This is a genomic window from Pseudomonas sp. 10B238 (assembly GCF_000970615.1).
Classification (GTDB): Bacteria; Pseudomonadota; Gammaproteobacteria; order Pseudomonadales; family Pseudomonadaceae; genus Stutzerimonas.
In genome coordinates this window covers 168,233-224,597 of record NZ_KQ033936.1, presented here as the reverse complement: position 1 = coordinate 224,597, position 56,365 = coordinate 168,233, and the positions used below count along the sequence as shown (strand labels likewise).

Annotated in this window: 56 protein-coding genes (2 of these 56 cut by a window edge); 38 read left to right on the top strand and 18 right to left on the bottom strand. The window is 60.3% G+C overall.

The window, feature by feature from the left end:
* From RT21_RS16415 to RT21_RS16360, 12 genes are all read left to right on the top strand, one after another.
* On the top strand, positions 1–1,843 hold the 3' portion of the coding sequence (locus RT21_RS16415; protein WP_234463459.1) for a lipase family protein. The gene continues 293 nt to the left of window position 1, outside the view; 1,843 of the gene's 2,136 nt are visible here — the last part of the coding sequence; the start codon falls outside the window, past its left edge; the stop codon is at positions 1,841–1,843.
* A gap of 194 nt (positions 1,844–2,037) precedes the next feature.
* Positions 2,038–2,172, top strand: coding sequence for a hypothetical protein (locus tag RT21_RS24185; protein WP_045422479.1), 135 nt, complete (start codon positions 2,038–2,040; stop codon positions 2,170–2,172).
* A gap of 20 nt (positions 2,173–2,192) precedes the next feature.
* The gene (gene tagH, locus RT21_RS16405; protein WP_046163559.1) at positions 2,193–3,386 is read left to right on the top strand and encodes a type VI secretion system-associated FHA domain protein TagH; all 1,194 of its coding nucleotides are present in this window, start codon (positions 2,193–2,195) and stop codon (positions 3,384–3,386) included.
* 5 nt (positions 3,387–3,391) lie between these two features.
* Entirely contained in the window at positions 3,392–3,871 is a 480-nt protein-coding gene (gene tssJ, locus RT21_RS16400) for a type VI secretion system lipoprotein TssJ (RefSeq protein ID WP_046163589.1), read from the top strand.
* 3 nt (positions 3,872–3,874) lie between these two features.
* Positions 3,875–5,206 (top strand): type VI secretion system baseplate subunit TssK, encoded by a 1,332-nt coding sequence (gene tssK / locus RT21_RS16395; RefSeq protein ID WP_045422483.1) that lies wholly within the window; start codon positions 3,875–3,877, stop codon positions 5,204–5,206.
* A 5-nt stretch (positions 5,207–5,211) separates the two neighbouring features.
* A complete protein-coding gene (icmH, locus tag RT21_RS16390; protein WP_046163588.1) occupies positions 5,212–6,084 on the top strand; it encodes a type IVB secretion system protein IcmH/DotU in 873 nt (290 codons plus the stop codon).
* Between the two features lie 15 nt (positions 6,085–6,099).
* On the top strand, positions 6,100–9,639 hold the full coding sequence (tssM, locus tag RT21_RS16385) for a type VI secretion system membrane subunit TssM (RefSeq protein ID WP_046163558.1): 3,540 nt from the start codon (positions 6,100–6,102) through the stop codon (positions 9,637–9,639).
* Positions 9,639–10,376, top strand: coding sequence for a PP2C family protein-serine/threonine phosphatase (locus RT21_RS16380; protein ID WP_046163557.1), 738 nt, complete (start codon positions 9,639–9,641; stop codon positions 10,374–10,376). Before tssM ends, RT21_RS16380 begins: the two co-directional genes overlap by 1 nt.
* Complete coding sequence (locus RT21_RS16375) at positions 10,373–11,362, top strand: serine/threonine-protein kinase (protein WP_177327097.1); 990 nt, start codon at positions 10,373–10,375, stop codon at positions 11,360–11,362. Before RT21_RS16380 ends, RT21_RS16375 begins: the two co-directional genes overlap by 4 nt.
* A 19-nt stretch (positions 11,363–11,381) precedes the next feature.
* Entirely contained in the window at positions 11,382–13,430 is a 2,049-nt protein-coding gene (gene tssI / locus RT21_RS16370; protein WP_046163556.1) for a type VI secretion system Vgr family protein, read from the top strand.
* A 50-nt stretch (positions 13,431–13,480) separates the two neighbouring features.
* Positions 13,481–15,865: a glycoside hydrolase family 19 protein gene (locus RT21_RS16365; protein WP_082082169.1), complete on the top strand. Its 2,385-nt coding sequence runs from the start codon at positions 13,481–13,483 to the stop codon at positions 15,863–15,865.
* Positions 15,865–16,710 carry a hypothetical protein gene (locus RT21_RS16360; protein WP_046163555.1) on the top strand — a complete coding sequence of 282 codons (846 nt, stop codon included), beginning with the start codon at positions 15,865–15,867 and terminating at the stop codon, positions 16,708–16,710. The genes RT21_RS16365 and RT21_RS16360 overlap by 1 nt, the downstream gene beginning before the upstream one ends.
* Positions 16,711–16,906: 196 nt before the next feature.
* On the opposite strand, the gene typA is transcribed toward RT21_RS16360, so the two are convergent.
* Entirely contained in the window at positions 16,907–18,727 is a 1,821-nt protein-coding gene (typA, locus tag RT21_RS16355) for a translational GTPase TypA (RefSeq protein ID WP_045422498.1), read from the bottom strand.
* 168 nt (positions 18,728–18,895) lie between these two features.
* Positions 18,896–20,350, bottom strand: coding sequence for a tRNA uracil 4-sulfurtransferase ThiI (gene thiI / locus RT21_RS16350; protein ID WP_046163554.1), 1,455 nt, complete (start codon positions 20,348–20,350; stop codon positions 18,896–18,898).
* A 346-nt stretch (positions 20,351–20,696) separates the two neighbouring features.
* On the opposite strand from thiI, the gene glnA reads away from it, so the two are divergent.
* The 5 genes from glnA (at position 20,697) to ntrC (ending at position 26,124) form a co-directional block, all read left to right on the top strand.
* Positions 20,697–22,103 carry a glutamate--ammonia ligase gene (gene glnA, locus RT21_RS16345; RefSeq protein WP_045422502.1) on the top strand — a complete coding sequence of 469 codons (1,407 nt, stop codon included), beginning with the start codon at positions 20,697–20,699 and terminating at the stop codon, positions 22,101–22,103.
* 184 nt (positions 22,104–22,287) lie between these two features.
* Positions 22,288–22,815, top strand: coding sequence for a DUF4124 domain-containing protein (locus tag RT21_RS16340; RefSeq protein WP_046163553.1), 528 nt, complete (start codon positions 22,288–22,290; stop codon positions 22,813–22,815).
* Positions 22,812–23,444, top strand: a complete 633-nt coding sequence (locus RT21_RS16335; RefSeq protein ID WP_046163552.1) for a DUF4124 domain-containing protein — start codon at positions 22,812–22,814, stop codon at positions 23,442–23,444. The genes RT21_RS16340 and RT21_RS16335 overlap by 4 nt, the downstream gene beginning before the upstream one ends.
* Positions 23,445–23,611: 167 nt before the next feature.
* Positions 23,612–24,694, top strand: coding sequence for a nitrogen regulation protein NR(II) (gene glnL / locus RT21_RS16330; protein ID WP_046163551.1), 1,083 nt, complete (start codon positions 23,612–23,614; stop codon positions 24,692–24,694).
* Positions 24,691–26,124, top strand: a complete 1,434-nt coding sequence (gene ntrC, locus RT21_RS16325) for a nitrogen regulation protein NR(I) (RefSeq protein ID WP_046163550.1) — start codon at positions 24,691–24,693, stop codon at positions 26,122–26,124. Before glnL ends, ntrC begins: the two co-directional genes overlap by 4 nt.
* A 29-nt stretch (positions 26,125–26,153) precedes the next feature.
* Here the strand turns inward: ntrC and RT21_RS16320 are convergent, their stop codons facing one another.
* The gene (locus RT21_RS16320) at positions 26,154–26,594 is read right to left on the bottom strand and encodes a hypothetical protein (protein ID WP_046163549.1); all 441 of its coding nucleotides are present in this window, start codon (positions 26,592–26,594) and stop codon (positions 26,154–26,156) included.
* On the opposite strand from RT21_RS16320, the gene trmL reads away from it, so the two are divergent.
* The 14 genes from trmL to RT21_RS16250 all read left to right on the top strand — a co-directional run bounded on the left by trmL (position 26,593) and on the right by RT21_RS16250 (position 36,326).
* Entirely contained in the window at positions 26,593–27,054 is a 462-nt protein-coding gene (gene trmL, locus RT21_RS16315) for a tRNA (uridine(34)/cytosine(34)/5-carboxymethylaminomethyluridine(34)-2'-O)-methyltransferase TrmL (RefSeq protein WP_045422512.1), read from the top strand. The two genes, RT21_RS16320 and trmL, sit on opposite strands and share 2 nt — an antisense overlap.
* Before the next feature lie 204 nt (positions 27,055–27,258).
* Complete coding sequence (gene hslV / locus RT21_RS16310; RefSeq protein WP_045431382.1) at positions 27,259–27,795, top strand: ATP-dependent protease subunit HslV; 537 nt, start codon at positions 27,259–27,261, stop codon at positions 27,793–27,795.
* A gap of 28 nt (positions 27,796–27,823) precedes the next feature.
* Positions 27,824–29,170, top strand: coding sequence for an ATP-dependent protease ATPase subunit HslU (gene hslU, locus RT21_RS16305; protein ID WP_046163548.1), 1,347 nt, complete (start codon positions 27,824–27,826; stop codon positions 29,168–29,170).
* 53 nt (positions 29,171–29,223) lie between these two features.
* A complete protein-coding gene (locus tag RT21_RS16300) occupies positions 29,224–29,598 on the top strand; it encodes a gamma-butyrobetaine hydroxylase family protein (protein WP_046163547.1) in 375 nt (124 codons plus the stop codon).
* A 281-nt stretch (positions 29,599–29,879) separates the two neighbouring features.
* Entirely contained in the window at positions 29,880–30,650 is a 771-nt protein-coding gene (gene ubiE, locus RT21_RS16295) for a bifunctional demethylmenaquinone methyltransferase/2-methoxy-6-polyprenyl-1,4-benzoquinol methylase UbiE (RefSeq protein WP_045422518.1), read from the top strand.
* Entirely contained in the window at positions 30,650–31,273 is a 624-nt protein-coding gene (locus tag RT21_RS16290; RefSeq protein ID WP_046163546.1) for a ubiquinone biosynthesis accessory factor UbiJ, read from the top strand. Before ubiE ends, RT21_RS16290 begins: the two co-directional genes overlap by 1 nt.
* Positions 31,270–32,880 (top strand): ubiquinone biosynthesis regulatory protein kinase UbiB, encoded by a 1,611-nt coding sequence (gene ubiB, locus RT21_RS16285; RefSeq protein WP_046163545.1) that lies wholly within the window; start codon positions 31,270–31,272, stop codon positions 32,878–32,880. The genes RT21_RS16290 and ubiB overlap by 4 nt, the downstream gene beginning before the upstream one ends.
* A gap of 49 nt (positions 32,881–32,929) precedes the next feature.
* A complete protein-coding gene (gene hisI, locus RT21_RS16280) occupies positions 32,930–33,325 on the top strand; it encodes a phosphoribosyl-AMP cyclohydrolase (RefSeq protein ID WP_046163544.1) in 396 nt (131 codons plus the stop codon).
* Positions 33,318–33,650 (top strand): phosphoribosyl-ATP diphosphatase, encoded by a 333-nt coding sequence (locus tag RT21_RS16275; protein WP_045422524.1) that lies wholly within the window; start codon positions 33,318–33,320, stop codon positions 33,648–33,650. The genes hisI and RT21_RS16275 overlap by 8 nt, the downstream gene beginning before the upstream one ends.
* Before the next feature lie 24 nt (positions 33,651–33,674).
* A complete protein-coding gene (gene tatA / locus RT21_RS16270) occupies positions 33,675–33,905 on the top strand; it encodes a twin-arginine translocase TatA/TatE family subunit (protein WP_045422526.1) in 231 nt (76 codons plus the stop codon).
* Positions 33,906–33,911: 6 nt separating this feature from the next.
* A complete protein-coding gene (tatB, locus tag RT21_RS16265) occupies positions 33,912–34,301 on the top strand; it encodes a Sec-independent protein translocase protein TatB (protein WP_046163543.1) in 390 nt (129 codons plus the stop codon).
* Positions 34,298–35,101: a twin-arginine translocase subunit TatC gene (tatC, locus tag RT21_RS16260; RefSeq protein WP_045422530.1), complete on the top strand. Its 804-nt coding sequence runs from the start codon at positions 34,298–34,300 to the stop codon at positions 35,099–35,101. The genes tatB and tatC overlap by 4 nt, the downstream gene beginning before the upstream one ends.
* Positions 35,098–35,805, top strand: coding sequence for a 16S rRNA (uracil(1498)-N(3))-methyltransferase (locus tag RT21_RS16255; protein ID WP_046163542.1), 708 nt, complete (start codon positions 35,098–35,100; stop codon positions 35,803–35,805). The genes tatC and RT21_RS16255 overlap by 4 nt, the downstream gene beginning before the upstream one ends.
* Positions 35,806–35,906: 101 nt before the next feature.
* Positions 35,907–36,326 carry a UPF0158 family protein gene (locus RT21_RS16250; protein WP_046163541.1) on the top strand — a complete coding sequence of 140 codons (420 nt, stop codon included), beginning with the start codon at positions 35,907–35,909 and terminating at the stop codon, positions 36,324–36,326.
* Positions 36,327–36,347: 21 nt separating this feature from the next.
* Here the strand turns inward: RT21_RS16250 and dtd are convergent, their stop codons facing one another.
* Both dtd and pip read right to left on the bottom strand, forming a co-directional pair.
* Positions 36,348–36,785, bottom strand: coding sequence for a D-aminoacyl-tRNA deacylase (gene dtd, locus RT21_RS16245; RefSeq protein ID WP_046163540.1), 438 nt, complete (start codon positions 36,783–36,785; stop codon positions 36,348–36,350).
* Entirely contained in the window at positions 36,785–37,756 is a 972-nt protein-coding gene (gene pip / locus RT21_RS16240; RefSeq protein WP_046163539.1) for a prolyl aminopeptidase, read from the bottom strand. Before pip ends, dtd begins: the two co-directional genes overlap by 1 nt.
* A gap of 76 nt (positions 37,757–37,832) precedes the next feature.
* Between pip and RT21_RS16235 the strand changes: the two genes are divergently transcribed.
* Positions 37,833–38,264, top strand: a complete 432-nt coding sequence (locus tag RT21_RS16235; protein WP_045422540.1) for a hypothetical protein — start codon at positions 37,833–37,835, stop codon at positions 38,262–38,264.
* Between the two features lie 26 nt (positions 38,265–38,290).
* Here the strand turns inward: RT21_RS16235 and RT21_RS16230 are convergent, their stop codons facing one another.
* The 5 genes from RT21_RS16230 to RT21_RS16210 form a co-directional block, all read right to left on the bottom strand.
* Positions 38,291–38,836: a lipocalin family protein gene (locus RT21_RS16230; RefSeq protein ID WP_046163538.1), complete on the bottom strand. Its 546-nt coding sequence runs from the start codon at positions 38,834–38,836 to the stop codon at positions 38,291–38,293.
* Between the two features lie 9 nt (positions 38,837–38,845).
* The gene (gene bamE / locus RT21_RS16225) at positions 38,846–39,100 is read right to left on the bottom strand and encodes an outer membrane protein assembly factor BamE domain-containing protein (RefSeq protein ID WP_046163537.1); all 255 of its coding nucleotides are present in this window, start codon (positions 39,098–39,100) and stop codon (positions 38,846–38,848) included.
* A 93-nt stretch (positions 39,101–39,193) separates the two neighbouring features.
* Positions 39,194–39,796: a DUF924 family protein gene (locus RT21_RS16220; protein WP_046163536.1), complete on the bottom strand. Its 603-nt coding sequence runs from the start codon at positions 39,794–39,796 to the stop codon at positions 39,194–39,196.
* Between the two features lie 3 nt (positions 39,797–39,799).
* Entirely contained in the window at positions 39,800–40,810 is a 1,011-nt protein-coding gene (locus RT21_RS16215) for a class 1 fructose-bisphosphatase (RefSeq protein WP_046163535.1), read from the bottom strand.
* 212 nt (positions 40,811–41,022) lie between these two features.
* Entirely contained in the window at positions 41,023–43,482 is a 2,460-nt protein-coding gene (locus RT21_RS16210; protein WP_045422550.1) for a glycogen/starch/alpha-glucan phosphorylase, read from the bottom strand.
* A gap of 202 nt (positions 43,483–43,684) precedes the next feature.
* Here RT21_RS16210 and RT21_RS16205 point away from each other — a divergent pair, with 202 nt between their 5' ends.
* The 3 genes from RT21_RS16205 to RT21_RS16195 all read left to right on the top strand — a co-directional run bounded on the left by RT21_RS16205 (position 43,685) and on the right by RT21_RS16195 (position 45,721).
* Entirely contained in the window at positions 43,685–44,089 is a 405-nt protein-coding gene (locus tag RT21_RS16205) for a YkgJ family cysteine cluster protein (RefSeq protein WP_046163534.1), read from the top strand.
* A 131-nt stretch (positions 44,090–44,220) separates the two neighbouring features.
* The gene (locus RT21_RS16200; RefSeq protein WP_045422554.1) at positions 44,221–44,673 is read left to right on the top strand and encodes a thioesterase domain-containing protein; all 453 of its coding nucleotides are present in this window, start codon (positions 44,221–44,223) and stop codon (positions 44,671–44,673) included.
* 259 nt (positions 44,674–44,932) lie between these two features.
* On the top strand, positions 44,933–45,721 hold the full coding sequence (locus RT21_RS16195; RefSeq protein WP_046163533.1) for a substrate-binding periplasmic protein: 789 nt from the start codon (positions 44,933–44,935) through the stop codon (positions 45,719–45,721).
* A 22-nt stretch (positions 45,722–45,743) separates the two neighbouring features.
* On the opposite strand, the gene RT21_RS16190 is transcribed toward RT21_RS16195, so the two are convergent.
* Both RT21_RS16190 and glsB read right to left on the bottom strand, forming a co-directional pair.
* Positions 45,744–46,439, bottom strand: a complete 696-nt coding sequence (locus RT21_RS16190) for a carbonic anhydrase (RefSeq protein ID WP_046163532.1) — start codon at positions 46,437–46,439, stop codon at positions 45,744–45,746.
* A gap of 128 nt (positions 46,440–46,567) precedes the next feature.
* A complete protein-coding gene (glsB, locus tag RT21_RS16185; RefSeq protein WP_046163531.1) occupies positions 46,568–47,476 on the bottom strand; it encodes a glutaminase B in 909 nt (302 codons plus the stop codon).
* Positions 47,477–47,796: 320 nt separating this feature from the next.
* On the opposite strand from glsB, the gene RT21_RS16180 reads away from it, so the two are divergent.
* Positions 47,797–48,192 (top strand): hypothetical protein, encoded by a 396-nt coding sequence (locus RT21_RS16180; protein ID WP_046163530.1) that lies wholly within the window; start codon positions 47,797–47,799, stop codon positions 48,190–48,192.
* A gap of 91 nt (positions 48,193–48,283) precedes the next feature.
* On the opposite strand, the gene RT21_RS16175 is transcribed toward RT21_RS16180, so the two are convergent.
* The 4 genes from RT21_RS16175 to RT21_RS16160 form a co-directional block, all read right to left on the bottom strand.
* The gene (locus tag RT21_RS16175; protein ID WP_045422564.1) at positions 48,284–48,586 is read right to left on the bottom strand and encodes a P-II family nitrogen regulator; all 303 of its coding nucleotides are present in this window, start codon (positions 48,584–48,586) and stop codon (positions 48,284–48,286) included.
* A gap of 2 nt (positions 48,587–48,588) precedes the next feature.
* On the bottom strand, positions 48,589–49,530 hold the full coding sequence (locus RT21_RS16170) for a sodium-dependent bicarbonate transport family permease (RefSeq protein ID WP_046163529.1): 942 nt from the start codon (positions 49,528–49,530) through the stop codon (positions 48,589–48,591).
* Between the two features lie 63 nt (positions 49,531–49,593).
* Positions 49,594–51,411 carry a sodium-extruding oxaloacetate decarboxylase subunit alpha gene (oadA, locus tag RT21_RS16165; protein WP_046163528.1) on the bottom strand — a complete coding sequence of 606 codons (1,818 nt, stop codon included), beginning with the start codon at positions 51,409–51,411 and terminating at the stop codon, positions 49,594–49,596.
* Between the two features lie 10 nt (positions 51,412–51,421).
* A complete protein-coding gene (locus RT21_RS16160; protein WP_046163585.1) occupies positions 51,422–52,837 on the bottom strand; it encodes an acetyl-CoA carboxylase biotin carboxylase subunit in 1,416 nt (471 codons plus the stop codon).
* A gap of 246 nt (positions 52,838–53,083) precedes the next feature.
* On the opposite strand from RT21_RS16160, the gene RT21_RS16155 reads away from it, so the two are divergent.
* On the top strand, positions 53,084–54,031 hold the full coding sequence (locus RT21_RS16155; protein ID WP_177327100.1) for a LysR family transcriptional regulator: 948 nt from the start codon (positions 53,084–53,086) through the stop codon (positions 54,029–54,031).
* Here the strand turns inward: RT21_RS16155 and RT21_RS16150 are convergent.
* The gene (locus RT21_RS16150; protein WP_046163526.1) at positions 53,973–54,188 is read right to left on the bottom strand and encodes a PA3496 family putative envelope integrity protein; all 216 of its coding nucleotides are present in this window, start codon (positions 54,186–54,188) and stop codon (positions 53,973–53,975) included. The genes RT21_RS16155 and RT21_RS16150 overlap by 59 nt on opposite strands.
* A 104-nt stretch (positions 54,189–54,292) precedes the next feature.
* Positions 54,293–55,159 carry a transcriptional regulator HexR gene (gene hexR, locus RT21_RS16145; protein ID WP_046163525.1) on the bottom strand — a complete coding sequence of 289 codons (867 nt, stop codon included), beginning with the start codon at positions 55,157–55,159 and terminating at the stop codon, positions 54,293–54,295.
* A gap of 161 nt (positions 55,160–55,320) precedes the next feature.
* On the opposite strand from hexR, the gene zwf reads away from it, so the two are divergent.
* Positions 55,321–56,365: the 5' portion of a glucose-6-phosphate dehydrogenase gene (gene zwf, locus RT21_RS16140; protein WP_046163524.1), read on the top strand. Its footprint extends 398 nt past the window's final position; 1,045 of the gene's 1,443 nt are visible here — the first part of the coding sequence; the start codon lies at positions 55,321–55,323; its stop codon lies beyond the right edge, outside the window.

Below are 56,365 nucleotides of genomic sequence, written 5' to 3'. Positions count from 1 at the left end.
GCAGATAGCCGCGGAGCAATCGCCCGCCGGACCTCGCCGTTCGGACGGCACAACTTACCTAGCGGAAGAGCGCGCAGAAAGAGAGCAAGCAAGGTTTCTCAGAGCTGAAGTCAGCGACTTCGCCAAAATAAAAAGCCACCTTCCAGAACCAGACGAGTCCTGGACGAGACGACTTTCAAAATTGAAGCAGAACGCAGGTTCAGCATCAGACCAGTGTGGCGTTGCCCTTGGCTGCGGCCAACATCATGTCATCGAAATCAAAGCGCTCCGCGCATACAGCCCACTACTGTCTCGGGCTCATGACTTCTGCGCACTGAACGCCTATCACCTCGCGCTGATGAGCACGTTCGTTTACGCCCCGTTTAGTACAGACAAGAAACCTTACATATCTTCACCCCCTCCCTACGACTCGATCGGGAGCATTGGTCATGTGCTTCAAAACCAGCTGGGCCGTCGAGTAAAACCAACACAGTTCGACGGTGCTGGCCCATACCATATGATCTGTGAAGAGGTGCCTTATTCGAAGCGTCTAGAAATCATGCCCTACGATCCACTGCGCTACGAAAAAGAGTCGCAAGAGGGTTGGAGAAATCCAGAGGACGTGCATTTTCTTTACGACACGGAGTCGGGCACTAACACCCAAGCTTTCATCACTCATAACGACAAAGTGGTGCTGATTTCGGTACGCGGCACTCAGGAGATGCTGGCAGACGCCAGCCGCGACGCTGATGCGCGCCAGGTGCGTTTTAAAGAAGGCCAAGGTCAGGCGCATCGCGGTTTCTATGGAGCCTTCCAAGCAGCGAAACCCTTCGTTGAGCGCTATCTCAATGCTTTTTACACTGGCAAGCAAACATTGATTGTCTGCGGCCACAGTCTCGGCGGGGCGATCGCCCTCCTTTTGGCAGACTGGCTGCGCCGGGAATGGTCCGACAATACCCAGCTCTACACCTACGGCGCACCCCGCGCCGGCGACGCTGCTTTCGTTAAAGCCGCCCAGCCGCTTACCCACCACCGTATCGTCAACCATAACGATCCAGTTCCCGCCGTGCCTTTGCCCTGGATGGACGCGGAGTGGAAACTGGCCCTCCCCGGTACAGCTCTGTTTTTCAGCTCGCCAGTAAGCGGCATCGCATTGTTGCTTGCAGGGCTCGTTAATCTTCAGGGCGACTCCTACGAGCACCACGGCGAGCAGTGGCATTTCATGCCTCGGAAACCCGGGGGAGGAAGCGAGGCAGCGGTTCTGTGGCAACCGGGCTGCGCGCTGATCGACGAGCAAACCTGCGCACGCTACGTTGGCGAAATCGGCTTGGATGGTGATATGCCGAATCGGCTTGCAGTTGCGGGTACTCACCATTCCAGCGATAGCGGCTATGCACGAGCAGCGCTCACTAATCTGCTGCGCTGGAATGCTAGCGTCGAAGAGCGCAACGGAAAGCTTTTCAGCGAAGCCGAAATACGTGACATCTACGCCCAGCTGCTTAGCACCGCGCAGCTACTGGAAAGCTGGCAAGCGCGCTCATTCAACGAATTCCGCTGGGAAATCAGGCGCAGGGGTGAGGTGCGTTTCTACGGCAAGAGCGATCTGGAACTACGTGCCATCTATGCCGATGCAATCGAACAAGGGGAACGCGTTCGCGCTGAACAGAGTCCGGCGCTCACTCGAACTCAGCAACGTTTGCTAGCGCAGGCGGAGCGCTTGGTGACGCCACGCAGCGTGTTCGGCGAACACGCAGATCGCGTCGATCTTGCGGAATTGGTCGCGCAATGGCGCGCCATCAACGATAACCAGGTCGCAGAGCGGCTTGCTGCTGTGACCAAAGAAAGCGCCCGAGCCTTCGCCTAGCAGTTTCGTTAGGTCTGACGAGGGCGAAAGCATTTATAGCTGCAGCTCTCGTTTCAGCCCCAACCCCACCCTTTTTCGTGACCCTGTTCACCCACCCCGATAGCCAGCTGAACTTCAATGCACAGCCTGAGTCTCGCTTCGCCGTTATCGGTCAGCGGGGCCGTCTGCCCACACGCTTTCAAGGAGGAAATCGCGTGCTAGCCCGCTATTGCGCCCTCGTTTTATTCATCGCATCCCTCGCCCTTGCCGGCTGCTCCGGTAACTACAAATTCAACGATGACGAATATCGCCCTCTGGGCGATCCGCAAGCATCGACACGCAGCAGCTGACTCGCCAAGGAGAAGAAGCCATGGAACTGGTTTTCGATATGGTCAGTGCGCAGCAGTTCGCGCCGGGGCTGATCAGCAGTAAGACCTTCAAGCAGGCCGGCGGCATCATCGGCCGCGCTGAGGATTGTGACTGGGTAATCCCGGACCGTAAGCGGGTATTGTCCAGCCGACACGCCGAAGTAAGCTACCGCGACGGGGCGTTCTTCCTCACCGACACCAGCAGCAACGGCATCCAGCTCAAAGACACCGGCGCCAGCCTGGACAAAGGCCGAGCCCAGCGCATCGAGCATGGCAGCGTCTACTGCCTGGGTGACTTCGAAATTCGCGCGCGACTGATTCAGGACCCCGCTTCTTTCGAAGGCGACATTGGGCGCCCGCAGCCGGCCGGTAGCATCATCCCCGACGATGCCTTTCTTGACCTCGACCCGCTGACTGCGCTCGATCAGCAGGAGCGCGTCTACGCCGAGGTCGACGACCTGACTGCGGTGCTCGCGCCCCCACGCGCCCAAGCTCAGCAGCGCGACTATGCGCAGATCGACGAGGAGAACCTGCGGGTTCCCGAATTGGTGATGCCCAAGGAGGCCACACCACCCAAGACCGCACCGGAGCCCGAACGTCTAGCACCAGATTTCTGGACGCGCTTCGGTGAAGCGCTCGGCGTTGATCTGGGCAGCCTGGACGAAGAAGCTCGTCAAGCATTGGCCGTCAAGGCCGCATGTCTGCTCAAGCAGAGCGTCGGCGGCCTTCAACAGGCGCTGCGCACCCGGGGCGAGCTGAAAAACGAGATGCGCCTGTCAGTGACTACCGTGCAGAGTGCCGGCAACAACCCGCTCAAGCACAGCATCGACAGCGGGGAAGCCCTGAACCTTCTGCTGCGCGGCGGCAAATCGGGGCAGCTACCTGCGGAACAGGCCATGGGGCGCGCTTACCGTGATCTTCAGGCACACCAAGTGGCCATGCTGGCCGCCAGTCGCGCTGCCATCAAAGGCATGCTGGAGCAATTGTCCCCAGATCAGCTGGCGCTGCGCTTTGAGCGTGACAACAAGCCTCTTATTTCCACATCCGGTAACCGCTGGCGTGCCTATAAGCGGCTGCATTCGGCGATGCAGCGTGACGACGATTGGGGCGAACGTTTATTTGCTCGAGACTTCGCCCAGGCTTACGAGGAGCAGGCCCGCCTGATCGCCACGCTCAACACAGACCTTCAAGGATGATGTTCATGTCACGCTTTTTACCCGCCGCAGTGCTGGCGGCGCTTGCCGTTCTGAGCGGCTGCTCTGCCCTCTCGCCCAACTCAGACCTGACCAAGCTGGACCTGTCGCTGCAGGGGAGCGACAGGCTCAACCCCGACCTTAACGGCCGCCCGTCACCCATCGTGATCCGCCTGTTGGAGCTCAAGCATTCGGTGGCCTTCGAGAACGCCGACTTCTTTTCGCTCTACCAGCGACCCAAGGAAGCCTTGTCCCCGGACATGGTGGTTCAGGAAGAGCTGGAACTGCGGCCAGGGGAGCAGCGCGACCTCAAGCTGTTTGTTCAGGACGGTAGCCGCTATGTCGGCGTGATGGCCGCTTATCGCGACCTGCCCGAATCGAGCTGGCGTTTCGTTATCCCGCTGCAACACAAGGCGCAGAACCGCATTGAGCTGATGCTCGACGAGCACGGCATCAAGGCCATCGATCCGCTCGCGAAGGGAGACTGATCGATGAGCATGAACAAAGTCATCTGGCAGGAAGGCATGCTGTTGCGTCCACAGCATTTCCAGCAAAGCGATCGTTACTACGACGCGCAACTCAAGCTGCGGACACAGAAGTTAGGCCATTACGCCTGGGGCTTCTTCGGGCTGGAGATCGACCGTCAGTTCCTCAACATGGGCAAGCTGGTGCTTAGCCAAGCGAGTGGTCTACTTCCTGATGGCAGCCTGTTCGAGATTGGCGCCGAGCGTGAGCCACTGGCTCTGGACGTGCCGCCCAACACTGGCAATACGCCTGTGTACCTGGCGTTACCGCTGGTGACCGGCAATCACATCGAGAGCCGCCGTCCAGAACAGAAGGACGTACTGGCGCGCTACACCGCTTTCGACGAAGAGGTCACTGACTCCAACGCTGGCGACAGCAGCAGCAGCCAGGTCAGCACTGGGCGACCGGACTTTCGGCTGTTGCTGGGTGAGCAGCAAAGCGACCAGGCTTACGTGAAACTCAAGCTTTGCGACATCCTCGACACCACGCCGGATGGCGTCATCAGCCTCGACCCCGAGTACATACCGACCTTTATCGACTTCCAGGCATCCAGCTATCTACTGTCGTGCCTGAAGGAAGTGATCAGCATGCTGGGGCATCGCGGCGACATTCTGGCCGAGCGTATTCGCGCCACCGGCAAAGTAGGCGGCGCAGAAGTCGGCGACTTCATGATGCTGCAGCTGATCAACCGCTACGAACCCGTGCTACGCCATTACATGGGCATCGACCGAATCCATCCCGAACACATCTACCGTGAGCTGCTGGGGTTGCTGGGGGAACTGGCGACGTTCTCCAGCGAGACCAAGCGCCCTCGCCTGGAGGGTCGCTACCTGCACAACGACCAAGGGCTGTCGTTCCGCAAGCTGATGGATGCGATTCGCCAGGTGCTGTCGATGGTGCTTGAGCAGCATGCCATCGAGCTGCTACTGCAGCAGCGCCAGTACGGCATCCAGGTCTCGCCGCTGCACGATCACAAGCTGCTCGGCAGCGCCTCATTCGTACTCGCAGCCAGCGCCCAATGTGACTCCGAAGAGTTGCGAACGCGATTGCCAGCTCACCTCAAGGTCGGTCCGGTGGAGCGTATTCGCCAGTTGGTCAATCTTCACCTGCCGGGGATCAAGGTCAAACCGCTGCCGGTGGCGCCGCGGCAGATCCCATTTCATTCCGGCAAGACCTATTTCGCGCTGGAACTTAGTTCCGAGGAACTGGCGCAGCTGGAGCGTTCCGGCGGCTTCGCCTTCCACGTGTCCGGAGAATTCACCGGCCTTGAGCTGAAATTTTGGGCGATCAGGAACTGACCGACATGATCAGAGAAATGGACTACGCACAGGACGACAAGACCGTCATCCTCAATCGCCACGGCGATGCTCCGGCGCAAAGCCCGCTGACCGACTTCAGCGCGCCACCCAAATTCGAGCAGCTCGAAGAGCGGATGATCTACGCAGCGCGGCTGCGTCCGGCCGAAACCTTCAACATCAGCCTCAACCCGTTGGTCGCGGCGGCCTCGTCACTGCTCTCGGAAGTGGTGCGGCTCAAGCACAGCTACGAAGGCGAAGACCTGCTCGCGCTGAACCAGCGTCTGTCCGGCGAACTCAAGCTGTTCGAACACCGGGCCCTGCACGATGGTGCGGAAAGCAGCCAGGTGATGGCCGCCCGTTACGTGTTATGCACGGCAATCGACGAGGCTGTGGTGACCACACCTTGGGGCAACGAAAGTGAATGGTCGCAGATGAGTCTGCTGTCCTCCTTCCACAACGAGACTTTTGGCGGCGAGAAGTTCTTCCAGCTGCTCGAGCGCCTCTCGCGCAACCCGGTCAAGCACTTGCCGATGCTGGAGCTGATGTATCTCTGCCTGTCGCTGGGCTTCGAGGGCAAGTACCGGGTCATGCCGCGCGGCATGCTCGAACTCGAAGCGGTGCGAGACAGCCTCTACCGGCAGATTCGTCAACTGCGCGGCGACGTACCGCGCGAGGTCTCGCCGCACTGGCAGGGTCTGAAGGATACCCGCCGGCGCCTGGTGCGCATCGTGCCGTGGTGGATGGTCGCGCTGTGCACCCTGATCTGCCTGGGGATGCTTTACGCCGGTTTCGCCTGGGTGCTGGGCGAGCAGCGCGAAACGGTCCTGCAACCATACCAATCCATCGATCCAACCATTCAGATCGAGCCCAAGCCGTAACAAGGACGTAACGCCATGAAGGTTTTTTTCGGCAAGCTTGCCGCGTTTTTCCGCAAGACCTGGGTATGGAGCCTATGCGTCTTGCTGGCCCTGGCCCTGTTGGTGTGGTTCGTCGGACCGCTACTGGCGGTGGATGACTACAAATTTTGGGAGCCCTCGACCAGCCGCCTGCTGACCATTGCCGGCCTGTGCTTGGTCTGGGGTCTATTCATCGTATTCGCCAGCTGGCGTAGCACCCGCCGCAAAAAGGCCGAAGCCAGCGACGAAGAAATGCAGGAGCGACTTCGGCGTGAAGGCTTGGTCAGTGAGGAACAAGGCATCCTGAGCCAGCGCTACCGCGATGCCGTGCGCACGCTCAAGAGTTCGAGCCTGTACCGCGGGCGCAGTGAGAAATGGCGCAACGACCTGCCCTGGTACCTGTTGCTCGGCCCCCAGGGCAGTGGCAAAACCTCACTGCTGGACTTTTCCGGCCTCGACTTCCCGCTCAACCGCGGTGAAAACCAGCGTCTGACCAAGGATGTATCAGGCACCCGCTACGCTGACTGGTACTTCGCCGACCACGCCGTGCTGATCGATACCGCCGGCCGCTACCTGACTCAGCCGGACTCGGGCGTCGACGGCAAAGCCTGGGATACATTGCTTGGCCTGCTGCGCCGCCGCCGTGCACGGCCGCTCAATGGCGTACTGATAAACATCCCGGTCGAGCAGCTGCTGCACTCGAGCGAACTGGAGCTCGAGACCCTGGCGCGTCAAAGCCGTCAGCGCCTGCACGAAATTCACCAGCGCCTCGGCGCCGACGTACCGGTTTATCTGGTGCTGAGTAAAGCGGACAAGGTGCTTGGCTTCGACGAGTTCTTTGATCAACTCTCGCGCGAAGAAAGCGATCAGGTCCTCGGCGCGAGCTTTCGCAAGGAGCAGGACGGCACCGACGTAAATGCAGTCCGGGGCGAGTTCGAGGAACTGCTGCGCCGACTCAACAGCCAGGTCATCCTGCGCATGCACCAGGAGCGCGACACCCAGCGCCGGGGTCGCATCCTCGACTTTCCACATCAGCTTGGCCAGATTGGCGAACGTCTGTGCCTGTTCGTCGAGCTGGCCTTCTCCGGCAACCGCTACCAGCGTGCCAGCCAACTGCGCGGGTTCTACCTGACCAGGGCACCGCAGCTGCAAGGTGAACTCGACCCGCTCACCAGCGGCATCGGACGCAACCTCGGTTTGTCGAGCAGTACATTGCCGACGTTCCGTAGCGGTCGGGCGCGCTTCATTAATCATCTGCTAAGCCGCGTGATTTTTCCCGAGGCGGACCTGGCCGGCCTAGATCAGAAGGAAGTACGCCGCATCGACTGGGGTCAGCGCGCCCTGTATGCCGCGAGCTTCGCCTGCCTGGCACTGTTTGGTGCGCTCTGGGCAAACGGTTTCTCCGACAATCACGAACGACTCGAGCAGCTGCGCAACCTCGCTGACCAGCTGGGTCGCGAGCTCCAGGGAATCGCTCCCCAAGACGATGCATTGCGTACGCTCAAGGCGCTGGATACCAGCTATGCGGCCGCCCAGGTATTCCCAGATAAGGCTAAGGTGTCCTACCTGCAGCGCGGCGGGCTCTACCAGGGCGCGCTGGTCGATCCCACCGTCTATCAGGCCTACCGCCGCGAGTTGCAAACCCTGCTATTGCCTCGTGTTGCGCGTCAGCTCGAAGCCCAAATCCGCGCCAATCTCACTGATCGAGAGCGCCTGCTTGGCAGCCTGCGCGCCTACCTGATGCTCAACTTGGAAGAACGCCGCGACGACGACTTCCTCAAGGACTGGGTCGCCGCCGACTGGTCGCTGCGCTACGCCGGAAACGCCGTCGCGCAGAACGGTCTCAACACCCATTTCGAGCGGCTACTCAATGACGGATTCACTCCTTATGCGCTTAACGACCAGCTCGTTACCGAGGCACGTCAGGTGCTGCGCAGCGAGTCGCTAGCCAACGTCGTCTATCGCATGTTGCGCGACCAGGCTCGCAGCTTGCCTGACTACCGGTTCAGTCAGCGTCTCGGCCCGCAGGGCGCATTGTTCAGCGGCAGCGACTACACAATTCCTGGCTTTTATACCCAGCATGGTTATCAGAAGTTTTATCTCGCCCAAGGCAGCGAGTTGGTACGCGAGATTCTCCGCGACAACTGGGTGCTCGGCGAAGGCGACAGCTTGAGTCTGAAAGATCTTGGACGGCTGATGGTCGAGATGGAGCAGCTCTATTTCCGTGACTACGCCAACTATTGGAGCGAAGCGGTAGCTCAGCTGGCGCTGGAGCCTATCGCAGGTGCTGGCCAGGGCGCGGCACTTCTCAGTGGCTTGAGCGCAGCCAATTCGCCGCTGCTGCAATTGCTCGTCGAGGTGCGCGATAACACCCGATTCGCCGGCGTAGCCGATGCCGCCGGCGATGCCACAGAGGCGGCCGATGCCCTCAAGGAAGCCAACGGCAAGCTCGGCAAGGCGGCCAAGCTGGCTTCGGCCGCTGCAGAGCAAACACAGGCAGCGTTAGCAAAGAACCTGCCTGATACGGCACGCAAAACACTCGAGCGCCGCTTCGAACCGCTGCATCGTCTGCTCGATGAAAACGCAGGCGCCAGCGCCGAGCTGGTCCCAGCACTGCAGGCCCTCGACGCTCTTCAATTGCAACTGGCTAGCCTGACCCACGCCAGCGCGCCTGATCAGGCCGCGTTCGAACTCGCCAAGGCGCGCATGGGCGGGCAACGTGATGCAATCAACCAGTTGCGGGCGAGCGCAGCGCGCTTGCCACAACCGATCGGTAACTGGCTCGGCCTCCTCGCCGAAGACAGCTGGACGCTCGTTCTAAACGATGCCTATCACTACCTCAACCAGCGCTACCAGAGCGAACTCTACGCGGTCTACAAAGGTTCGCTGCGCCAGCGCTATCCGTTCAGCGCCCACAGCGAGAGTGATGTGGCCATCGCTGACTTCAGGGAGTTCTTCAAGGCGCAAGGCGTTGCTGACGGGTTCTTTGATCGCTACCTCAAGGCGTTCGTCAGCGGAAGCGCTGGCCATTATCAGCTTCGTCGAGTCGACGGCCGTGGCTTGCCCCTGTCACGCGAATTCCTGTCGCAAATGAGTAACGCGCAAACCATCCGCCGCAGTTTCTTCGCCGAAAACCCGAACGAGCCGCAGATCCGTTTCAAACTCGAGCCTTACTCGTTGGATTCGAGCCTGGGTCGCGCCGACTTCCGCTTCGGCAATCAACAGATGGAATACCGCCACGGCCCGATCATGCAGACCGCCTTCAGCTGGCCAGCCGATGCAGATGACGGCCGTACCAGCCTGGTAGTCGAAGAGTTGGGCGGGCGCCGCGTCGGCATCGAGAAGAACTCCGGCCCCTGGTCGCTGTTCCGTCTGCTGGACCTGATGCAGGTCGACTACCACAGCGGTCGCGACGTGCTCATGCTCAAGGCCAATCTGGGAGGCCGCAACGCTAATTACCTGTTGCATAGCCAGCGCTCGCCGAACCCGTTCGACATCGCCCGGCTGCGTGACTTCAAGCTTCCGGCGACACTCTGATGTCAGCCACCGCAAGTCTGGCTTACAGCTGGCGAAGCGCCGCACGGACCAATACGGGTAAAGTTCGCGCGCGCAATGAAGACGCTTTTCTCGACCTACCTGAGAAGGGCCTTTGGGTGGTGGCCGATGGGATGGGCGGCCACCACAACGGCGCGCTGGCCAGCCGTCTGATCGTCGAGCAGCTCGCCATGCTGCCTGAGGGCAACATGTCCGAGCGCTTGGTCAGCTTGCGCCGCTGCCTGCATGACCTTAACCGCAGGCTGGGACAGGAACTGACAGTCACGGCTGATCGCCCCGACCCCATAATCGGCAGCACCGTAGTTGCGCTGCTGATGGAGGCCGATCGCGCCGCCTGCGTCTGGGCTGGCGACAGCCGCTGCTACCTCTGGCGCCGCGGGCGGCTCTATCAGCTCTCGCGCGACCATTCGCTGCTGCAACAGCTGATCGATGAGCAGAGCCTGAGCCCGCAGGAAGCCGCGCGCCACCCTGCAGCGCATGCCCTTACTCGGGCCATCGGCGCCAGCGAACAACTGACGCTGGATATCCTCGAGTTCGACGTATATCCAGGCGATACCTTGCTGCTGTGCAGCGACGGGCTCTACCAAAGCCTGTCGCCGGATAGCCTGGGAGCAGCGCTCAACGCGCCGTCAACGGGCCTGGCCGTGCAGCGGCTGTTTGACGAGGCCATGGACGGCCCGTGTCGAGACAACCTGAGCGCTGTGGTGATCCGCCTATGAACGAGCCCCTGCGTGCAGAGCCGGCATCAGACCTCACCTACTTCGCTTTCGCGGCATCGGCCGCCAAGCCAGCGAGCCTGGCCACATCGGCCGCAGCCACCGCCGCTAGCGACTTGCCTGAAATCCTGGCTGGACGCTACCTGATCGAAAGGCTGCTCGGCGTCGGCGGCATGGGCGCCGTTTACCGCGCACGGGACCTCCTGCGTGAGCAGTTTGGCGACCCGGAACCCTACATCGCCGTCAAAACCCTGAGCGACGAGTTCACCGAGTACCCCGACGCACACGCGCTGCTTTATACCGAGTTCGCGCTGACCGCACGTCTAAGCCATCGCCACGTCGTGCGGTTGTTCGGCTTTGACGTGGACGCCCTCAGCCAGCGCGCCTTCATTACGCTCGAACTGCTCAAGGGACCGACGCTCGACCAGTTGCTCAGCGAACGTCCCGAAGGCCTCACCTGGGACGAGTTACGCGAAATCGCCGTGCCGCTGATCGAAGCCTTGGCTTACTCCCACAGCCGCGGTGTCATTCACGGTGACATCAAACCAAGCAACGTAATACTGGCGGAGGATGGTCTGCGCTTGTTCGACTACGGGCTTGGCCAGCCGCTCGAAGGCGTGCTGAAGAATCTGCCTCGCCTGTCCCGCAACCGATTCAAGGCCTGGACCACGCGCTATGCAGCCCCTGAGCTTCTGGACGGCGGCGAGCCATCAGCAGCCAGCGATATATACGCACTCGGTTGCCTGCTTTATGAAATGGCCAGCGGCAGCCACCCGTTCCGACGGCTAAGTTCCAAGCAGGCAAAAGCGCTGGCCCTCGACAAGGAATTACGACGCCCACCGCACTTGGCTCATGGCTGGCTCACATTGCAGACAGCGCTGGCGTTTGATGCTGATCAGCGCACAGCGAGCCTGACCCAACTGCTGGATATATTCCGCCGCCCCGCACCAAGCCGCCTGCAGCGCTGGTTCGGGCGCGCCCATGGATGAAAGGAAACAAGGAAGCGCCATGTTCAACGCGGCCAATGAAACCCATTTCAGCCTCACCATCGAAGGCATCGATCACGACCTGCAGGTACTCGCCTTCAACGGTCGCGAGGCCATCAGCCAGCCCTACCGCTTCGACTTGGAGCTTGTCAGCGAGCACGCCGATCTGGATCTGCAAAGCCTGCTGCACCAGCCAGCCTTCCTAGCACTCTCGCCGGCAGGCAACGGTATCAATGGGTTGATCTATCGCGTCGCCCAGGGCGAGTCAGGCAAACGCTTGACCCGCTACCAGGTGACCCTCGTTCCGCAACTGGCCTACCTCGCGCACCGCACCGATCAGCGCATCTTTCAACATCTGACCGTTCCGCAGATCATCGCTCAGGTGCTCGAAGGTCACGGCATTCAAGCGGACGCCTATCGATTTCAGCTCGGCCAGGTGATCTATCCCGAGCGTGACTACTGCACTCAGTACGACGAAACCGACCTGCATTTCGTCCAGCGTCTGTGTGAAGAAGAAGGCATCCACTATCACTTTGAGCACAGCGCACAGGGCCATGTGCTGGTGTTCGGTGATGACCAGACGAGCTTCCCGAAACTCGGCCAGCCCACCGCGTACCTGCAGGACAGCGGGCTGGTCGCCGACGAGCCGGTGATCAAACGCTTCTCGGTGCGCCTGGAGACCCGCACCAACCGCGTCAGCCGGCGCGATTACGACTTCCAACAGCCACGCCTGGTGATGGAGGCCACGCAGAAGGGGCAGCCGGTAGACGGGCAAAAATTGCCGGAGCCAGACCTCGAAGATTATGACTACCCGGGCCGCTTCACTGATCGCACACGGGGCAAGCACCTATCTCAGCGGTCCCTGGAACGCCACCGCGCCGACTACCGACTGGCTGAAGGCCGAAGCGACCAGCCACGGCTGGTCAGCGGGCACCTACTGGAAATCTCAGATCACCCGCGCCGTGAATGGAATGACCTCTGGCTGCTCACCGAGGTGCTTCACGAAGGCAAACAGCCTCAGGTGCTGGAGGAGTCGGTTACGCAATCAGGCGAAAGCACAGATTTTACCCAAGGCTACCGCAACCGCTTCACCGCGACGCCCTGGGATATCCCTCACCGCCCTCCCCTGAACCACCCCAAGCCTACGGTGCTCGGTAGCCAGAGCGCTGTGGTCACAGGCCCGGCCGGTGAAGAGATCCATTGCGATGAACACGGCCGCGTGAAGGTCCAGTTCTTCTGGGATCGCCACGGCCAAGCTGATGACAAGACAAGCTGCTGGCTACGCGTCAGTTCAAGCTGGGCAGGCGACCGTTACGGTGGCATAGCCATCCCACGCGTTGGGATGGAGGTGCTGATCACCTTTTTGGAAGGCGACCCTGATCAGCCGCTTGTTACCGGTTGCCTGTACCACAAGGAGCATCAGGTCCCTTACGACCTGCCAGCCAACAAGACCCGCAGCGTCTTCAAGACCCTTAGCGCGCCCAGTGGTGGCGGCTATAACGAGTTGCGCATCGAAGACCGCAAGGGCGCCGAGCAAATCTATATCCATGCCCAGCGCGACTGGGACGAAAACATCGAGCACGACCAGAAGATCCGAGTCGGCCATGAACGCCACGACACCGTTGAGAAGAACAGCTACAGCGAGTTCCGCGCCGAAGAACACCTGACCGTCGTCGGCCACCGCAAGGTCGAAGCCAAACCCGAAGATCACCTCACCGTCGGCCAGGCCCAGCACATCAAGCTCGGCACCGCACAACTGACCAAAGCCGGCCGCGAGATTCACCTAAAAGCCGGCCAGAAGATGGTCATCGAAGCCGGCATCGAACTGACCCTGAAAGCAGGCGGCAGCTTTATCAAGCTCGACCCCGGCGGCATCACCGTCAGCGGCCCGATGATCAAGATCAACGCCGGTGGTGCGCCAGGTAAGGGAGCAGGAATCAAGATCAAGCCGCCGCTGCTGCCGGGAATGGCAGATAGGGATAAAGCGGGGAGCCTGTTGGAACAGGCACCACCGGGCGAGGGAGCCAAGGTAACCAGCAAACGCAAGCGCTCTCTCAGTTTCTCAGGCTAGAAAAGGACAGGGGCGGCCGTCAGGCCAGCTCGAACAGTAAGGAAGCATCGATGGTCGAACACAAGCTGATCAACTGGGCATACCCGTTTCCCAGCAAGGAACCGAACAGCAATCCACTGCAGCTGATGACCCATATGGCCAACGCCAAGGGTGGCTACTACCCCACTGGGGAGAATGGCCTATGGCACGGCGGTGTACATTTCGACGAGGGCACGGCGGCATTTTTCGATCAGTCGAGCGTGCGCTGTATAGCCGATGGCGAAGTGATTGCCTACCGCATCGACGAGCGCTACCAGGTCAGCGAATTCACTGACGAGATCCCGCGCGTGAAACGAGCGCCCTTTTCCACGGGATTCGTGCTGGTCAAGCACAGCCTCCAGCCACCGCCACTGAAGAACGCCGACGGCAGCATTACCGACGGACAAACTCCTCCAAGCCTGACCCTCTACAGCCTGTACATGCACCTGCTGGACTGGGCAGGCTACCAAGCGCAACCGGACCTGCCGCGCCCCGCCTTCTGGGAGACCAAGCGCTATACCGTGAATACGCAGAAGGACGGTCTGAGCGTCCGCGCAGGCCCGAGCAAGAACAGCACCAAGCTGTCAGAGCTGTGCAAGGGTGCCAAAATCACCATTGGCGAAACGGAAGGCGAATTCAGCAAGCTGATCAGCATCATCAGCGGGACGGCACAGCCCGCGCTGGCTGCTGAGGATGAAGGGCAACTGCCCGGCTATGTATCCACCAGTTTGCTCAAACCGCACAGCGAACCAACGGAATACGACAAGGTAGTCGTCCTCGAGAGTGGGCTGCCGATCAAGGCCGGTGATCTGATCGGCCATCCAGGCCTGTACCAGAACCACGACAGCGCCGCCCAGCACATGGTCCATGTCGAACTATTCAGCTGCGACGATGTGCCTGCGTTCATCGCCCGAAGCCGCGCCTGGGCCAGCCGCTTGCCAGACGACCAGAAAACCCTGCTCAAGGTCTATAAAGGCGCCAGCAAACTCATCGCTCATCGAGAGGGCACAGGTGCTGAGAATCCACCCAAACTCAGCGATGAAGGCTCGCAAGTCGGAGTCGACCTGTTAATTCCGCAAACGCTGCTGGATGGATTGCCGGCTTCGCACAAGATTCAGGTCACCATCCCTGCCGAAGGCAGTACGCCAGCAAGCACAACCACATGGTGGCGACTGAACGGTCTGTTCATCGCCGAAAACGGCAACCCCATCGATGGCTGGCTCGCCGAACAAGAGCTGATCACTACCCGCCATAGCCCTTGGGAATGGGAAGGCTTCCATTGCGTCGAGGAAACCGGGACTGCTGTCGAGAGGCTTGCTTATAGTCTCAACGCCCGCCGCCTGCTGAGCGCGGAAGAACAGCAAAACTACCGCGCCCAGATCAACAAGGCAGACGGTGGCCCCATCCTCACGCTGGCCCGGTTGCATGACATCGTCGACACAGACAAGGACGGCACACTGAGCAGCCGGGAAATCCGTGCTGCCCTAGCCAAACCTTGGCAGGCGCAACTGCTCGGACAGTTGATCACCGGACATGAAAGCGAATGGTTCTGGGAAAAAAGTAAATGGGATGAGCTGGATCCGTTACTGGAGGAAGAGCCTGGAACGCCAAATCCGATCTGGAAAAAGGAAAAGCAGAGAATCGAGAAGCTGAGCTGGTGGAGCGATCTAGCCGAAAAACACGGGATCGGTGGGAACGGGAAGGGATGGCACATCAACGCACTTGGGCTTTCCAGCTGCCTTTCTTCACCCAAAGCGGAGGAGATAACCGTTCCCTTCCTAGAGAAGATGTTAAGCAAGCCCGGGGCCTGGTTTACTGGGCGTGGTGGGTCCCAACGCTTTATCACGATGTTCCGAGAACGCTACCCTGCCATCTACGATTTCGATAAAAAAGAGTTCGTGAATCTTTTGAATGCCGCCCTGATAAGGCACGGCATCATTACGGGTTACCAAAAAGCCCACTTCTTGGCACAGTGCTTCCATGAGTCGGCCCACTTTGAAACAACAATTGAGTTTGCCTCAGGAGACGGATACAACCCGGGGAGACACCGGGATGCAGAAGCCAACGGGAATACTACATTCGGAGATGGACCCAAATATAAAGGAAAAGGGCTACTCCAGCTGACGTGGAAAAAGAACTACGCCACCTACTCCAAGTATAGAGGAATAGACTTTACGTCAGTACCCGACCTAATCGCTGCTGACATGTACAACGCTATAGACGTATCGTGCTGGTTCTGGAGAAAAAACGGTGGCGTATACAAAAAGCACAATGCGAAAGGCGACATTAACATATTAATTGAGCACGAAAAGGACAACGTCGAACTCGTCACCCTAGCCGTTAACGGTGGCGACAATGGACTAGATGAGCGCAAGGCGATATTTGAGGCGATTAAAAAAGAATGGAGACTTGAATAATGAAGCTAGATTTACATCCTAGACGCTTCTGGAAAATGATCTTGTGCTTTGGCGTTGTACAAACGCTCTTCACTATGTCAACAGTCAACTACTTGGCGGCAAACGAAGCTGAAATAGACAAGTTATCTAAAGACGGGCTGAAGCTCGTTCTGACTGGCTCACCCTCATCACCGGTAAAAGTATGCAAACAGGAAGAATGCGAACGCATTGGTTTTCCGAAGGGCATGCATGAGTCGATAGCAAATGGTTACTCGGAGGCCTCACTGGAAGATCTGACAGGAGATGGAATTCCAGAATTAATATTGACCCATGCCGAAGAAGGCAGCATTAACACTTGCTCAGCAATATACCGATACGACTCAATTCGAATCTCTTTTGCTAAATTTAAAAGTATTTCAAAGCCGATCTGCAATTATACTCTGGAAGACAGCTACATAATCAGCCGCTATAGAAGCGGAGCGAAATGGCACGAAGATATCTATGCAATAGAAAGCGGCGACCCAGTTCTTAAGGTCACGGACAGCTGCCTCGGATGTGATTATATAGAGAGAACGGTTCACTTACTGGAAGATAAAGTGGAGCACCTACTCGTCACAAACGACTCAAACCATAACCAGCGCGTGCCATTATCAACAGTCGTCACATCCCATAAAGCGATACTGTACAAAGCGCCAAGTTTCGATCAAGCGACAACGATGTATTTAGTAACCGGTGACAAAGTAATCTTAACGGACTTCACCGAGACTGAAAGCAATTCTTTTTGGTATAAGATCAAATACTACACCGCAAAAGACAAGATAATTCAAGCCTGGATTAGCTGCGACGAGTTAGATATCTGCAAATAATTGGTGAACGCGTCAAGACGCATAGCAAGCTTGCCCCATATCGATAGCTCTAAGGTTAGTCAGACCTCCGGCTGTATCGGGTCAAGACGCGAAGCCGGGCGCCAACCGTATCGACTCGGTCAATACTCTTTCGCCAGATAGCAAAAAGCCCCCGCCGGCTCTCGCCGGCGGGGGCTTTCAGTAACCAAAACCTATATCAGTTCTTGGCTTTCTTCGCAGCGCGGTTGCGCTCGCCTTCGTCGAGGATCTTCTTGCGCAGACGGATCGACTTCGGGGTCACTTCGCACAGCTCGTCGTCCTGGATGAATTCCAGCGCCTGCTCCAAGGTGAACTTCACCGGCGGAACCAGAGCGATGGTTTCATCCTTGCCCGATGCGCGCATGTTGTCGAGCTTCTTGCCCTTGGTGGGGTTGACGCCCATGTCGTTGTCACGGCTGTTCAGGCCGACGATCTGACCGTTGTAGATTTCCTGGCCGTGCTCGACGAACAGCTTGCCGCGCGCCTGCAGGGTCTCCAGCGAATAGGTCAGTGCCTTGCCGGTTTCGACCGAAACCAATACACCGTTCTGACGGCCGGACATGTGGCCGGACTTCATCACGTCGTAGCGGTCGAAGATCGAGGTCAGGATGCCCGCACCGTTGGTGATGGTGAGGAAGTGGTTACGGAAACCGATCAGGCCACGGGCCGGAATGTTGTATTCAAGGCGCACACGGCCCTTGCCATCCGGGACCATGTTGCTCAGGTCGCCCTTACGCAGGCCCATCTCTTCCATGACCTTGCCCTGAGCTTCTTCCGGGATGTCGATGGTGACGTTCTCGAACGGCTCGTGCTTGGCACCGTCGACGTCACGAATGATCACTTCCGGACGGCCTACGGCCATTTCGAAGCCTTCGCGGCGCATGTTCTCGATCAGTACCGACAGGTGCAGCTCACCACGGCCGGATACCTTGAACTTGTCGGCCGAGTCGCCTTCTTCAACGCGCAGGGCTACGTTGTATAGCAGCTCCTTGTCTAGACGATCCTTGATGTTACGGCTGGTGACGAACTTGCCTTCCTTACCGCAGAACGGTGAATCGTTGACCTGGAAGGTCATGGAAACGGTCGGCTCGTCAACGGTCAGCGGCTTCATCGCTTCGACGTTGTTCTGGTCGCACAGGGTGTCAGAGATGAACAGCTCATCCATACCGCTGATGCAGACGATGTCGCCGGCAGTGGCTTCTTCGACGTCGACACGGTGCAGACCGTGGTGACCCATCAGCTTGAGGATACGGCCGTTACGCTTCTTGCCATGCATGTCGATGGCAGTGACCGGGGTGTTCGGCTTGACGCGACCACGGGCGATACGGCCAACACCGATGATGCCGAGGAAGCTGTTGTAGTCCAGAGCGGAGATCTGCATCTGGAACGGGCCGTCCATATCGACTTTCGGGGCCGGTACGTGGTCGACGATCGCCTGGTACAGCGGGGTCATGTCTTCGGCCATGTCGGTGTGATCCAGACCGGCGATGCCGTTCAGGGCCGAGGCGTAGACGACCTGGAAGTCCAGCTGCTCTTCGGTGGCGCCTAGGTTGTCGAACAGGTCGAAGATCTGGTCCAGCACCCAATCAGGACGCGCGCCCGGACGGTCGACCTTGTTGATCACCACGATAGGACGCAGGCCGGCTTCGAAGGCCTTCTTGGTCACGAAGCGGGTTTGCGGCATAGGGCCGTCTTGAGCGTCGACCAGCAGCAGCACGGAGTCGACCATCGACATTACACGCTCTACTTCGCCGCCGAAGTCGGCGTGGCCGGGGGTGTCGACGATGTTGATGCGGTAGTCGTTCCAACGGATCGCAGTGTTCTTGGCGAGAATGGTGATACCACGCTCTTTTTCCTGGTCGTTCGAATCCATCACCCGCTCGTCGTTGAGCTCGCCGCGTTCCAGAGTGCCGGACTGACGCAGGAGCTTGTCGACCAGGGTGGTTTTGCCATGGTCAACGTGAGCAATGATGGCGATGTTGCGAAGATTGTCGATCACAGTAGTGGTCTCGTAGTTGGGTTGGGCTACTCGGCAAATGCTTCAAGCTGCCCAACGCGAAAAAATTGGATGAAGGGAAGAAATCGTTAGCGACGTGTTGCGGCGATTCAGCCGCAAAGCGGGTCGGGAGGGCGGTGGCGGATACTGCCGCCCAGCAGGCCGGGCTGTTTAGCTCGGACGATAAACGCGCACATTGACATGCCCCTCGCTCAGCAAATGATGAGCATGCAGGCGGCTCATGACACCTTTATCGCAATACAGCAGGTACTGGCGATTGTCGTCCAGTTCCTTGAATCGGTTGTTCAGTGCATAAAACGGCAATGTTTGCACTTCGATGCCCTGCAGTTGCAGAGGTTCGTCCTCGGCAAGGTCGGGGTGGCGAATGTCGATTACCACCTGCCCGGCACTCGCCTCGATAACTTCTTCAACTTGCAAATCCTGGCCCAGCTCGTCGATCACCCGATCGATGGCCACTTGCCGGGCATTCGCCAGAGCGCGCTCGAGGATCGCCATGTCGAACTGTTTCTCTTCGTGCTCGACGCGATAGCGTTTGGCTTTGGTCGTCGGGTTCACCGAAATTACGCCACAGTACTCGGGCATGTTCTTGGCAAACTCGGCCGTACCGATCTCTAAAGCGGTGTCGATGATGTCCTGTTTGTGGCTGGCGATCAGCGGGCGCAGCACCAGCATATCGGTAGCTGAGTCGATAACCGACAAATTCGGAAGCGTCTGGCTCGAGACCTGAGAGATCGCTTCACCGGTTACCAGCGCGTCGATATGCAAACGTTCAGCGATCTGAGTCGAGACGCGCAGCATCATGCGTTTCAACACTACGCCCATGTGGCTGTTATCGACCTTTTCCAGGATCTCACCGACCACTTCTTCGAACGGCACGCTGATAAACAGTACGCGATGGGAGCTTCCGTACTTCTTCCATAAATAGTGGGCAACTTCCATCACGCCCAGCTCATGGGCGCGACCACCCAGATTGAAGAAGCAGAAATGGGTCATCAACCCGCGGCGCATCATCTGATACGCAGCCACTGTGGAATCGAAACCGCCTGACATCAGCACCAGCGATTGCTCAAGCGCGCCCAGCGGGTAGCCGCCAATACCGTCGTGCTGTGCGTGCACGACAAACAGGCGCTGGTCGCGGATTTCCATCCGCACTTCGATTTCCGGTGCTTTGAGCGAGATGCCAGCGGCGCCGCACTGTTGGCGAAGCTCGCTGCCAACATATCGCTCTACATCCATCGAGCTGAATGGGTGCTTGCCTGCCCGCTTGCATCGCACGGCGAAGATCTTGCCCGGCAGACGATCGGCATAGTGCGCCTTGCACTTGGAGAGGATGTCATCCAGATCGACTAGCCGGTACTCGTGCACCTCCAGGCAATGGGCGATACCCGGCGTGCAGCGCAGGCGCTCGATCATCTGCTGCAAGGTTTTCGAATCACTGAGCGCGGTTTCCACCTCAACGTTGTCCCACACCCCCTCCACCCGCAGTTCGGGATCGAGGTCGCGCAGCACGGTACGGATGTTCTTCGCCAATTGGCGAATGAAGCCCTTGCGTACCGGTGGGCTCTTAATGGTGATTTCGGGGAAAACCTTGACGATCAGCTTCATGGAAACAGCGCAGCGCCAGCATGGCGTGAAAAGAGGGGGGCGGAGTATATCGGAATTTGGTCAAGCTTTAGACAGTTTTATCGGAAAGCCCAACCTTGCACCCTTATGGAACAAGCTCATCATTTTTTGCACCAACTTAGAGCGCTCATAAGCGAGCACAGCTGCACTAAAAGTCAGAGAGTGCGGCAAGGGGGCTTAATAAGGGTGTTCGGATCCATCTCGGAGCACTGGCATGTAATTTGCTCCCTTGTGAGGCAGGTCGCCTTGACGGAGTATCGCCCGCTCGGCTTCACCCCCTAGATTCCGGAAGCATATCTGTCAACGCTTCCACCACTTGGAGAGCACCATGTCGAAGTCGCTTCAACTGATCAAAGATTACGATGTGAAGTGGATTGATCTGCGCTTCACCGACACCAAGGGCAAGCAGCACCACGTGACCGTTCCGGCGCGCGATGCTCACGACGAAGATTTCTTCGAGCACGGCAAAATGTTCGACGGCTCGTCCATCCATGGCTGGAAGGGCATCGAAGCCTCCGACATGATCCTGATGCCGGTCGATGAAACTGCCGTTCTGGATCCGTTCACCGAAGAGCCAACCCTGATTCTGGTCTGCGACATCGTCGAGCCAAGCACCATGCAGGGCTATGACCGCGACCCACGCTCCATTGCCAAGCGCGCCGAGGAATTCCTCAAGTCCACCGGCATCGGCGACACTGTATTCGTTGGCCCGGAGCCTGAGTTCTTTATCTTCGACCAGGTGAAGTTCAAGTCCGACATCTCCGGCTCGATGTTCAAGATCTACTCCGAGCAAGGCTCCTGGATGACCGATCAGGATGTCGAAGGCGGCAACAAAGGCCATCGCCCGGCCGTGAAGGGTGGCTATTTCCCAGTTCCGCCGTGCGACCACGACCACGAAATCCGTACTGCCATGTGCAACGCCATGGAAGAGATGGGCCTGGTCGTCGAAGTGCATCACCACGAAGTGGCGACTGCCGGTCAGAACGAAATCGGCGTCAAGTTCAACACGCTGGTAAACAAGGCTGACGAAGTTCAGACCCTGAAGTACTGCGTGCACAACGTGGCCGATGTTTACGGCAAGACCGCGACCTTTATGCCGAAGCCGCTGTATGGCGACAACGGTTCGGGCATGCACGTACACATGTCGATCTCCAAGGATGGCAAGAACACCTTCGCTGGCGAAGGCTATGCCGGCCTGTCCGAGACCGCTCTGTACTTCATCGGCGGCATCATCAAGCACGGCAAGGCGCTGAACGGCTTCACCAACCCGGCCACTAACTCCTACAAGCGCCTGGTTCCGGGCTTCGAAGCCCCGGTTATGCTGGCCTACTCGGCTCGTAACCGTTCCGCCTCGATCCGTATCCCGTACGTTTCCAGCCCGAAAGCCCGCCGTATTGAAGCGCGCTTCCCGGATCCGGCTGCCAACCCCTACCTGTGCTTCGCCGCACTGCTGATGGCTGGCCTGGACGGCATCCAAAACAAGATCCACCCCGGCGATGCTGCTGACAAAAACCTGTACGATCTGCCGCCAGAAGAAGGCAAGCTGATCCCGCAGGTCTGCGGAAGCCTGAAGGAAGCCCTGGAAGAACTCGACAAGGGCCGTGCGTTCCTGACCAAGGGCGGCGTGTTCTCCGATGACTTTATCGATGCCTACCTCGAGCTGAAGAGCGAGGAAGAAATCAAGGTCCGTACCTTCGTTCACCCGCTGGAATACGACCTGTACTACAGCGTCTAAGCCAGTACGCGTGGCAGAAAAGCCTCCTTCGGGAGGCTTTTCCGTTTCTGCGATGTCATTAGTCGGTGATACCGACGTTACGATAAACGACCGGAGTGGCGTCGATCCCAAATCGCAACGGTCGCGCTTGCCTCGCCGCCAGCACGGTGCAAGGCTTCTCGCCACCCCTACCGCGGAGCTTCCCATGCGCATTGCATTGTTCAGCCTGCTACTTGTTCTCATGGCGCCCGTCATGGCACAGATTTACAAATACACCGACGACAAGGGCAACACCGTCTTCACCAATCAGCCACCCGAGGGCGTCGAGGCAAACGCTGTCGACCTTCCGCCCGCCAACAGCGTTGATATCAAGACGCCCACAGCTCCACCACCGCTGGCCAACGAGCAGAGCAGCGGGGAGCGCCAGCAACCCTATCGGAGCGTCGCGATCGGCGGTATTCCGGACGAGCAGGCGCTGCGCGCAAACAGCGGCACCTTTATCGTCAACGCCCAGCTCGATCCGCCACTAAAGCAGGGCCACCAGATCCGCTTCCTACTTGACGGCGTTCCCCAGGCAGAACCCAGCAGCACGACCGCACTGCAGTTGATAAACGTGGATCGCGGCACCCACCTGCTCGAAGTTCAGGTGCTCAGCGGGGGACAAGTCGTGCAGCAGGCTGAGGAGCAGTTCACCGTTCAGCGCGTCCACACCTCCAGCCCGGCGCGCCGATGAGACGCACCACGCGGCTGGGGCTTTCGGGGCTGCTGCTAGCGTTCGCATTGCCCGCGAGCGCAGCCATTTACAGCTACACCGATGCCGAGGGTAACCGCGTATTCACCGATCGCCCGGGCGGCCGCGCTGCCGAGCAGGTCGAGACCAAACCGGCTAACAGCATGGCGGCACAGCCCGTACCGCCACCGAAGCAAGCGGTTAAGGTTCTAAAGGCGACCACACCAGGCTACACATTGCTCGATATCGTGCAGCCCGATCCCGACGCCACCATTCGCAACAATGCCGGTGAGCTGGCCGTTAGTGTGACCAGCACCCCTGCCCTGCATCCGGGCCATCAGTATCGGTTGCTGCTTGATGGTGCGGCTGTGGGCGCGCCCGGTGAAAGCCCGGCATTGATGCTGCAAAACGTCGACCGAGGTAGCCACCAGTTGGTGGTCGAAGTGATCGACAGCCAGGGCGAGCGCCTGCAGGCCAGCGCGCCTCGCGTGTTCCACATGATGCGCACTTCCCTTGCGCAACGCCGCATGGTCAACCCATGCAAGAAAGGCGACTACGGCGTTCGCCCAGAGTGTCCGCTGAAGGATAAACCGAAGGAAAAGAAAGATATTCCATTCGTGCCCTTTCTGTGACCATGCTGCGCACCTGAATGGTGCATAGTTTAAGCCATGTTGTTTAGCGCTCCCCTTCCTGTTCGACGCCCTGCTCTGGAGCGCTAGTGCTCGCGGCGCCGCGCCGAAAAGGAGCGCCTTGGTTTGCTTCTTGCATTTCCCGACGTACACCCCGGATGCAGACTGCCATGATCAACGAAGCCCTACAGCGCCTGCTGATCGAGAATCTCACCACCGCCACCCTTTTGCTTAATTCACGGTTGCGCCTGGAATACATGAACCCCGCGGCCGAGATGCTGCTGGCAGTTAGCGGCCAACGTAGCCACGGTCAGTTCATCAGCGAACTGTTCACCGAGTCGTCGGAAGCCCTGGCTGCATTGCGCCTGGCCGTCGAAGAAGCCCATCCGTTCACCAAGCGGGAAGCGACCCTGACATCCGCCAGCGGCCAGACGCTGACCGTCGACTACGCCGTGACGCCGGTACTGACGAAGCAGGAGACGATGCTGCTGCTGGAAGTGCTGCCACGCGACCGGCTGCTGCGCATCACCAAGGAAGAGGCGCAGCTGTCCAAGCAGGAAACCACCAAGATGCTGGTCCGCGGGCTTGCCCATGAAATCAAGAATCCCCTTGGGGGAATACGCGGCGCCGCCCAACTGCTGGCTCGCGAACTGCCCGAAGAACACCTCAAGGATTACACCGAAGTCATCATCGAAGAGGCCGACCGCCTGCGAAACCTGGTCGATCGGATGCTCGGCTCAAACAAGTTGCCATCGTTGGCGATGACCAACATTCACGAGGTGCTCGAACATGTCGCCAGCCTGATCGAAGCCGAATGCCAAGGCAGCCTCATTTTGGTGCGTGACTACGATCCAAGTATTCCCGAGGTCCTGATGGACCACGAGCAGATGATTCAGGCCGTGCTCAACATCATGCGTAACGCCATGCAGGCGCTTGCCGGGCAAACCGAACTGGGGCTGGGCCGCCTGACGCTACGTACTCGCACGCTGCGCCAGTTCACCATTGGTCATATCCGCCATCGGCTGGTCGCCCGGATCGAAATCATCGACAACGGGCCAGGCATACCCGCCGAACTGCAGAACACGCTTTTCTACCCGATGGTCAGCGGCCGCCCCGACGGCACCGGCCTCGGCCTGGCCATTACCCAGAACATCATCAGCCAGCACCAGGGGCTGATCGAATGCGAAAGCCATCCCGGGCACACCTCGTTTTCGATCTTCCTGCCGCTGGAACAAGGAGTACCAACCGCATGAGCCGCAGCGAAACTGTCTGGATTGTCGACGATGACCGCTCCATCCGCTGGGTCCTGGAGAAAGCGCTGCAACAGGAAGGCATGACCACCCAAAGTTTCGAAAGCGCTGATGGTGTAATGGCGAAACTCGCACGGCAGCAGCCGGATGTGATCATTTCCGACATCCGCATGCCGGGTGTGAGCGGTCTCGACATGCTGGCGCAGATCCGCGACCTCTACCCGCGCCTGCCCGTGATCATCATGACCGCGCATTCGGACCTCGACAGCGCGGTGGCTTCCTATCAGGGCGGCGCGTTCGAATACCTGCCCAAGCCTTTCGATGTGGATGAAGCGGTATCGCTGGTCAAGCGCGCCAACCAGCACGCCAAAGAGCAGCAAGGGCTAAAGGCACCCGCCGATCAACGCCACACAACGGAAATCATCGGCGAAGCGCCGGCGATGCAGGAGGTGTTTCGCGCCATTGGCCGCCTCTCCCACTCAAACATTACTGTGTTGATCAACGGGGAGTCCGGCACCGGCAAGGAGCTGGTCGCTCATGCCTTGCACCGGCATAGCCCACGTTCGGCTTCCCCCTTTATTGCACTGAATATGGCCGCGATTCCAAAGGATCTGATGGAATCGGAGCTGTTCGGTCACGAGAAAGGGGCCTTCACAGGAGCTGCCAACCAGCGTCGCGGCCGCTTCGAGCAGGCCGATGGCGGCACGCTGTTCCTCGACGAAATTGGCGACATGCCCGCCGACACCCAGACCCGCCTCCTGCGAGTGTTGGCTGACGGCGAGTTCTATCGGGTCGGCGGTCATACACCGGTCAAGGTCGACGTACGCATCATTGCGGCTACCCACCAGGACCTGGAAACCTTGGTTCAGGCCGGTAAGTTTCGCGAAGACCTGTTTCATCGGCTGAATGTCATCCGCATCCATATCCCACGCCTGTCCGACCGCCGCGAAGACATTCCGACGCTGGCCTCACATTTCCTTGCCAGTGCCGCTACCGAACTGGCAGTCGAGACCAAGCTGCTCAAGCCCGAAACCGAGGAATACCTGCAAAACCTGCCGTGGCCGGGCAACGTGCGCCAGCTGGAGAACACCTGCCGCTGGATCACGGTGATGGCGTCCGGGCGCGAAGTGCATGTCGACGACCTGCCTCCGGAACTGCTCAATCAGCCGGCCGATGCCATGCCGTCGAACAACTGGGAGCAGGCGCTGCGCCATTGGGCCGACCTGGCACTGGCTCGCGGCCAATCGAATCTGCTCGACGAGGCGGTACCGGCTTTCGAACGCATCATGATCGAGACTGCACTCAAGCACACCGCCGGCCGCCGCCGTGATGCGGCTCTGCTATTGGGCTGGGGACGGAATACGCTCACGCGCAAAATCAAAGAGCTGGGAATGGGCGACAGCGCAGACGAGGATGAGGGCGACGAAGCCTGACCTGAACTGGCGCAGCCAGCGGCTGCGCCTTAGCGCGGCTTGACCTCGACCAGCAAGCGCCACTCGCCATCGATTTTTTCACCCGACCAGCTGGCTACGAGCGGTCGGGTCGCCACGAAATGCAGCAACAACCCCTTCTCCGTAGTCTGCACGCGCCAGCCAGCACTGGTGCTCCCAACCTCTATACGCCCGGCATCGGCGCTGCCCTTGGACTGAAACAGCATGCCCACGGCGCCTTCGACGTCCTGGCTGTAGAGCTCCGGCTCGCGGTTAAACCATAGCTGCAGCCCACTCGCTACAGGCTCGATACGCAACAGCTCGGCCGGGCCAGGCCGAAAGACGTGGCCGAGAAAAGAGCCGAACAACAGCCCAAGCAGCACCAGCGAGCCGAAAAAGCGCCGGCGAAGGCGAGGTAGCGGGTCGTTAGCCGCAGTAGAATGCCGGTCGTTTTCAGAGTCGGTGCCGCGCATGTTTCATGTAATCCTTTTTCAACCGGAGATTCCGCCGAATACCGGCAACATTATCAGGCTCTGCGCCAATGCTGGTTGTAGCCTGCACCTGATCGAACCGCTGGGCTTTGAGCTGGATGACAAACGGCTGCGCCGCGCCGGGCTGGATTATCACGAGTACGCGCCGCTCAAGCGACACGCCGATCTCGATAGTTGCCTAGAGAGCCTCGGCCGCCCTCGCCTGTTCGCCTTTACCACCAAAGGCTCGCAACCCTTTCATGAGGTCAAATTCCAGCGCGGCGATGCCTTCCTGTTCGGCCCGGAAAGCCGCGGTTTGCCGCCGGAGATCCGCGACGCGCTGCCCAACGAGCAGCGCCTGCGCCTGCCGATGCGTCCAGACAGCCGCAGTCTGAACCTCTCCAACACCGTGGCCGTCGCCGTCTACGAGGCCTGGCGACAGCTGGACTTCGCGCTGCAATAGCGCTGCCTCGCTAACAGCGGGCCCGTGCGTGTCGCTTGGCGATCCGTAACGCTCAGCCCTGTCTGAATGGCCAGCCGCCTGCGTCACGTCGGTAGATTCAAAGGGGCAAGACGCGATTCCCTCGCATCGGTTGAAATGCGCGGCAGCGTCCCCCATATCAAGCGCATTCGGGCATTCATCGCCCCGCTGCGTGGAGATTTTCCTTTGACCACCATCGTTTCAGTACGCCGCAACGGCAAAGTCGTCATGGGCGGCGACGGCCAGGTTTCCCTCGGTAACACCGTCATGAAAGGCAACGCCAAGAAAGTCCGGCGCCTCTATCACGGCCAAGTCCTGGCGGGCTTCGCTGGCGCCACCGCCGATGCCTTCACCCTGTTCGAGCGTTTCGAAGGTCAGCTGGAAAAACATCAGGGTCATTTGGTTCGGGCGGCCGTTGAGTTGGCTAAAGATTGGAGGACCGATCGGTCACTGAGCCGCTTGGAAGCCATGCTAGCGGTAGCCAACAAAGACGCCTCGCTGATCATCACCGGCAACGGCGACGTCGTGCAGCCAGAGAACGATCTGATTGCCATGGGCTCCGGCGGCGGCTTCGCCCAAGCCGCCGCCATGGCACTGATGCAGAAAGGTGACCAGAGCATGTCCGCCCAGGACATCACCGAAACCGCGTTGAACATTGCCGGCACCATCTGTGTCTTCACCAACCAGAATCTCACCATCGAGGAGCTCGACAGCGCGATCTAATCGCCCTCGAGCCCCGGAGTACCGCACCATGTCCATGACGCCCCGCGAGATCGTCCACGAACTCAATCGCCATATCATCGGCCAGGACGACGCCAAGCGTGCCGTCGCCATTGCGCTGCGCAACCGCTGGCGGCGGATGCAGCTCTCCGCCGAGCTGCGCCCGGAAGTGACGCCAAAGAATATCCTGATGATCGGCCCCACTGGCGTGGGCAAGACCGAGATCGCTCGCCGCCTGGCGAAGCTGGCCAATGCGCCGTTCATCAAGGTGGAGGCGACCAAGTTCACCGAAGTGGGCTATGTAGGTCGTGATGTCGAGTCGATCATCCGCGACCTCGCCGATGCCGCACTGAAGATGCTCCGCGAGCAGGAAGTAGTGAAGATGCGTCATCGCGCCGAAGATGCCGCCGAAGAGCGCATCCTCGACGCGCTGCTACCTCAGGCTCGCCCGGCCGGCTTCAATGAGGAGCAACCGGTGCAGAGCACTGATTCCAATACGCGCCAGCTGTTCCGCAAGCGTCTGCGTGAGGGCCAGCTCGACGACAAGGAAATCGATATCGAAGTGGCCGAGAGCCCAGCCGGTGTCGAGATCATGGCTCCCCCAGGCATGGAGGAGATGACCAATCAGCTGCAGAGCCTTTTCTCCAACATGGGTAAAGGCAAGAAGAAAAGCCGCAAGCTGAAGATCAAGGACGCCCTCAAACTGGTCCGCGATGAAGAAGCCGCGCGCTTGGTCAATGAGGAAGAGCTCAAAGCCCGCGCACTGGAAGCGGTAGAGCAGCACGGCATCGTCTTTATCGACGAGATCGACAAGGTCGCCAAGCGCGGCAATACCAGTGGCGCCGATGTCTCCCGTGAAGGCGTGCAGCGCGACTTGCTGCCGTTGATCGAAGGCAGCACGGTCAACACCAAGCTGGGCATGGTCAAGACCGACCACATCCTGTTCATCGCCTCCGGCGCGTTCCACCTGTCCAAGCCCAGCGATCTGGTGCCGGAACTTCAGGGTCGACTGCCGATCCGCGTCGAGCTCAAAGCGCTTTCGCCGGAAGACTTCGAGCGCATCCTCACCGAGCCACACGCCTCGCTGACCGAGCAGTATCGTGAGCTGCTGAAGACCGAAGGGCTGGGCATTGAATTCACCGAGGACGGCATCAAGCGCCTGGCGCAGATCGCCTGGCAGGTCAACGAGAAGACCGAGAACATCGGTGCTCGCCGCCTGCACACGCTGCTTGAGCGCCTGCTGGAAGAGGTCTCGTTCAGCGCTGGCGACCTGGCCGGACAGCAGAATGGCGAGCCGATCCGCATCGATACCGCTTACGTCAACAGCCACCTCGGTGAGCTGGCCGAAGACGAAGACCTGTCGCGCTATATCCTTTGAAACAAGCGACTGCGCCTCATGGACGAGGCTCGGCGCGCTGTCAGGAGCAATCGATGCGTATCCCTACTGCAATCAAGCTGCACAAAACGTCGAAAACACTGGAGCTGGAATACGGGCCAGAGCAGCGCTATGTGCTATCCGCTGAATTTCTGCGGGTCCACTCGCCTTCAGCCGAGGTGCAGGGTCACGGCAATCCGATCTTGCAGACCGGCAAAATCAACGTTGCACTTCATGGCATAGAGCCGGCCGGGCAGTACGCGCTCAAGCTGACCTTTAGTGATGGCCACGACAGCGGCCTGTACAGCTGGGACTATCTCTATCGGTTGGCGACCGATCAGCAGCAGATGTGGGCGGACTACCTCGACGCACTTGCCCGCGCTGGAAAGTCCCGTGATCCGGACGTCTCACCGGTCAAGCTGATGCTTTAATCTTAAACGTGTAGGCGCCTGCTACGGCGGACCGCGCTTCATTGATCCACGACCGGGCCACCGGGGTGTAAAAAATCGCATCCGCCTTGCGCTCAAGTGGGGTTCAGGATCGAAGCGCCTGGACCAGGGCTTGCTCGATTTGGGTCTGAACGCCGTCGCCCAGCGCCGACTGTCAGGCTGTGTTTGGCCAGCATGAACTGCGCTGACTTGCCGCTCGCTGCTTGGCGCTCAAGGATGCTTTTAGGTTTAGAATGCCGGCACATTCTTCCGGTGACAGTGACATGACCGATCCCCGCAAAGAGCGTGACGCAGAAGCCACCACCCACTTCGGCTACAAGAACGTGCCGGAGAGCGAAAAAGCGCAGAAGGTGGCAGAGGTATTCCATTCTGTGGCAGCCAAGTACGACCTCATGAACGACCTGATGTCCGGCGGCGTGCATCGCCTCTGGAAGCGCTTCACCATCGAGCTGTCCGGTGTCCGCCACGGCAACCGGGTGCTGGATATAGCCGGCGGCACCGGCGACCTGGCGCGCCAGTTCTCACGCATCGTCGGGCCGACCGGCGAAGTCGTACTGGCCGACATCAATGCCTCGATGCTCAAGGTTGGACGTGACCGCCTGCTGGATAAAGGCGTGGCCGATAACGTCAAGTTCGTTCAGGCTGATGCCGAAAAGCTACCGTTCCCGGACAACCACTTCGATGTAGTTACCATCGCCTTCGGCCTGCGCAACGTGACGCACAAGGAAGACGCCATCGCGTCCATGCTGCGCGTACTCAAGCCCGGCGGTCGGCTGCTGGTTCTGGAGTTTTCCAAACCGACCAACCAGCTGTTCTCCAAGGCCTACGACGCCTACTCGTTCAGCCTCCTGCCGATGATGGGCAAGCTGATCACCAACGACTCCGAAAGCTACCGCTACCTAGCCGAGTCGATCCGCATGCATCCGGATCAGGAAACCCTGAAGGGCATGATGGCCGACGCCGGCTTCGAGCGCGTCACCTACCACAACATGACCGGCGGCATCGTCGCCCTGCACCGCGGCATCAAGCCCTGATGCTGCGCGCTGCCTTGCTGGCCGGCGCCGAGCGCGGTCTCAATGGCGTTCTGCGCCTGGATCCGACCGCCCTGCCGCGGCTGGCCAAGCTCAGTGGTCGAATCATCGAAATCGACTGCACGGCACCGGCTTTGAAACTGTTCATCCTGGCCGATGCCGATGGCCTGCGGTTAGCAACGCAATGGGGCAGCGAGCCGGATTGCCGCTTGCGCGCTTCCGCCACGGATCTGCTGCGCCTGGCGACCAACCGCAACAAGACGGCCATCCTGCATGGTCCGGATGTCGAAATCCAAGGCGACAGCGGCGCGCTGATGAGCCTCGCCGAAGTGCTGCAGGATCTCGAGCTGGACTGGGAATACGAGGTGTCGCGCTGGCTGGGTCCGGTTGGTGCGCATCTGCTCGGTTCCAGCGCTCGCCGTCAATCCGCCTGGTTGCGACAAACTGCTGGCAGCCTGCAGCAGAACCTGGCCGAATACCTCAGCGAAGAATCACGCACACTGGTCGGCATAGCCGAGGCTGAAACGCGCTTCGCTGAACTCGACCGCCTCAAGCTCGACCTCGACCGACTCGACGCTCGCATCGAGCGGCTCACCCACTTCCAGAAACCAGACCGATCCGAATGAAGCTGTTCGCTGCGGCCCGCCGCCTGTTTCGCATCCTGCTGGTGGTGATCCGCTACCGCCTGGACGACATCATTCTCGACCTGCCGATGCCATGGTGGCTGCGCGCGACCAGTTACCTGCTGCCATGGCGCTGGCTGCCACGCCGGCGCACCGAACTCTCTCGAGGGGCGCGCCTGCGCCTGGCGCTGGAAGGGCTCGGCCCGATTTTCATCAAATTCGGCCAGATTCTTTCGACCCGACGCGACCTCCTGCCGCTCGACATCGCCGAAGAGCTGGCCATGCTTCAGGACCGGGTACCGCCGTTCGACTCGGCAGTCGCCACAGCACTCATCGAACGCGAACTGGGCGCTCCGGTGGGCGAGGTGTTCGCCCGGTTCGACAGCAAGCCATTGGCGTCCGCCTCGGTAGCTCAGGTGCATGCAGCCAAATTGCGCAGCGGCGAAGAAGTCGTGGTGAAAGTGGTGCGACCGAACCTGCGACCGATCATCAGCCAAGACATTGCCTGGCTGTTCCTGCTAGCGAAGACCGCCGAACGCGCCTCCAACGAGGCCCGCCGCCTACACCTGGTAGAAGTCGTCGACGACTACGCCAAGACCATCTACGACGAACTCGACCTGCTGCGCGAAGCGGCCAACGCCAGCCAGCTCAAGCGCAACTTCCAGGGTTCTCCGCTGCTTTACGTCCCTCAGATTTACTGGGATTACTGCCGCCCGCAAGTGCTGGTGATGGAGCGCATCTACGGCGTGCCGGTGACCGACATGAAGCGTCTGGCCGAGCAGCGCACCGACATGAAACAGCTGGCCGAGCGCGGCGTGGAGATTTTTTTCACCCAGGTCTTCCGCGACAGTTTCTTCCACGCCGACATGCATCCCGGCAACATTTTCGTCAGCACGCACCAGCCGTGGAACCCGCAATACATTGCGGTCGACTTCGGCATCGTCGGCAGCCTCACCCCCGAGGATCAGGACTACCTCGCACGCAACTTGATGGCCTTCTTCCGACGCGACTACCGCAAGGTGGCACAGCTGCACATCGACTCGGGCTGGGTGCCGGCAGAAACCAAGGTCAATGAATTCGAGGCTGCAATCCGTACCGTCTGCGAGCCAATCTTCGAAAAACCGCTAAAGGACATCTCCTTCGGTCAGCTGCTGGTCCGCCTGTTCCAGGTCGCGCGCCGCTTTAACATGGAAGTCCAGCCACAGCTGGTACTGCTCCAGAAAACGCTGCTCAACATCGAAGGCCTGGGCCGTGAGCTCTACCCGGAACTGGACCTATGGACGACTGGCCAGCCTTACCTCGAGCGCTGGATGCGCGAACGCATGAGCCCGAAACAGCTGTTGAAGAACGCCCAGGCGCAGATCGAACAGCTGCCGCACCTGGCGGGCATGACGCGCGAGCTGCTCGAGCGCATGTCGGGGCCCCACGCGAACAACCTGCCGCCGCCCTGGCGCGAACACCATCATCACTGGCCATTGCGTCTGGTCGGCGCCGCGTTGCTAGCCGGGGGCGCCACGCTGGCGGCGGCGGCCGAGAGTATTTCCGCGCTGGCGACCTGGCCCGCCTGGCTGATGCTGGCGGCAGGCATCTACATCGTGGTGCGCCGATAGCCAGCGGTCGGGCAGGCTGGCACACTGAGCGTACAGAGTGGAGAATCCGATGAACTGGCTGGATCAAATCAACTGGAACGAAGACGGGCTGGTACCGGCGATCGCCCAGGACCATCAGACCGGGCGCATCCTGATGATGGCTTGGATGAATCGCGAAGCGCTGGAGCTGACCACCACGGAGAACCGCGCCATCTATTGGTCACGTTCGCGTGGCAAGCTGTGGCGCAAGGGGGAGGAATCCGGCCACGTGCAGAAGCTGCACGAGCTGCGCCTGGACTGCGACGCCGACGTGATTGTATTGATGGTCGAACAGCTTGGTGGCATTGCCTGCCACACCGGGCGTGAAAGCTGTTTCTACCGAGTCTTCGAGAACGGTGATTGGAAGACTGTCGAACCGGTCCTCAAGGACCCGCACGCGATATACGCGGAGCAGACACATGAGTGATACCTTTTCCCGTCTGGCCGAGGTGCTGGAAGCCCGCAAGGGCGCCGCGGCGGACAGTTCCTATGTAGCCAGCCTCTACCATAAGGGACTCAACAAGATTCTTGAGAAGGTCGGCGAGGAGTCGGTAGAAACCATACTGGCCGCCAAAGACGCTGCCGCAAGCGGTGACGCCAGCGACCTGATCTACGAAACCGCCGACCTCTGGTTTCACAGCTTGGTAATGCTGGCCGCGTTGGATCAGCATCCACAGGCGGTCCTGGACGAACTCGACCGGCGATTCGGTCTCTCTGGGCATGCGGAAAAAGCCGCGCGCCCACATTCCTGATAGACAACTTCGGAGTACTGCAGCATGGGTTTTGGTGGAATCAGCATCTGGCAGCTCCTGATCGTTCTGCTCATCGTGGTCATGCTTTTTGGCACCAAGCGCCTCAAGGGCATGGGCTCCGACCTTGGCGATGCGATCAAGGGCTTCCGCAAGTCCATGGGCACCGATGAGGAAAAGCCCAGCGTCGAAGAAAAGCAGAGTCACACCATCGATGCCGAGGCCCGCAAGGTCGAAGATCCGACAAAGAAGAACTGAGGCGCCATGTTCGATATCGGCTTCACTGAACTGCTGCTGATCGGCCTGGTTGCGCTGTTTGTGCTGGGCCCGGAGCGCTTGCCTGGTGCGGTGCGCACCGCTGGGCTCTGGATTGGCCGGGCCAAGCGCAGCTTTGCCAACATTAAGTCTGAGGTCGAGCGCGAGATCGGCGCCGACGAGATTCGCCGTCAGCTGCACAACGAGCGCATCCTCGACCTTGAGCGGGAAATGAAGCAGAGCATCATGCCCAGCTCGCCCAGCGCCAACAGCACGCCATCCCCGCAATCGGCCACGCCGCCACCGGATGCCAGCCATCTCGAAGAGGCAGCGTCCACAGAAGCCAAACCCGCCGACACGGCCCCCGTACCTCGCCCGGACAAATCGCCTGAGCCATGAGCAATACATCCATTGATGATCAGGAAATGCCGCTGATTGCCCACCTGACCGAATTGCGCAAGCGGCTACTGCGCTGCGTGGTGGCGATACTGCTGCTGTTTGGCGGGTTGTTTTACTTCTCCCAGCAGATCTACGCGCTGGTGGCCGCACCGCTGCGGGCCTACCTGCCAGAAGGCGCGACGATGATCGCCACAGGCGTCGCCTCGCCGTTCCTGACGCCGTTCAAGCTGACGATGATGGTGGCGCTGTTCCTGTCGATGCCGGTCATCCTGCATCAGATCTGGAGCTTCATTGCGCCCGGTCTGTACAAGCATGAAAAGCGCGTTGCGGTGCCGTTGCTGATCTCCAGCATCTTCCTCTTCTACGGCGGCATGGCCTTCGCGTACTTCGTGGTCTTCCCGATCATGTTCGGCTTCTTTGCCAGCGTGACACCCGAAGGCGTGGCGATGATGACCGACATCGGTCAGTACCTCGACTTCGTGCTGACATTGTTCTTCGCTTTTGGCGTGGCGTTCGAAATCCCGGTAGCGACCTTCCTGCTGATATGGGTGGGCATCGTCGACGTAGCCACCCTGCGCAAAAGCCGTCCCTACGTTGTGGTCGGCTGCTTCGTCGTTGGCATGGTGTTGACGCCGCCCGACGTGTTCTCCCAGGCTTTGCTCGCTGTGCCTATGTGGATACTGTTCGAGGCCGGTCTACTCTGCGGCAGTATGGTGAAGAAGCGCGAAGAAGAATTTCGCGGTGATGCAGACGGCAGCGAGCCCGACCCCGGCGATCAACCGCCCGTTTCACGTCCGTGAATCTGTTGCTGCTGGAGGCGGCCGACTTTGTCGCCGCCGATCGGGTAGTTCTGCGTGACCGCCGTCTGACACACCTCCATGAGGTTCACCGCGCCGAGGCGGGAGAGTGCCTGAGGGTCGGATTGCTAGGCGGCCAAATGGGCCAGGGACAGCTGCTGCGTCTGGACGCCACGGAAGCCGAACTCAAGATCGAGCTGCAGCAAACTCCGCCAGCCAAATTGCCCGTTACTCTGCTGTTGGCCTTGCCCCGGCCGAAGATGCTGCGCCGCGTGCTGCAGACGGTAGCCAGCATGGGCGTGCCCAAGCTTGTCTTGCTTAACAGCTACCGCGTAGAGAAGAGTTTCTGGCAGACCCCTTTCCTGGAGCCGCAGGCCATCCGCGAACAGCTGCTACTCGGACTGGAGCAGGCCCGCGATACCGTGTTGCCTGAAGTCATCATCGAGAAGCGCTTCAAACCCTTCGTAGAAGACCGCCTGCCACAGCTGGTTGCCGGTACCCGCGGCCTGGTCGGTCACCCAGGCGACTACCCGACCTGCCCTCGCGCACTGAGCGAGCCGGTGACGCTGGCTATTGGCCCCGAAGGCGGCTGGATACCCTACGAAGTGGAGAAACTGACCGAGGCCGGCCTGCAGCCAGTGCAGCTTGGGGATCGCATTCTGCGAGTTGAGACCGCCGTCAGCGCCCTGCTGGCGCGCTTGTTCTGAAGATCATTTAGCCGAGATGCGACGCAGTACCGATGAACGTAGTGCACGCAAGCAGTGCACACGGGTCAGAGCCTGTGAACCCCTCAATCATAGTTGTAGCCATGCGACCCTTGACCATAGATCTTCACCGCCTGGAATACGCCTTGGAAAACCGCGACGCCAGCGAGCATTACCTGGACTTGGAGTCCGGCCAGATTCAGGTGGTTTTCCCCGGAGAAGCCGCCCCAGGTGTCGATGAAAAATATGATGTGCAAGAAGATCGCTACTTGCACATCGAGCCTCTCGGTTTGGCGCAGTCGATCGCGATGCGTGAAGCCTTCCTGTTCACCCAGCACGACCCCAACGCCCATGCCGTCCTTGCCCATGCCTTGCAGGGACGCAAGCCGCTGCGAACGTTCGACTTCAAGCTGGAAGACTTTCCAGATGTTCGCCAGGCCTGGCTGGACTATCAGGCGGTGCAGTTGGGTGAATACGCTATAACCTGGCTGCACGAAAACGGGCTCGAATCGTCGAAACGCTGACCTAGCTCCGCCGCCTTATCCTCAGCTTTCCAGCAGGAAGGTCACCGGCCCATCGTTCTGAAGATAGACCTGCATATCGGCACCGAAACGGCCACAGGCCACATTCGAATGCTGCAGACGCGCCTGACCGACCAGATAATCGTAGAGCTCTTCGCCCAGCTCTGGAGGCGCAGCAGTTGAGAAGCTCGGCCGCAGACCACTGCTCGTGTCCGCCGCTAGGGTGAATTGAGAAACCAGCAACAGACCACCACCGACGTCAGAAAGTGAGCGGTTCATCTTGTGGTTCTCGTCGCTGAACACTCGGTATCGCAACAGCTTGTGCAGGAGCTTATCGGCACGCGCTCGATCATCCTCCCGCTCGACACCGACCAGCATCAGCAGGCCCTGATCGATCGAGCCGATCACCTCGCCAGCCACCTCGACCCGCGCCTGACGCACGCGCTGGATCAATGCCTTCATCAGGCCTCCTCAGGGGGTAGGTCGAGCAGGCGCTGTGCTATCTCGGCCGCGGCTCGGACCAGTGCATCGCAGATGCCATGTTCGGATGCTGAATGGCCAGCCTCGCGAATGATCTGCAGCTCACTGTTGGGCCAGGCCTCGTGCAGCGCCCACGCATTGTCCAGCGGGCAGATCACGTCATAACGGCCATGCACGATGATGCCCGGCAGGTGTGCAATCTTGTGCACGTCGCGTAGTAACTGGTTCGGCTCAAGAAAGGCCTGGTTGACGAAGTAATGGCACTCGATACGCGCCATTGCCAGCGCACGATGAGTATCGGAGAAACGATCGACTACCTGAGTATTGGGCCGCAGCGTGGCCGTGCGTCCCTCCCAGCAGGACCAGGCCTTGGCCGCATGCATCTGGGCGATCTGGTCGGTACCGGTCAGACGCTTGTAGAACGCCTGCATGAGATCGCCGCGTTCTTCTGGCGGAATCGGGGCGATGAAGTCCTGCCAATAATCTGGAAACAGGCGGCTAGCGCCTTCCTGATAGAACCAGTGGAAGTCCTCCGGCCGACACAGAAAGATGCCCCGCAGGATGAGTGCATGGACACGCTCAGGGAAGGCCTGGGCATACGCGAGCGACAGCGTCGAACCCCAGGAGCCGCCAAACAGCACCCACTTGTCGATGCCGAGAAAATCTCGGATGTGCTCCATGTCCGCGATCAGGTGCGCCGTGGTGTTATTTTCGAGGCTTGCATGGGGGGTGGAACGACCGCAGCCACGCTGATCGAACGTGATGATGCGGTAAAGGTTGGGGTCGAAGAAGCGACGACTCAGCGCATCACAACCACCGCCTGGGCCACCGTGAACGAACACAACAGGCAGGCCCTCCGGCGACCCACTCTCGTCGACGTAAAGCACATGCGGCGCTTCGACCGCCAGCTCATGCCGGGCGTAGGGTTTGATCTCCGGATACAAGGTTTGCATGGCACACTCCATGATCGGTACGCGGGTTAGGCCGCCTGACGTTTCCGGCATCATAACGAGGTTCGAGAGGTTAGGCATGCCCGTATGGAAATTAGCCGTCGCGTTCATGGCGGTAGCGCTGATGCTGGTCGGATGTGGTCGCGATGATCCAGAGGCTGCGCTGCAGGCGGCTGTTGAATCGCTGCAGGAGAGCATCGAAAGCAAGGACACCTCACGCCTCATGGACCTCATTCACCAGGAGTTCAGCGCTAACCAAGAGGCGGATCGGGACTGGGCAAGACGCACGGCTACCTTGATGTTCCTACGTCATCGCAACGTGAACGTCATCGCACTCAACAGCCGCAGCTGGATTGACCCGACCTACCCTGACAAAGGCTACAGCGAGGCACAGGTGGCGCTGACCGGTGCCGAAGCCCTCCTGCCTCAGCGGCTCGGGCATTACAACGCCCGGCTCGAATGGTGGCTAGCCGATGGAAAATGGCAACTGGCTCGATTGAACTGGGACTAGCCGACCTGCCCTTGCGAAATGGCAACTCAGCCCTTTTCACCGCGCCAGATCAGCTCGCTGGTGTCATAGCCACGCTTACGGGCCTCGTCGAGCAACCGGTCCCGGGTTGCATCATCAATCTCCTTTTCTCGCGATAGCAACCAGAGGTAATCCCGATCAGGACTGCCGACCAGCGCCACACTGTAGTCATCGGCAAGATAAAGGATCCAGTAATGTCCCTTGGTCAGGCCCGGGAAGAGGTTGCTGAACCAGTTGTCGAAGCGAACCCACAGCTTGTCCGTCTCGCCCTTCTGCTGCGGTACCGCCTGCCCCGTGGCCTCTTGCTGTTCACCATCTTCGGTTTCGCAGCGATTGGTCACCGCCACGCTGCCGTCATCCTGCAGCCGGTAATTCGCCTGCGAACGCACGCAGTTGCGCTGAAAAAACATCGGCAGGCGCGCCTGCTCGTACCAGGTGCCTTGATAGCGTTCCAGATTCACCTGTCCGGCGGTCTCAGGTCCGTTCACGTTACTGCCGGAACCTGCGCACCCGGCGATCAGTAGTGCAGTGAAAAGCGCAACGAACAAACGCATTAGGGCTCCTTATTTCAGACCTTGGCCCGAAAACATCATGACTTTGTCACCCGCGAACTGGATGCTGATAAAGCGGTTTTTCTGCCCCCAGGTGCAGCTCGACATGCCCAGCGCGCCGGCGCACTCGCCTGGCTTGCCCAATAGCTTTTCGACCTCTGCACGGGACATCCCCGCCTGCAACTTGGCGAAGTTTTCCTGCGTCACCGGACTGCACGCAGCCAACAGCACGACAGCGACAACCAGCGATACATAGCGCAACGACATGTCGGATTCCTTTTTTCGAGTCAACGGCTGGCCTTGCTTGGCCTTGCGGTAACAGATAGAAAACAAGCCGCCCAGGATGGTTCCTCAGCAGGACTAGAAGCCTGAACCAGGCCCAGCGAGAAAAGTCTGTTCAGCCTCGCTTGAGCTGCGACCCAGAATGGCATTGCGATGAGGAAAGCGGCCGAAGCGAGCAATGACCTGCCGATGGCGTTCAGCAAAGTCGAGGAAATCGGCAAACAGCTTTTGCTCGCCCGCATCGGCGATGCCAAGGAGCTGCTCGAACTGCTGCACGGCCTGATCCTGCACGCTGAGATTTTCCGCGTGTTCCAGCACAAGGTAAATGAATACACGCTGTACAGGCGCCAGCAGGACATCGCCGCCGTGGGCCATGCCGTCCCGCACGAGCTGCAGCGCGCGCTCGTCGCCGGCGAATGCCTTCGGTGTGCCACGATGGATCATGCGCGGAAGCTGATCAAGGAGAAGGACAAGTGCGAGCCAGCCATGTGGCGACTCGACCCACTCGTTCAGCTCGCCTGCGAGTGCGCGCTCGGTGAGATCACCGAAACGCTTGCGGGCTTCTTCATCCTGTTCGGGCTTGTAGCCGAACCAGAGGCCATTCTTTGCGCCAGCTACCTCAGTAGCGGTGGTGCCCTCACCGAACCACCAGTTCAGCAATACCTGTGAGGGCGAGGTCATCTTTCAGGCCTTGTGGTAGCCAGTGACGCGCTCGACTTCTTCCTTCGACCCCAGGAACACTGGCACACGCTGGTGCAGCGACTCGGGCTGGACGTCGAGAATGCGCTGAGTGCCGGTGGTTGCCGCGCCGCCGGCCTGCTCGATGATAAAGGACATCGGGTTGGCTTCGTACATCAGGCGCAGCTTGCCGGCCTTGCCAGGCTCGCGGGAATCGCGTGGGTACATGAACATGCCGCCACGGGTCAGGATGCGGTGCACGTCAGCCACCATCGAAGCGATCCAGCGCATGTTGTAGTTCTTGTTTAGCGGGCCTTCATTGCCGGCCAGCAATTCACTCACGTAGCGCTGTACCGGTGCTTCCCAGTGACGCTGGTTGGACATGTTGATGGCGAACTCAGCGGTGCTTTCCGGCACACGGATGTTTTCATGAGTCAGCACGAAGCTACCCAGTTCGCGGTCGAGGGTGAAGCCCATGACGCCGTTGCCCAGGGTCAGCATCAGCATGGTCTGCGGTCCGTAGATCGCATAACCGGCTGCAACCTGCTTGGTACCTGGCTGGAGGAAAGCCTCCTCGCCAAGGGCGTCATTTTGGGAGAAGCACGCGTCTGGGCAGCGCAGTACGGAGAAGATGGTGCCGACCGACACATTGACGTCAATGTTGCTGGAGCCGTCCAGCGGGTCGAAGACCAGCAGGTAGGCGCCTTTCGGGTACTTGCCAGGAATCTGGTAGGCGTTGTCCATTTCTTCCGAGGCCATACCGGCCAGGTGACCGCCCCACTCGTTGGCTTCGAGCAGGATTTCGTTGGAAAGGACGTCGAGTTTCTTCTGGACTTCGCCCTGGATGTTCTCGGTTTCGGTCGCCCCGAGAACGCCGCCCAATGCGCCTTTGGAGACGGCGTGGCTGATTTCCTTGCACGCTCGAGCCACTACTTCGATAAGGAAGCGCAGATCTGCAGGGGTGTTGTTGCTGCGGGTCTGCTCAATCAAGTAGCGACTCAGGGTTACGCGTGACATGGAATGGCTCCGGAGGGATGGATAAGCCCGCGCAGTTTAGCAGGCCCGGGGGGAAACTAACCCTCCCTCAGACCTGTCGACAGGGCGCAGAGTTCAGCGAAGCGGCAAAGTGCCCGTAAGCCATATCTTCCGTCTTCCCGGAACCCCCTCCCATCATGCAGAAGCGGCGGCGGTCCGATCCATCAACCCGCCAAGCCGCTCCACTTTGCCCATCAGAGCACCTTCCAGATCTCCTGGGCATATTCGCGGATGGTACGGTCCGACGAGAACCAGCCGGTGCGTGCCGTGTTGAGCACCGCCGAGCGCCACCAGCTGTCCGCATCGCGCCAGCGCGCCTCGACCTCCAGCTGCGCCTGCCAATAGGCCTCGAAGTCGGCACAGACCATGAAGGTATCGTGCCATTTCAAACCATCGATCAAGGCGGTGTAGCGGCCCGGATCTTCAGCCGAGAAGGCACCATTGCGGATCGCCATCAAGACTTCGTTGAGCCGTGGCGAACCGATGATGGTGGCTTCGGCGTTGTACTCGTTGGCCTGTTTGCGCGCCTCGACCTCCTGCGCGGTCATGCCAAAGATGAACATATGCTCGGCACCGATCTGCTCGCACATTTCGACGTTGGCGCCATCCAGCGTGCCGATAGTCAGCGCGCCGTTCAGGGCAAACTTCATGTTGCTGGTGCCCGACGCCTCGAGCCCTGCCGTGGATATCTGTTCGGACAGGTCGGCGGCCGGGATGATGCGTTCGGCCAGACTGACGTTGTAGTTCGGCAGGAACACGACCTTCAGCAACCCACGCACGGTCGGATCATCGTTGATGGTCCGGGCGATATCGTTGGTCAGCTTAATGATCAGTTTGGCCGTGTGGTAGCTGGCCGCCGCCTTGCCGGCGAAGATCTTCACGCGCGGAACCCAATGGCCGCCCGGATCGGAGCGAATCGCCTGATACAGCGCGACGGTATGCAGCAGGTTCAGCAATTGACGCTTGTATTCGTGGATGCGTTTGACGTGCACATCGAACAACGCGTTCGGATCGACGCTGATCCCCAGCCGCTCCTGAATCATGCGCGCCAGCAACTGCTTGTTGCCCAGGCGCTGGGCGGCGAAGCGGGCACGGAAATCCGGCTGATCGGCGCAGGGCTCCAGCTGGCGCAGCAGCGTCTCCGGTGAATCAAGCAGTTCTTCACCCACATGATCGACCAGCAGACGGGTCAGCTGCGGGTTGGCCTGATACAGCCAACGGCGGAAGGTGATGCCGTTGGTCTTGTTGCTGATCCGCTTGGGATAAAGCGAATGCAGGTCCGTAAACACCGTCTCGCGCATCAGACCTGTGTGCAGTGCTGAAACACCGTTAACACAGTGCGAACCGAGAAACGCGAGGTTGCCCATGCGTACGCGGCGACCGTGGCCTTCTTCGATCAGCGAGACCGAGCGCAGCAGGTTTACGTCGTGGATACCTCGCTCACGCAACGCATCGAGGTGCTGGGCATTGATCAGGTAGATGATCTGCATGTGCCGCGGCAACAGACGCTCCATCAGCCCTACGGGCCAGGTTTCCAGCGCCTCGGGCAGCAGCGTGTGGTTGGTGTAGGACAGGGTGCCGACGGTCAGCTCCCAGGCCTTGCGCCACGGCACTTCATGCACGTCCACCAGCAGGCGCATCAGCTCGGCAACGGCGATCGCCGGGTGCGTGTCGTTGAGCTGGATAGCGGCGAATTCCGGGAGATTCATCAACGTGCCGCGCTGATCCAGGTGCCGGCGCAGTAGGTCCTGCAAGGATGCCGCAACGAAGAAATACTCCTGGCGCAGACGCAGCTCCTGCCCCGCTTCGGTGCTGTCGGCGGGATACAGAACACGGGAAATGCTTTCAGCGCGCGCTTCCTCAGCAACCGCACCGATGTGGTCGCCGGCGTTGAAGCGTTCCAGATGGAAGTCCGCCTCGGCCCGCGCACGCCACAAACGTAAAGTGTTAACGCTAGCCCCGCGCCAGCCCACCACCGGCGTGTCGTAGGCAATGGCCCGGACCCCTTCGGCCCAGTGCCAGAAATGCTTGGGCTGATCAGAGCTGCTGCCATCCGACGGCATCGCCGCCACGCTGCCGCCGAAGCCGATCAGATAGCTGACTTCGGGTCGCTCGAATTCCCAAGGATTGCCGAAATTCAACCAGGTCTCGGTCTGCTCGTGCTGCCAACCATCGACGATCGCCTGGCGGAACAGGCCGTGATCGTAGCGGATGCCATAGCCGTGCGCGGCCACACCGAGGGTCGCCATGCTTTCCATGAAACAGGCCGCAAGCCGCCCCAAGCCACCGTTACCCAGCGCGGCGTCAGGCTCGAGCACACGAATACGCTCGAAGTCGACGTCTACGCCGGCCAGCGCCTCGCGCGCCACATCGAGCAGGCCCAGGTTGCTGAGGCTGTCGGTGAGCAGACGGCCTATAAGGAATTCCAGGGAGAGGTAATAGACCCGCTTCTTGCCTTCTCGATAGCCCTGTCGAGTTCGGTCCATCCACTGGTCGATCATACGGTCACGCGTGGCCAGCGCTACCGCCTCGAACCAGTCATGGTCGGAGGCATGCTCGGGGTCCTTACCGATCGAATAAGTCAGCTTGCTGATTACATTTTCACGAAAAGCTGCGACCTCATCGGCGTTGGGAGCAGTCGTTTCTTGCGTCATGGACAGACCTCGTGCAGCGGGTGAAAGGATACGAAGCATTCATGGCGGCGCCAGGCCGCCTCAAAAAACGGCAATACAGACAGGTTTGCAGGTTTCAGCAGCATCTGGGCGACCGTCTGTCCGGCGTTCGACTCGTCGGTTTCGCTGGAAATTCCACCCCGTGTCGCTATGATCGCGCGCCGCCATTACCGATACCGCCGCCGTGAAGACACGTTTGATCGCTTCTGCCGACCCCGAGCGCCTTGAAACCTGGGCGCGATACAGCAACGGCCTGTGCCGAGACTGCCACGCCACGTGTTGCACTTTGCCGGTCGAGGTGCGGATCGATGACCTGATCCGCCTCGAAGTGGTCGACGCCTTCGAGCGTGACGAGCCGCTCAAGGGCATCGCCAAACGCCTGAGCAAAGAAGGCCTCGTTGAACATTTCAATCAGAAGCACGGCATCTTCACTCTGACCCGACTGGCCAACGGAGACTGTCTTTACCTCGATCGCAAGACACGCTTGTGCACGGTCTATGCCAAGCGCCCCGATACCTGCCGCAACCACCCGCATGTCGGTCCAAGGCCCGGCTACTGCGCCTATCAGCAGAAAACCGCAGCGCGCTAACGCCGCCTTCCAACCCATCCGAAACGTCGGAAAACGGCCGCTAAAAAGCGCCGCGGAAACTGGCAATATCGTGACTCAGCAGTCATGCTTGGCGTCTGCCTGTATCCGCACACGTTAGGAATCCACCCGGCATGAGCCGCGATAGCCGCTACCTGGAAGCCATTCTGCACCACGACATCCCACTGACCCGGGCGATGGGCCTGCGCGTCGAGCATTGGGAAAATCATGAGCTGCGCCTGAAGGTCCCGCTGCAAGCGAACATCAACCACAAAAGCAGCATGTTCGGTGGCAGCCTCTACTGCGCCTCGGTGCTTGCTGGCTGGGGCTGGCTGCACCTGCGCCTGCGCGAGGCCGGGATCGACGACGGCCATATCGTCATTCAGGAAGGCCAGATCGACTATCCGCTGCCCGTGATGGATGACGCCACCGCTGTCTGCTCGGCCCCGGACGATAGCGCCTGGGAGCGATTCGAGACCATCTACCGTCGCCGTGGCCGTTCACGCCTGACCCTGCACAGCCGCATCCTGGCTGCGGACGGCCGGGACGCAGTGCGTTTCACCGGCCAGTTCGTGCTGCATAAGTAAACGCAGCCGCACCCCTCTGCCCTGCCAGGGTGCGCCGGGCTGCTACAGCCCGCGCGCACCGTTGACCGCTGACTGCCCAAACGCCCGCGCAACTACTGGGAAGCGGCGGGCTGCCGCCGGCTGTTCAGTCGTGCCCCATCGCCGGCAATTGCCAGACGTTACGGCGCTAGCAAGCTACCGCTAGGACTGGCATGCGAGCTCACGCCGGACTACGCTGCACCTGCCAACAATAAAAATACAGCGTCAAGGAGCCGATGCCATGGGCCTGTCCCGTAACGTCATTCTATTGCTCAGCGTTCTGCTCGCCCTCAGCGGTGCCGCGCACGCCGAGTTGCCGAAGAACTATCAGATCATCCTTCAGACCGACAACTTCCCACCCTTCAACATGGGGCCAGCGCACAAGAACTTCGCTCGCGGCGATGAGGTGCAAGGCATCGCCACCGACACCGTGCGGGAGATCTTCAAACGTGCCGGCATCGGCTACAACCTGACGCTTCGCTCGCCCTGGGATCGCATCTACAACCAGACCCTCACCGACACCGGTCACGGGTTGTTTTCCGTCACCCGTACGGCGCAGAACGAAGGCTTATTCAAGTGGGTCGGGCCACTGGCCCGCTACGAAAGCGTGCTGCTCGCGGCGGCGGACAAGTACATCGACCTCAACTCCCTGGCCCAGGCCCAGGGGCTTGAAATCGGCGCGCAGAAAAGCAGCGGCATCAGCCAGTACTTGGAACAACAGGGGTTGCGCCCGATCGACAGCCTCAGCGAAGACGAAAACCTGCGCAAATTGCTCAGCGGCCGCCTCGATCTCTGGGCAACAGCTGATCCGGTCTGGCGTTACCAGGCCAAAGAACAGGGCGCAGAAGGCCTCAAGCCAGTGCTGAGTTTTCGAGCTGAAGACCTGTACCTGGCGCTGCACAAGGACACGCCCGACGAAGCCGTCGAGCGTCTACAGAGCGCACTCAATGATGTCATTGGCGAGGGCTATGCCGGCTGCAGCAAGACCCCCGACCTCTGCTATCTGATACGCGATCGCAAGGTGCCCTGAGCGCACCGGGGTCGCGAGGCGCTCAGACGTAGCGTGACTTCGGTGTGGCCATCGGCAGTGGGCCGTCGCCGATAAGACGGAACTCGCCCTTCGCTGCATCGTAGGCGCGGATTTCGCTGGTGCCGATGTTGTAAACCCAACCATGAATGAACAGCTGCCCGCTGGCCAATCGCGCCGCCACCGACGGGTGCGTACGTAGATGGTCGAGCTGGGCCAGTACGTTCTCCTCGGTCAGCACGCCAAGGGTGTTGTGGTCGGCGCAGCCGCAGTTTTCCTCGACCACCGTCCTTGCCACTTCGGCGTGTCGCAGCCAGCTCCGTACGGTCGGCATCCCGTCGAGGCTCGAGGGATTCAGCACCGCTTTCATCGCGCCACAATCGGAATGGCCGCAGACGATGATGTGATGCACGCCAAGCGCCATCACCGCGAACTCGATGGCGGTCGACACGCCGCCATTCATGATCCCGTAGGGCGGCACGATATTTCCGACATTACGGGTCACGAACAGGTCGCCCGGCGAGCTCTGGGTGATCAGCTCGGGCAGGATTCTCGAGTCCGCGCAGGTGATGAACATGGCCCGCGGCGTCTGCTCGTGGGCCAGCTTGTTGAACAGCTCACGCTGCTCCGGGTAGATGTCTTCACGGAACCGAATGACGCCCGCGATCAGGTTGTCGAGCGCCTCCTGCGCTGTTTCGGTCGTCTTGTCATCGAGACTCATAACACGATCTCTCTTATGGTTTGGTTAGGTACGACGTTGCACGCACCAGGCCGGACACTGCACAGATGTGACAGACCGTAACGAACGCCGGGCACTTGCCTCGACGTGATGAATCTGTATCGCTGATCTCAAAAGATAGACCAGCCGATGCGCTGCGAGAGCTTCTCCAGTGCCGCCATGCCGATCAGTGAATTGCCCGCCTGGTTCAGTTCGGGTGACCAGACGCAGACCGTGAAGCGTCCCGGCACGACCGCGACGATGCCACCGCCTACGCCGCTCTTGCCAGGCAACCCGACGCGGTAAGCGAAATTGCCTGCCTCGTCATACAGACCGCTGGTGGCCATGATCGCATTGACCTGTTTCGCTTGGCGCGGCGCCAGCACCGGTTCGCCACCTGCCAGGCAAGCGCCGTCACGAGCCAGAAAGCCAAACGCACGGGCCAAGTCGACGCAGCTCATGCGCAGCGCGCAATGATGGAAGTAACTGCGCAGCACCGCCTCGACATCATTGTGGACGTTACCGAACGCCTGCATCAGATACGCCATCGCGGCGTTACGCGCGCGATGCTGGTATTCCGATTCGGCTACCACCGAGTCGGACACAATCAGCGGATTGCCCGACAGATGCCGAACGAAATCGCGCATGGACAGTGCTGGCACGGCGAAGCGCGACTGGTTGATGTCGCAAATCACCAGCGCCCCGGCATTGATGAACGGGTTGCGTGGTATGCCACGCTCGAACTCCAGCTGCACCAGCGAGTTGAAGGGCTGCCCAGACGGTTCGTGACCTAGGCGCTCCCACAACGACTCGCCGCAATGCTGAATTGCCTGCACCAGGCTAAAGACCTTGGAAATGCTCTGGATCGAAAACGGCGTCTTCGCATCACCGGCGTGGTAAAGCTCACCCTCGGCGCTGTAGACCGCGATCCCCAACTGATCAGCCGGTACGTGCCCCAGCGCCGGAATATAGTCGGCCACCATGCCTTGGCCGAGGAGCGGGCGGACTTCGTCGAGAATCTCGTTCAATAGGTTTTGCATGACATCCTCATGTAAATGGCGCGAGGCGCACCAGGCTACTAGACGCCGCTAAAACCGCGGTCATCACAGAACGAAAAGGTGCGTCTGTTTCATGAGTCCAACCGCAACACCTCACGTTCCGGCACCTGCTCTAGACAGCCTGCCGAGCCCCCTAATCGAACGCGGACTGAAGACAATCGAGGCTTCACAGCGCATTCCGGCGGAACTGGCGCTCGACACAATCACCCTGTTTTTGCGATCACGATGGGCTCCGGTATAGTGCCGCCCGCTTCACGGGGCACGGCCTGTGCCTCGGGCGTCAAAACAAGGAAAGAAAACAGATGAAACTGAAACGTGCGGCGGGCCTGCTGGCGCTGGCGATGGCAGTGAGCGGCTGCTCCACCGCGACCTACTTCAAACTGCCCGAGAACAGCAAAGTCTCGGTTTATGAACGGCCGCAGCAATACCCTCAGGGACTGGTCAAGACGCGTCCGTTCTTCTGGACCGCCGCTGGCGGCATTCCCTACAAACTCAGCAGCGAAAACGGAGAGCTGCTGCAGCAAGGCAAGCTGCGCGCGCGCTTCCGCGTCGCCTCCATTTTCTGGCCGCCAGGCGGCATCATCTATTGGCCGATGGGGTTCGGTCAGCGCTGCTATGACCTGACCGGTGCCGAGCCGCTCAGCTGCACCCACGGCGACCTGAAGAATCTTCGCAGTCAGCGCCGTCTAGACCGCTAGATTCCAGCGGCACACCGCCTCGGCATGCACCGAGGCGATGGATCGTTCCAACGCTTGAAGCTCGTCCAGCCGACGGCGCCTGACCAGTCGGTTAAAACTTTTCCGGGCGCAACACCTCAACTTCAGCCAGATAGCAGACCATGGCGAAGTTATCGTAATAGCGCGCCTGCAGATGCTCTGCGATGCGTTCGGCCAGTTCGCGGTTGCAGATGATCTCCAGGCGGATGTTGCCTTCGGTATCCCATTCGGCGCTGCGCACACCACGGCTGCCTCGCCCGCGCGCCTCGGACAGCGTCCAGCCCGGTGCGCCGAGGTGGTCGAGGTCGGCCACCAGCTTCTTTTCCAGCGCTGCTTCGCAGATCACGGTAAGCAGGGTTCGGGTTGCGATTGTCATGTTTACAGCCCCCAGGCGATCAGGGTTTCGGCCAGCGCGAGATACAGCGGAATGCCGACCAGAATGTTGAACGGAAAGGTGATCCCCAGCGACGCGGTGAGTGACAGCGAGGGGTTGGCCTCAGGCAATGCCAGTCGCATAGCCGCCGGCACCGCAATGTAGGAGGCGCTGGCGGCCAGCGTGGCGAGCATGGCTGTGCCCCCGAGCGACAGGCCCATCAGTCGCGCCAGCAGCGCACCGATTACCGCGCCCACCAGAGGCATGCCCAGGCCGAACACCGCCAGCCGCAGGCCATAGCGGCGCAGAGAGCCCAACTGGCCGGACGCAATCAACCCCATTTCCAGCAGGAAGAGTGCGAGCACCGGCTTGAACATGCTGGTGTAGAAGGGCTCGAGCGGCTTGATCCCCTCCTTGCCGGCGATGGCGCCGATGATCAGGCCGCCCAATAGCAGCATGATGCTCTTGCCGAGAAAAATCTCCCGCCCCAGCTCCTTCCAATGTGTATCGCGGCTGATCCCCTTTGCCAGGATTATGCCGATAAGGATCGCCGGGATTTCCAGGATCGCCACGAACAGCGGCATGTAGCTTTCGAAGGCGATTTTGTTGGCCAACAGAAAGGCCACTACCACGGCAAAGGTACCGGCACTGACCGAACCGTAGTGCGCCGCCACGCTGGCCGAGTCGACCCGCGAAAAGCCCAGCAGCCGCAGAAACGGAAACGCCAACAGCGGCAGCGTACAACCCAGCAGCAACACAAGCGCGGACTGGCCCAGCAGCGCTGCGCTGGCTTGTTCGGCCAGCTCGACACCACCGTGCAGACCGATCGCCAGCAGCAGCAGAATGGACAGCGTGTCGTACAACGCCGGTGGCAGCTTCAGCTCACTCTTCACCAACCCGGCAAACAGGCCGAACAGGAAGAACAGCACTACTGGGTCGAGCCCCATCGATACCTCCCGGATTCATTGAACAGAAAAAAGGGAGCCTTTCGGCTCCCAGAGGACAACTGCTTAGGCTTCGATCTCGATAAGAAGATCGCCGGGGGTCACCCGGTCACCTTTGGCCACATGCACCGCTTTCACCTTGCCGGCGATCGGCGCCTGGATCTCGGTTTCCATCTTCATCGCTTCGCTGATCAGCACGGCCTGGCCGGCCTTGACCATGTCGCCCTCCTTGACCAGCACGTCCACCACGTTGCCCGGCATGCTCGTGCTCACGTCCCCCGGACCATTGGCCTGTTTGCGCTGACCGCCACTGCCACCGCCGACGAAGTTGTTCAACGGCTCGAATACCACTTCCTCCGGCATGCCGTCGATGGAGAGGAAGAAGTGCCGCTTGCCTTCACCCTTCACGCCGACGCCGGTGATATCGACGCGGTAGGTCTCGCCATGCACATCGATGACGAACTCGGTCGGCACGCCCTGCGCGCCCGCGGCAGTCGCCGTGCTGCCATCCGGAATGGGCAGCAGCACTTCTGGCACCAGCGTGCCGGCTTCGCGCTCCTCAAGGAATTTGCGGCCAATGTCCGGGAACATCGCATAGGTCAGCACGTCTTCTTCGGACTTAGCCAGCGCGCCGACTTCCCGCCGCAGCTTGTCCAGCTCGGGTTTGATCAGATCGGCCGGACGCACCTCGATGAGTTCCTCGCCGCCGATGGCCTGGCGCTGCAGCTTGGCGTCGATGGTGCCCGGCGCCTTGCCGTAGCCGCCTTGCAGGTAGAGCTTCACCTCGTTGGTAATGGTCTTGTAGCGCTCGCCGGCGAGCACGTTGAAGAACGCCTGAGTGCCGACGATCTGCGAGGTGGGCGTCACCAACGGCGGGTAGCCCAGGTCCTTGCGCACGCGCGGGATCTCGGCCAGCACTTCATCCATGCGGTTGAGCGCGCCCTGCTCCTTCAGCTGGTTGGCCAGGTTGGAAATCATCCCGCCCGGGACCTGGTTGACCTGCACGCGGGTGTCGACGCCGGTGAAGTCGCTCTCGAACTGGTGGTATTTCTTGCGCACTGCATAGAAGTACAGACCGATCTCCTGGATCAGCTCCAGGTCGAGGCCGGTGTCGTAGGGCGTGCCGCGCAGCGCAGCGACCATCGACTCGGTGCCAGGGTGGCTGGTGCCCCAGGCCATGGACGAGATGGCCGTGTCGATGTGATCCGCGCCGTTTTCGATGGCTTTCAACTGGCACATGCTGGCGACACCGGCGGTGTCGTGGGAATGGATGAACACTGGCAGGTCGATCTCAGCTTTCAGCGCACGGACCAGATCACCAGTGGCGAACGGTGTCAGCAAACCGGCCATGTCCTTGATGGCGATGGAGTCGACGCCCATGTCGCGCATCGCCCGTGCCTGTTCGACGAACAGCTCGACGGTATGCACTGGGCTGGTGGTGTAGGCGATGGTGCCTTGCGCGTGCTTGCCGGTCTTCTTCACGGCACGGATGGCGGTCTCCAGATTCCGCACGTCGTTCATCGCATCGAAGATGCGGAACACGTCGATGCCATTTTCCGCCGCCTTGGCGCAGAACGCCTCGACCACGTCATCGGCGTAGTGCCGGTAGCCCAGCAGGTTTTGTCCGCGCAGCAACATCTGCAACCGGGTGTTGGGCAGCGCCGCCTTGAGCTGGCGCAGGCGCTCCCACGGGTCTTCTTTCAGAAAACGCACACAGGCGTCGAAGGTCGCGCCGCCCCAGACTTCCAGGGACCAGTAACCGACTCGGTCGAGCTTGTCGCAGATGGGCAGCATGTCCTCGGTGCGCATACGGGTGGCCAGCAGCGACTGGTGGGCGTCACGCAGGATGGTGTCGGTAACGGTGATTTTCTTCTGAGCAGTCATGGTTCGTTCCTCACAGGCCTGCGTGGGCGGCGATGGCGGCAGCGATGGCCAGGGCCAACTCGCCCGGCTTGCGTTTGATCGAGTAATTCAGCAGTTCCGGATGGTTGTCGACGAAGCTGGTGTTGAACTGCCCGCTGCGGAAATCCGGGTTGGCGAGAATCTGCTGGTAATAGGTGGCGGTGGTTTTCACACCTTGCACGCGCATGTCGTCCAATGCGCGCGAACCGCGGGCCAGGGCCTCTTCCCAGGTCAGTGCCCAGACGATCAGCTTCAGGCACATGGAGTCGTAGTACGGCGGAATGGTGTAACCGGTGTAGATCGCCGTATCGGTGCGCACGCCAGGGCCGCCGGGGGCGTAGTAACGGGTGATTTTGCCGAAGCAGGGCAGGAAGTTGTTACGCGGCTCCTCGGCGTTGATGCGGAATTGCAGGGCGAAGCCGCGATACTGGATGTCTTCCTGCTTGACCGAGAGCGGCAGACCGGAGGCGATGCGGATCTGCTCGCGAACGATGTCGATGCCGGTGATTTCCTCGGTGATGGTGTGCTCCACCTGCACGCGGGTATTCATTTCCATGAAGTACACCTCGCCCTCGGCGAGCAGGAACTCCACGGTGCCGGCGTTCTCGTAACCCACCGCCTTGGCCGCACGCACCGCGAGGTCGCCGATATAGGCGCGCTGTTCCGGGGTGAGCTGCGGGCTGGGAGCGATCTCGATGAGCTTCTGGTTGCGCCGTTGGATCGAGCAATCGCGCTCGAACAGGTGCACGGTGTTGCCGAATGAATCGGCAAGGATCTGCGCCTCGATGTGCTTGGGCTCGACGATGCATTTCTCAAGGAATACATCAGCCGATCCGAACGCCTTGGTCGCCTCGGAGATAACCCGTGGGTAGGCCTGGGCCAGCTCTTGGCGCGAGTTGCAGCGCCGGATGCCACGACCGCCGCCACCGGACGTCGCCTTGAGCATCACCGGATAGCCGATGCCCTCAGCTGCGGCCAGCGCTTCTTCGACATCCGCCACGTTGCCTTCGGTGCCCGGCGTGACCGGCACGCCGGCCTTGATCATGCTGCGCCGCGCCTCGGTTTTGTCGCCCATGCGTCGAATCACTTCGGCGCTTGGGCCAACGAAGCGGATGCCACGCTCGGCGCAGATTTCCGCCAGTTCGGCGTTTTCGGACAGAAATCCATAGCCTGGATGCAACGCATCACAGCCGGTCTCCACGGCCAGGTTCACCAACTTGCGCGGGTTGAGGTAGCCGGCAAGCGGATCGTCGCCAATGAAATGGGCCTCGTCGGCACGCTTGACGTGCAACGCGTGGCGGTCGGGCTCGGCAAACACCGCCACCGAGCGTACGTCCATTTCGGCACAGGCCCGCACGATGCGGACGGCGATTTCACCGCGGTTAGCGATCAGCAGCTTCTTGATCACGCTGTCATTCCCTCGGTCGATGAGCAGAAGGCCGCCTGGAGGGGCCATGTCACGCCAGCACGTTGTGCAAGCCTATAAACCCTACGCCTACCGGCATGATTACTGAAAATGAATAATAGTTTGATCTTGCATAAGTAATTACTTATATATTCAATCAAAGCTGCACAGGACGGACCTTACCGGCCTTGCAATCACCAGAAGCAGTGAAGCTAGACAGGAGCGGCGGAATCGATGCGCAAAAGCATGATGCGGATAACCTTGCGTCAGCTGCAGGTGTTCCGGGCGGTATGCGAAAGCCTTTCCTACAGCCGGGCAGCGGAGGAAATGGCGCTGACCCAGCCAGCAGTGAGCCTGCAGATTCGCCAACTCGAGGAGCTGATCGGCCAGCCGCTGTTCGAGTATCTGGGCAAAAAACTCTACCTGACCGCCGCTGCCGAAGCGCTGCAGCGCGCCAGCACCGACATATTTGGGCGCCTGGACAGCCTGGATATGCAGCTGTCCGACATGCAGGGCTCGCTACAGGGTCAGCTGAATCTGGCGGTCGAGTCGAGCGCCAAATACATCACGCCGCACCTGTTTGCGGCCTTCAAACGCAAGCATCCAGAGGTCAGCCTGGAACTTGTGGTGGTCAACCATGCGCAGGCGGTCAAACGCCTGTCGATCAGCCGCGACGATCTACTGATCATGTCGCAGGTGCCAACTGACATGGATCTGGAGTTCATGCCATTCCTGAACAACCCCATCGTGGCGGTCGCACCGACTGATCATCCACTGAGCCAGGCAGCAGCCCTGACCTTGCAGGACCTGACCGCCTACCCACTGCTGGTCCGAGAGCCGGGTTCGGGTACGCGCAAGGCAGGCGAAGACTATCTGCGCCAGAAGCGTGCGCATTTCGCTCAGACGATCCAGGTGGCCTCACTGGATGCCCTACGCGAGAGCGTCGTAGCAGGGCTCGGCGTAGCGCTGATGCCACGCCATGCAGTCCACTTGGAGCTGGCTCACGGCCTGCTGCGAGAGCTGCCAGTCGAGGAGCTACCGCTGTACCGCAGCTGGTGCGTGGTGCATCCGCGAGCCAAGCGGCTGAGCCCGGTGGCTCAGGCGTTCTTCACTTTTATCCGCGAAGAACGCGCGCAGATCATCGCCCTGGCTGCGCGCTTTGACGGCTCGCAGGCAAACCCTCAAGCAGCGGGCTGACCATCAGCAGGTCGGGGAACTCCATCAGCTGCGCATGCAGCTGGCGCTGCTCGTCGTAGCTTTCGATGGCACGGCGGAAATGCATGCGGCGCTCGTCCAGCTGCTTGCGGCGGGCACGGGCATCGAGGTTGACGTAGGGTTCACGGTGCTGGGACATGCGCGGTCTCCGGAACAGGTGTCGGGAGAGCCCAGCATCGAAGCCCCGGGTGACGCTATGAGGACAAGAAGATTACGGAGCGATGAACGCCGCTCAAGCGCTCGTCAATCTTCGTGCGGCTTCACCGATTTCGGCGACAGACGCAGGCTACGCAAGCTGCGCTTCACGCTCTTGAGGTGATTGACCAGGCTCGGACCGCGCGCCATGGCGACGCCCATCGCCAACACGTCGATCACCACCAGATGCGCGATACGCGAGGTCAGCGGGGTGTAGATCTCGGTGTCTTCCTGCACGTCGATGGCCAGGTTGATGGTCGCCAGTTCCGCGAGCGGGGTCTGGCTCGGACAGAGGGTGATCAGCGTGGCGCCGGATTCGCGGACCACATTCGCCGTGATCAGCAAGTCCTTGGAGCGGCCCGACTGGGAAATGCAGATCGCCACGTCGGTGGGCTTCAGAGTGACAGCCGACATCGCCTGCATGTGCGGGTCGGAATAGGCCGCGGCGCTGAGCAGCAGGCGGAAGAACTTGTGCTGGGCATCGGTCGCCACCGCGCCGGATGCGCCAAAACCGTAGAACTCGACTCGCTCGGCCTTGGCCATCGCCGCCACTGCGCGCTCGAGCGCATCGGAGTCGAGCTTCTCGCGCACTTCCATCAGCGTGTGCAGGGTGGTGTCGAAGATTTTCAGCGCGAAATCGGTGACCGAGTCATTTTCGCTGATGGCGAACTGGCCGAAGCTGGCGCCGGCAGCGAGGCTCTGCGCCAGTTTCAATTTGAGGTCCTGAAATCCCAGGCAACCGATGGCGCGGCAGAAGCGCACGATGGTCGGCTCACTGACCCCCACCACATGGGCCAGGTCAGCCATGGAACTGTGCATCACGGCAGCTGGATCGAGGAGTACATGGTCGGCGACTTTCAGCTCCGACTTGCGTAACGAACCTCTCGATTGGGCAATGTGTTGCAGCAGGTTCACGTGGCGGTCTCGCTATGATCAAAACCTGGCAAGAATGGTCGAACGCTGCGGGTGCGCTCGCATCCGTCAAGCCGGCTGGGTTGTAGTGGGCTTGTAGTTATACTACAAGCCTCGCAGTATCGCCCACCTATCGAGTCTGTCCACCTTCTAGGAGTGACGCTGTGTCCATTTCCTGCGACATGCTGGTATTTGGCGGTACCGGCGACCTGGCGCTACACAAACTCATCCCTGCACTCTATTACCTGCACCGTGAGCATCGTCTGCATGACGATGTCCGCATCCTGGCGATTGCGCGCCAGGATATTGATCGCAACGCCTATCTCTCGTTGGCCGAGCGACATATCCGAGCGCAAATCGCGCGCACGGACTTCGAGGCTGAAATCTGGAATGCGTTCAGCCAGCGCCTCGACTACTTCCCCATGGACGCCACTCAGAGGGGTGAATACGTCCGTCTCGCGCATCACCTCGGCCAGGCCGAAGGCCGCGTGCGGGTGCACTACCTGGCGACCGCGCCCAACCTGTTCGAGCCCATTGCCTCGAACCTTGAGAGCGCAGGGCTGGCCGGAGAAGACGCGCGCATCGTCCTGGAGAAGCCCATCGGCCACTCCCTCGAATCAGCACTCGAGATCAACGAGGCCATCGGTAACGTCTTCCCCGAATCGCGCATTTATCGGATCGACCACTACCTCGGCAAGGAAACCGTGCAGAACCTCATGGCGCTGCGTTTTGCCAACGCTCTGTTCGAGCCCATCTGGCGCAGCGGCCATATCGATCATGTGCAGATCACGGTGGCCGAGACCCTCGGCGTCGAGGAGCGGGGCAGCTATTACGACCATGCCGGCGCCATGCGCGACATGCTGCAGAATCACCTGTTGCAACTGCTCTGCCTGGTGGCGATGGAAGCCCCGGTGCGCTTCGATGCCAAATCGATACGCGGCGAAAAGGTCAAGATTCTGGAAGCACTCAAGCCGATTACCGGTAACGACGTGCAGGACAAGACCGTGCGCGGGCAGTACGTCGCCGGGCAGATCGGCGGCAATGATGTGCAGGCTTACTACTTCGAAAAGGACGTGGATAACGACAGCGATACCGAAACCTTCGTCGCCGTGAAGGCCGAAATCGACAACTGGCGCTGGGCTGGCGTGCCCTTCTACCTGCGCACCGGCAAGCGCATGGCGAAGAAGCGCTCGGAAATCATCATCACCT

What these genes read in the sequence shown, in the direction of transcription:
- tagH (WP_046163559.1), top strand. Translation starts at nt 2,193, where the DNA reads ATGGAACTGGTTTTCGATATGGTCAGTGCGCAGCAGTTCGCGCCGGGG.
- tssJ (WP_046163589.1), top strand. Translation starts at nt 3,392, where the DNA reads ATGTCACGCTTTTTACCCGCCGCAGTGCTGGCGGCGCTTGCCGTTCTG.
- tssK (WP_045422483.1), top strand. Translation starts at nt 3,875, where the DNA reads ATGAGCATGAACAAAGTCATCTGGCAGGAAGGCATGCTGTTGCGTCCA.
- icmH (WP_046163588.1), top strand. Translation starts at nt 5,212, where the DNA reads ATGATCAGAGAAATGGACTACGCACAGGACGACAAGACCGTCATCCTC.
- tssM (WP_046163558.1), top strand. Translation starts at nt 6,100, where the DNA reads ATGAAGGTTTTTTTCGGCAAGCTTGCCGCGTTTTTCCGCAAGACCTGG.
- RT21_RS16380 (WP_046163557.1), top strand. Translation starts at nt 9,639, where the DNA reads ATGTCAGCCACCGCAAGTCTGGCTTACAGCTGGCGAAGCGCCGCACGG.
- RT21_RS16375 (WP_177327097.1), top strand. Translation starts at nt 10,373, where the DNA reads ATGAACGAGCCCCTGCGTGCAGAGCCGGCATCAGACCTCACCTACTTC.
- tssI (WP_046163556.1), top strand. Translation starts at nt 11,382, where the DNA reads ATGTTCAACGCGGCCAATGAAACCCATTTCAGCCTCACCATCGAAGGC.
- RT21_RS16365 (WP_082082169.1), top strand. Translation starts at nt 13,481, where the DNA reads ATGGTCGAACACAAGCTGATCAACTGGGCATACCCGTTTCCCAGCAAG.
- RT21_RS16360 (WP_046163555.1), top strand. Translation starts at nt 15,865, where the DNA reads ATGAAGCTAGATTTACATCCTAGACGCTTCTGGAAAATGATCTTGTGC.
- thiI (WP_046163554.1), bottom strand. Translation starts at nt 20,350, where the DNA reads ATGAAGCTGATCGTCAAGGTTTTCCCCGAAATCACCATTAAGAGCCCA.
- glnA (WP_045422502.1), top strand. Translation starts at nt 20,697, where the DNA reads ATGTCGAAGTCGCTTCAACTGATCAAAGATTACGATGTGAAGTGGATT.
- RT21_RS16340 (WP_046163553.1), top strand. Translation starts at nt 22,288, where the DNA reads ATGCGCATTGCATTGTTCAGCCTGCTACTTGTTCTCATGGCGCCCGTC.
- RT21_RS16335 (WP_046163552.1), top strand. Translation starts at nt 22,812, where the DNA reads ATGAGACGCACCACGCGGCTGGGGCTTTCGGGGCTGCTGCTAGCGTTC.
- glnL (WP_046163551.1), top strand. Translation starts at nt 23,612, where the DNA reads ATGATCAACGAAGCCCTACAGCGCCTGCTGATCGAGAATCTCACCACC.
- ntrC (WP_046163550.1), top strand. Translation starts at nt 24,691, where the DNA reads ATGAGCCGCAGCGAAACTGTCTGGATTGTCGACGATGACCGCTCCATC.
- trmL (WP_045422512.1), top strand. Translation starts at nt 26,593, where the DNA reads ATGTTTCATGTAATCCTTTTTCAACCGGAGATTCCGCCGAATACCGGC.
- RT21_RS16320 (WP_046163549.1), bottom strand. Translation starts at nt 26,594, where the DNA reads ATGCGCGGCACCGACTCTGAAAACGACCGGCATTCTACTGCGGCTAAC.
- hslU (WP_046163548.1), top strand. Translation starts at nt 27,824, where the DNA reads ATGTCCATGACGCCCCGCGAGATCGTCCACGAACTCAATCGCCATATC.
- RT21_RS16300 (WP_046163547.1), top strand. Translation starts at nt 29,224, where the DNA reads ATGCGTATCCCTACTGCAATCAAGCTGCACAAAACGTCGAAAACACTG.
- ubiE (WP_045422518.1), top strand. Translation starts at nt 29,880, where the DNA reads ATGACCGATCCCCGCAAAGAGCGTGACGCAGAAGCCACCACCCACTTC.
- RT21_RS16290 (WP_046163546.1), top strand. Translation starts at nt 30,650, where the DNA reads ATGCTGCGCGCTGCCTTGCTGGCCGGCGCCGAGCGCGGTCTCAATGGC.
- ubiB (WP_046163545.1), top strand. Translation starts at nt 31,270, where the DNA reads ATGAAGCTGTTCGCTGCGGCCCGCCGCCTGTTTCGCATCCTGCTGGTG.
- hisI (WP_046163544.1), top strand. Translation starts at nt 32,930, where the DNA reads ATGAACTGGCTGGATCAAATCAACTGGAACGAAGACGGGCTGGTACCG.
- RT21_RS16275 (WP_045422524.1), top strand. Translation starts at nt 33,318, where the DNA reads ATGAGTGATACCTTTTCCCGTCTGGCCGAGGTGCTGGAAGCCCGCAAG.
- tatA (WP_045422526.1), top strand. Translation starts at nt 33,675, where the DNA reads ATGGGTTTTGGTGGAATCAGCATCTGGCAGCTCCTGATCGTTCTGCTC.
- tatB (WP_046163543.1), top strand. Translation starts at nt 33,912, where the DNA reads ATGTTCGATATCGGCTTCACTGAACTGCTGCTGATCGGCCTGGTTGCG.
- tatC (WP_045422530.1), top strand. Translation starts at nt 34,298, where the DNA reads ATGAGCAATACATCCATTGATGATCAGGAAATGCCGCTGATTGCCCAC.
- RT21_RS16250 (WP_046163541.1), top strand. Translation starts at nt 35,907, where the DNA reads ATGCGACCCTTGACCATAGATCTTCACCGCCTGGAATACGCCTTGGAA.
- dtd (WP_046163540.1), bottom strand. Translation starts at nt 36,785, where the DNA reads ATGAAGGCATTGATCCAGCGCGTGCGTCAGGCGCGGGTCGAGGTGGCT.
- pip (WP_046163539.1), bottom strand. Translation starts at nt 37,756, where the DNA reads ATGCAAACCTTGTATCCGGAGATCAAACCCTACGCCCGGCATGAGCTG.
- RT21_RS16235 (WP_045422540.1), top strand. Translation starts at nt 37,833, where the DNA reads ATGCCCGTATGGAAATTAGCCGTCGCGTTCATGGCGGTAGCGCTGATG.
- RT21_RS16230 (WP_046163538.1), bottom strand. Translation starts at nt 38,836, where the DNA reads ATGCGTTTGTTCGTTGCGCTTTTCACTGCACTACTGATCGCCGGGTGC.
- bamE (WP_046163537.1), bottom strand. Translation starts at nt 39,100, where the DNA reads ATGTCGTTGCGCTATGTATCGCTGGTTGTCGCTGTCGTGCTGTTGGCT.
- RT21_RS16220 (WP_046163536.1), bottom strand. Translation starts at nt 39,796, where the DNA reads ATGACCTCGCCCTCACAGGTATTGCTGAACTGGTGGTTCGGTGAGGGC.
- RT21_RS16215 (WP_046163535.1), bottom strand. Translation starts at nt 40,810, where the DNA reads ATGTCACGCGTAACCCTGAGTCGCTACTTGATTGAGCAGACCCGCAGC.
- RT21_RS16210 (WP_045422550.1), bottom strand. Translation starts at nt 43,482, where the DNA reads ATGACGCAAGAAACGACTGCTCCCAACGCCGATGAGGTCGCAGCTTTT.
- RT21_RS16200 (WP_045422554.1), top strand. Translation starts at nt 44,221, where the DNA reads ATGAGCCGCGATAGCCGCTACCTGGAAGCCATTCTGCACCACGACATC.
- RT21_RS16195 (WP_046163533.1), top strand. Translation starts at nt 44,933, where the DNA reads ATGGGCCTGTCCCGTAACGTCATTCTATTGCTCAGCGTTCTGCTCGCC.
- RT21_RS16190 (WP_046163532.1), bottom strand. Translation starts at nt 46,439, where the DNA reads ATGAGTCTCGATGACAAGACGACCGAAACAGCGCAGGAGGCGCTCGAC.
- glsB (WP_046163531.1), bottom strand. Translation starts at nt 47,476, where the DNA reads ATGCAAAACCTATTGAACGAGATTCTCGACGAAGTCCGCCCGCTCCTC.
- RT21_RS16180 (WP_046163530.1), top strand. Translation starts at nt 47,797, where the DNA reads ATGAAACTGAAACGTGCGGCGGGCCTGCTGGCGCTGGCGATGGCAGTG.
- RT21_RS16175 (WP_045422564.1), bottom strand. Translation starts at nt 48,586, where the DNA reads ATGACAATCGCAACCCGAACCCTGCTTACCGTGATCTGCGAAGCAGCG.
- RT21_RS16170 (WP_046163529.1), bottom strand. Translation starts at nt 49,530, where the DNA reads ATGGGGCTCGACCCAGTAGTGCTGTTCTTCCTGTTCGGCCTGTTTGCC.
- oadA (WP_046163528.1), bottom strand. Translation starts at nt 51,411, where the DNA reads ATGACTGCTCAGAAGAAAATCACCGTTACCGACACCATCCTGCGTGAC.
- RT21_RS16155 (WP_177327100.1), top strand. Translation starts at nt 53,084, where the DNA reads ATGCGGATAACCTTGCGTCAGCTGCAGGTGTTCCGGGCGGTATGCGAA.
- RT21_RS16150 (WP_046163526.1), bottom strand. Translation starts at nt 54,188, where the DNA reads ATGTCCCAGCACCGTGAACCCTACGTCAACCTCGATGCCCGTGCCCGC.